This window comes from Rhodoferax sp. GW821-FHT02C08 (assembly GCF_059421805.1).
On record NZ_JBWKVR010000023.1, the window covers coordinates 1 to 55262 of the forward strand.

Here is a 55262-nt window from a genome sequence, read left to right on the forward strand (position 1 = left end):
GCGCGCGGCTGTGACGACCCGGCCACTTCCATTGACTGTTCTTCGATACTCTGAGGCAGGTAGCTAATCAGGAAAAATAGGCCGCTAGCGCAGATATCACGTGCGCTAGTAGCTATTTTTTATATAGCAAACAGGCGCCAACTGCAAGCCTGGAATTTCCCAGCCCCGCAGGCTGCGCGGCGGCCTACACTGTGTGCAACGCATCCACGTTGCAGCACACACCATGCCCGCTATCCCAGCCCCCCGCGTAGAACATTTACAGCAGGCCCTGTTGTGGCCCGTGCGCCTGATGCCGGTGCGCGGCAGCGAGGGCGGCGTGGCCAAGCCCTGGGAGCTGCTAGCCAGCATGGGCGACACCTCGCCCTGGCGCGAAGTGGTGGACGAGTTCACCGGCGACAGCAGCCGCTTCCACGAGCGGCACTACAACGAGTTCGTCAGCTTTCTGCCCTATGTGCAGCGCTTTCTGTACGGTGAAGGCCGCCCCAAGCATGGCGCACCGGGCGTATCCCACGGCTCGCCGATGCGGGTGTTCCGTCGCCATGACATCGCCGCCGTACGCGTGGTGCCGCGCCCCGGCGATGCGCCCATCACGCTGGACATCGTGCATGTGGACCTGTATTTCTTTCTGGACGTGGACCTGGTGCTGCTGAATGTGGAGGTTTCGGCCCAGCACCTGGAACTGGCCCAGGCGCAGGAGCTGCTGTACCGCTTCGGCCGCGCCTACCCCGCCGGCTGGGACGCGCAAGGCCAGGCCCTGCACTGCCTGGCCCGCGCCGAATGGCTGGACGCGCAGGGCCAGGTGCTGGCTGCCTCCGATGCCCACGAGCGCGACGCGTTTTTGTCCCACGTCAGCACGCGCCGTGCGCCGCGCCTGTCGGCCCACTGGGACTATGCGATGCAGCCCCTGGTGGGTGACCATTCCGACCACGAAGGGCCGCTGCGCTTTCGCCAGATCGAGTACTACCGCATGCCCTTGATGGCCTACCTGGCGCTGGACCGGCCGCGCGACCTCAGCCGCAGCGATTTCATCCGCCTGGGCCTGGTTACCGGCTCCGGGGCACACGAGCCTGCGGGCAGTTGCGAGCTGCCTTACGGCGAGCAGCACCTGGCCGACTTCGAGAAAAAGTACTGTTACGACCGCTTCTGGGCCGAGGGTGGTGCCGCCCCGAACACCCGCTATCTGTGCAACGGCCACGCCATGGTGGTGCTGGGCGAGGCGGGCAGCAACTTCTACACCTGCCGCGACCGGGGCGTGCTGGCGCAGTTCCGACACCAGCATTTCCTGGTGTTTCTGATCGCGCACTTCCAGAAGGCTGCGCTGCTGATGTATTCCGACCGCATGGCCGAGGCGCTGAAGAACCTGGACATCAGCAACGCCGACAGCGTACGCCACTTCAAGCGGGCCATCCGTTACGGCTTCTCCAGCTTTCTGCGCTTCACCCACCGCTACTGGTTCCACGAGGTATCCGAACAGGCCCAGGTGCGTGCGCTGTTCAAGATGTGCGCCCAGCACCTGGGGCTGGACCCGCTGTATGCCGAGGTGAAGGAACGCATCGCCGAGATGAACCAGTACCTGGAGGCCGACAGCCTGCGCCGCCAGGCCAACACCGTGGTGCGCCTCACCGTGGTCACCATCTTCGGCCTGATCGGCACCGTCACGACCGGCTTCCTGGGCATGAACCTGCTGGCCGAAGCCGACGCCCCGCTCGACCGGCGGCTGTGGATCTTCGCCATCACCTTTGTGCTGACCACCGTGCTCACGGTCTACACCATGGTCAAGTCCAAGCGCCTGTCGGACTTTCTGGACGTGTTGTCGGACGAACGCACCAGCGCCTGGTTCAAAGCCAAGGCGCTGTTCGCGGTCTGGACGCGCAAGGACGATTGAGCCGGGTTACTGTTCCGTAGCCTCGAAATCCGCGCGGTAGATGCAGAACTGCCCGCGCCCCAGTGACTTGGCCTGGTACATGGCGATATCTGCACAGCGCAGCAGTTCGGCCATGGTGTGGGAATGGTCCGGGCAGGCGCTGATACCAATGCTGCCGCCGATCAGGGCCTCATGGCCGTCCAGCACAAATGGCTGCGCCAATGCATGGACCATTTTCTGCGCCAGAAGCGCAACATCGTTCAGGCTTTTGACGTTTTCCAGAATGACGGCGAACTCATCTCCGCCGATGCGGCAGACCACGTCGTTGTTGCGCAAAGTATGGGTCAAGCGCTGCGCCACGGACCGCAGCAATTCATCGCCCATGTCGTGCCCCAAGGTGTCGTTCACCGCCTTGAACCGATCCAGGTCAATGAACATAAGGCAGCTGCGACCGCCATAACGCAATGCATTTCCCACAGCCTGTTCGGCCCGCTCCTTGAAATAATGCCGATTGGCCAGGCGGGTCACGTTGTCATAGTAGGCCAGCTGGTTGAGCCGCACATCGCGCTCATGGATATGCGAAAGCATGGTGTTGAACGCCTGCGACAGGTCGCCAATTTCGTCCTTGCTCTCGACGATTTCACGCAGGGTGTAGTCCTCTTTATTGGCCACGTGGTGGGTCAGCGCGACCAGGCGCGACAGGGGGTCAATGATGCGCGCAATAAGACGGCGCGCCAGCCACAGCGCGCACCCCACACCGGCCAGCGTGCTGATGAAAATGACCATCGCATACCACTGGATGCGCATATAAAAAGCATCCAAGCTGCTTTCTATCAACAACCAACCAACGGCCTCGTGCTTGAGGTATGCGCGGCGCACCACCCCCATCCCATTCCAGGAAATGGTTTCGCCGTCCGCCAGATTCGCCACCGACAACGCCTGAGGGGCCTTGCCATTCGCAATATATTGGGCATAGAAGCTGCCATCAGGCAGCAGCAGCACGGCACGGGAAATATTGGGCGATGCACGCAAGGTGTCCAGAACCTCCGTAGCAGCCGAAAGATCCCGAAAGGCCAACGCGGCTGCAACATTGTCCCGAATGATGTCTGCCTGCACCTGCAACTCTTTCAGCGCAGCCTGACGTACTGCCAGGTATTCGTACCCCAGGGTGACACTGACGATAGGCAACATGGCGGCCAAGATCACCATGACTGTGATCCCGCTGAGCTTGCGCTGTATAGATTGATCGTGAAACCAATCCCAAAATTTCATGGAGAAACGACCCGTGAAGCCAACCTCAATAACTTGGAACTGAGCTGAAGATTAGCCAATTTGGTAGCAGCCGCATTGACTTCAAAAACCAGCCTACGATTCTCAGGCGCCAGACTGATCATGGCCCCCGAAGTCCACGGCAAACCGTCGTCGGCCACGGTCAATATGGGGGCTCGACCAATGGTGTTCACCAGCAGGGCCACGCGGGTGTTACTGGTTTCGCTGATAAAAATCAGCCTGCATTGCAAGGCATCTTCAATATGCTCGATACGCCGCACCTGGATTTTCTGACCGCTGACCTCTTTGCCATTCAGCGCATCCAGCGCAGGACCAAAAGAGTCCTGCCCATACAAACACAAATTAAAGGTGTTGGACGGAGATGCGGGCCAGGTCGTCAGCAAGGCGAAGTTATAGATATATGCCGCCTTCATGGTGTATTCAGGCACGGCCGGCGTTGTTTGCGCATGGGCCACCAGCCCAAGCGGCAAACTCAGGACAAGCCATAGCAGGATACGGCCCATCATTTGAAGTCCCGGCTGATCTGCAGCCAAATATTGCGGCTATCCCGGTGATACACCTGCAGGCCGTTACCTGGGTTTTTCACGTCGGTGTAGCTGCTGTTGAAGGCATTGCGCACACTCAGGCTGACTTGCCAGTTCGGCCACCAATCTCGCGACGTCAAAGCCAGGTTGGTCATGACCGAGGTGGGTATCTCTTCGTGGTCATACCGCAAACGTCGGCCCAGAACCTGTACCTCCGTGCCGAGTCTTAGCTTTTCGCCCACCAGGGGTACGGTGAAGTTGAACTTCGCGTTGTGGTAGGGCGAATCAACCGGCCAAGTACCGTCATCTTTGCGTGCCCGCTGCCACGCATAGCTGGTGCGCAGACGCGTGCCGTTGCTCCATTGGTGCTCCAGCTCGGCTTCCACGCCATGGGTGGAAATGGGCGAAACAATGGTTCGCTGGTCTATGTTGTAGCTATACACCGAGGTAATGAGCCGCGTGGTGGGGGCCAGTTGCTGTTCCCACACCAGCTCGGTGTTATGCAGGCGCTCGATAGGTGCATCCGGTACAAACGACTCCACATTCGGCGTGGGTTGCAAATGGGCAATCCCCGTAGATAGTTTGAGAACGCTACCTTGGGTAGGAGTCCAAATTAAGGCAATCCGGGGGCTGGTAAAGCCTGTACCGTTGTTTCGGTGATCGTGGCGCAACCCCAGGTTAAGCTGCCAATTGGCCGCTAACGCAATGTCGTCATAAGCGTACAAACTAACTGTTTTGCGCTGCTGGTCGTCCACATAGGGATCAGAGTCTGGGGTACTGAATTGGTAGAGCTGTCGATAGTCGTTGCGCAGTTCTGCACCCACAACCACGGTGTGCCCTTTGAACGCGTTGCTGACAAGCTTGTTATCCACGCCCCACCACCGGCCATCACTGGACTCCGTGCCCCCTCCATCAAAATTGGAATGGTAAAGGTACTGGCCCAGATAGACATGGCTGGACAATTTGAGTCCTGGGCTCAGGTCAGAATCCTTCTTCAAACTGGTAAAGCCGCTGGAGTCGGTGGAGACGTCTTCGGGGCTACCCGGTATCGCAACCGGGCGCCGCACCATAGCTGCCGTCAGTGTCCAGCCCTGGACGCTGCCTTTGATAAATAGACGCTGGTTGCTCTCTTTCTGCCCCAGGCCTTTGGCGTCAGAGTCGGGGTCAATCGGAATGTCATAACCATTGCTGCGGTAATTTGAGATGGAGAGCAGCAAATCCCCGCCGTTCTCAAATCGACGCCCCATCGTCACGCGCTGCTTTTGCAGATGATGACTGCCGAAATCCAGCGCAACCTGGGCCCCCGCGAAGTCCCCGCCCTTCTTGGTAATTACGTTGATGACCCCAAGGAATGCGCCGCCGCCATAGCTGCTGGAGCCGGTTCCGGGGATGTACTCCACGCGGTCAATCAACTCCACGTCAAGAAAACCATCCTCACCAAAATAGGTTTGGCCGAAATAATTCTCGGGGGCTGCATAGCCGTCAATCAGCAAGGTAATGCGCCCAGCGTAATCGCCAGGATCGCCATAGCCCCGACCGCCCAGATAGGCATAACGGAAGTCATGCGCCATGTAGAGCCCCCGCATGCTGCTCAATATGTCGTCCAACGTACGGTAGCCATAGTCCCGGATGTCTTGCGCCGTCACAATGGACACCGCAGAAGCCGCATCGCTGACCTGCCTGGCAAGCTTGGCAGCGGTGACAATTTCGGTGTCTAGCAGCTCTTCAAACGGCCGTTGCGTCACATCCAAAACGCCAACACTGTCCTCTGCATTGGCGCGCGACATGCAAGCGCCCGACACCAGCGCCGCAACGGCCCAAACAGCGCCCAGGCGCCGGCCAAATAACTTCACGCGCACGCACGCTCCTGAGCGACCCATCGCTGCAATCCGCCTGATTGGGCAAACCATCCGCGAGGCGCCACATCGGAGCGCAAAGAACTATTTGCTTTCATTTGATCCAATTGCTGTCTCGGCCGATCTCATCTCCATCAACAGGGCCATTGTATGAATTGGGCTGCCCATGTATCCGTTTGTTACGTGAGATTTTGCCGCATAGGTCGCTTTTCACACAACTACAACACTATGCAGGTTCGGCGTTATGCTGATAGCTCCTATCCGGCTCGCACCCACTCCAAGCCATGCAACCCATACAACTCTTCGACCCCGCGTCCAGCACCTACACCTATGTGCTGGTAGACCCGGCCAGCAAGGCCGCCGCCATCATCGACCCGGTGGATGCCCAGCTGGAGCGCGACATGGCCTTGCTGGCCGCGCAAGGCCTGTCCCTGGTATGGACGCTGGAAACCCATGCCCATGCCGACCACATCACCAGCGCCGGCCTGTTGGCCGAGCATGCCGGCGCCAAAACCGCCGTGCCCAGCGGCTGCGGCATTTCCGGCGCAGCGGTACAGCTGCAGCATGGTGACTTCCTCAGCTTTGGCAGCGAGACCCTGCAGGCACTGCACACGCCCGGCCATACCGCGGGCAGCATGAGCTTTGTCTGGCGCAACCATGTATTCACCGGCGACACCCTGCTCATCAACGGCTGCGGCCGCACCGACTTCCAGTCCGGCAGCACTCAGGCGCTGTACCACAGCCTGACGCAGATCCTGTTCGCCCTGCCTGACGACACCATGGTCTGGCCCGGCCATGACTACCGCGGCCAAAGCCATTCCACGATTGGCGCCGAAAAAGCCCATAACCCCCGCATCGCCCACAAAACCCTGGAAGAATTTACCGCCACCATGGACGCCCTAAACCTCCCCCGCCCCCAACGCATGGACGAAGCCGTGCCCGCCAACCTGCATTCCGGCCTGCGCCATGACGCGGATGCACCCGCCCAGCCCAGCGGCATCCGGGCTGCCCAGGGCTATGCCGGCGACGTGTCGCCCCAGCTGGCCTGCGCCTGGTGGCAGGCGGGTGAAGCCGTGCTGATCGATGTGCGCACCGACGCCGAACGCGAATGGGTCGGCTTTGTACCGGGAGCAGTACCCCTGGCCTGGAAGCAGTGGCCCGGCATGGCCATGAACCCCGACTTCGACGCCGGCCTGCAGGCCGCCCTGGCTGGTGGAAAAAAAGCCGTCATGCTATGCCGCAGCGGCGTGCGCTCCGTAGCGGCGGCCAAACGCGCTGCCGAGCTGGGTCTGCAGGCCTACAACATCCTGGAAGGCTTCGAAGGCGATCCAGATGGCGACGCCCACCGCGGCCGCAAAGGCGGCTGGCGCTTCCACGGCCTGCCCTGGCGCCAAGGCTGAACACCCGCCCTGGGTGGACGCCGATAATGCGCGCTAAGAACACGGAGACCGCAGGATGAGTTTTCTCGCCATCGACATTGGCAACACCCGGCTCAAGTGGTCGCAATACTCCGCCCCCCACCCCGGCGCGACCTTGCTGGCCCACGGCGCGGAATTCCTGGAGAACATAGACAAACTGGCCGAAGGCCCCTGGGCCGGGCTAAGTGCCCCCGACAGGATGCTGGGCTGCATCGTCGCTGGCGACGCCGTCAAGCGCCGCGTCCATGAGCAGATGGAACTGTGGGACGTCGCCCCGCAGTGGGTCGTGGCCAGTGCGGCCGAAGCCGGCCTGACGAATGGCTATGACCACCCCACCCGCCTGGGCGCCGACCGCTGGGTCGCCATGGTGGGTGCCCGCCACCGCATGCTGGCCCAGGGGCAGACCCGACCCATGGTGGTGGTGATGGTGGGCACCGCGGTCACGGTGGAGGCCATCGACGAACACGGCAAGTTCCTGGGCGGCCTGATCCTGCCGGGCCACGGCATCATGCTGCGCGCGCTGGAGTCCGGTACGGCCGGCCTGCACGTGCCCACCGGCGAGGTGCGCCTGTTCCCCACCAATACCAGCGACGCACTGACCAGCGGCGGCACCTACGCCATCGCCGGCGCGGTAGAGCGCATGGTGCAGCACGTGCGCCAGCACTGTGGCATGGAGCCGGCCTGCTACATGACCGGCGGTGCCGGCTGGAAGATGGCGCCCAGCATGTCAGTGCAATTCGAGCTGGTGGACAACCTGATTTTCGACGGCCTGCTAGCCTTGGCGGCACTGCGTTTCAACACTGAAAGTTAAGGGCTTTTTAGGCCTCTAGCGCAGGAAATACCTGCGCGAGCAGCTATCTATTTTGAAGCAGTCGAATCCGCGGATGCCAGCCACATCTCGGCCAATCGCACCCAGTAGGTGGCGCCCAGGGGCAGCAGCCTGTCGTTGAAGTCGTAACTAGGGTTGTGCAAGGTGCAAGGCCCTTCGCCATGGCCCATGGAACGATGGTCGCCGTCGCCATTACCAATAAAGCAGTAAGCGCCCGGCTTGGCCAGCAACATGAAGGCGAAGTCCTCGGCGCCCATGGTGGGCTCCTGCTTCACCACATTTTCGGGGCCGACGATGCTCTCCATCACCTTGCGGGCGAACCCGGCCTCCATCGGGTGGTTGATGGTGGGCGGGTAGTTCCGCACAAATTCGAATTCACAGCGCGCGTCAAAGGCACTGCACAGGTTATCGGCAATCTGGCGCATGCGCGCCTCGATCAAATCCAGCACCTCGATGCTGAAGGTGCGCACCGTGCCCTGCAGCTCGACGCTGTCGGGCACGATATTGGTGGCCGAACCACCATGCACCATGGTGACCGAGATCACCCCGGCGTCTATGGGTTTTTTATTGCGGCTGATGATAGTCTGGAAGGCCAGCACCATCTGGCAGGCAATGGGCACCGGGTCCACCCCCATCTGCGGCATGGCGGCATGGCTGCCCTTGCCGTGGATGGTGATCTTGAATTCATTGCTGGACGCCATCACCGGCCCGGGGCTGACGGCAAACTGCCCCTCCCCCATGCCCGGCCAGTTATGCATGCCGAACACGGCTTCCATGGGGAAGCGCTCGAACAGCCCCTCTTGCACCATGTCGCGGGCGCCGCCGCCGCCTTCCTCGGCCGGCTGGAAAATCAGGTAAACCGCGCCGTCAAAGTTGCGGTGCTCGGCCAGGTACTGGGCCGCGCCCAGCAGCATGGCGGTATGACCGTCATGGCCACAAGCATGCATCTTGCCGGGGTACTGGCTGGCATGCGCAAAAGTGTTGAACTCTTGCAGCGGCAGCGCGTCCATGTCGGCGCGCAGGCCGATGGCACGTTTGGACGTGCCGTTCTGCACCATGCCCACTACGCCTGTACCGGCCAAGCCGCGGTGGAAAGGTATGCCCCACTCGGTCAGCTGGCGCGCCACGAGGTCGGCGGTGCGTACCTCCTGAAAGCTCAGCTCCGGGTGGGCGTGCAGGTCGCGGCGCAGTGCTGCGATGCCGGGGGCCTGCTCGGCAATGGCTTCAATGATGGACATGGCTTGGCTCCTTCAGGTGCGTACCCGCCCATCGCCGGTCAGCATGGACAGGTCTACATAGCTCGACCCCACGTGGTCGGTGGAGGAAAAGGTGACGGAGAAGCCCCCATAGGACTGTGCGCCCAGCGATTCCAGCCCGCTCACCACCGACTCACGGGACAGGCCCTTGCCGGCCGCTGCGCGCTTCAGGCCGTCCACCATCACCATGGCGGCCAGGTAACCTTCCATGCTGGAGAAGTTGGCCTTGGCATCGCCGCCCGCGGCCTTGACCGCCTCCACGAAGCCGTGGGCCAGTGGCGTGCTCGCGCTGTACGGCGACGGCACCACCTGGCTTACCACCACGCCCGCGGCGTCGCGGCCCAGCTCGTCGGCCAGGGCCTGGGTTCCGACAAAGGACACATTGAAAAACTGCCCGCCATAGCCTGCCTTGCGTGCCCCACGAATAAAAGCGGCACAGGATTTGTAGGCACTGATCTGCACAATCGCATGCGGTGTGGCGGCGCGCAGTATCTCCACCGAACGCGCCACATCGACGGAATTGCGCTCCACCGTGGCGGTAGCCACCGGCTTGCGGCCCAGCTTGGACAGGGCCAGATTCACGCCGTCCAACCCGGCCTTGCCGTAAGCGTCGTTTTGGTAAAACACCGCGATACGGTCCAGGCCCAGCTGGGTCAGCTGCTTGACGATGCGGGCGGTTTCGTCCTGGTACGAGGCCCGCACATGGAAAGCATATCTGCTGAATGGATCACGCAGCGACATGGCGCCGGTCAGCGGCGCCACGAAAGGCGTTTTGGCCTGGATCGCCAGCGGCAACGCCATCAGGCTGGTGGGCGTACCTACGTAGCCAAACAGAGACAGCACGTCGGCAGCCAATAGTTTGCGGGTGTTTTCCAGGCAGCGGTCAGGCTCGTAGCCGTCATCCAGCGAGCGCAGCTCGATCTGCCGCTGGGCAATCCCCCCTTGGGCATTCACGTGGTCAAAGTACAGCTGGGCACCCTGCGCATACTGAATACCCAGCTGGGCTGCAGGCCCGCTGAGTGCTGCAGATTGGCCCAACACGATTTTCCCGCTGGACTGGGCACGCACCATGGGGCTGCCCGCCATGGCAGCAACCCCAGCGGCAATAGAAAAATGTCGGCGATTTATCATGGGTCCATTCTGTCAGAAGCGAATTAACCATCATGCACGTACCCGAATCCAGCAGCACCCACCAGGTGCGCGGCGCCTGCCCCCACGACTGCCCGGACACCTGCTCCCTGCTGACCACGGTGCAGGATGGCATCGCCCTCAAAGTACAGGGTAATCCGGCGCACCCGCACACCGACGGAGTGCTGTGCGCCAAGGTGTCGCGCTATACCGAGCGCACCTACCACTCCGAACGCCTGCTGCAACCGCTCAAGCGCACGGGCCCCAAGGGATCGGGCCAGTTTGCCCCCGTGAGCTGGGACGAAGCGCTGGCGGACATCGCCGCACGCCTGCAATCCATCGCCGCCCGCAACCCCGAGGCCATATTGCCCTATAGCTACGCCGGCACCATGGGCCTGGTACAAGGCGAAAGCATTGCCGCACGCTTTTTCCACAAACTGGGCGCCTCGCTGCTGGACCGCACCATCTGCGCATCCGCCGGTGGCGAAGGGTTGCTGCAGACGCTGGGCGGTAAGGTGGGTATGAAGGTGGAGTTCTTTGCCGAGTCCAAGCTGATCCTGATCTGGGGCAGCAACTCTATCGGCAGCAACCTGCATTTCTGGCGCTATGTGCAGCAAGCCAAACGCAACGGCGCACGCCTGGTCTGCATAGACCCACGCAAAACCGAAACCGCAGAAAAATGCCACGAGCACATCGCCCTGCGCCCGGGTAGCGACGCGGCCCTGGCCCTGGCCTTGATGCACCAGCTGATCACCCACGACTGGTTGGACCACGCCTATCTGGCCGACCACACGTTGGGCTGGCCGGAGCTGCGCGAACGCGCACTGCAATGGCCGCCAGAGCGCGCCGCCGAAGTCTGCGGCATACCTGTGGAGCAAATCCAGGCGCTGGCCCGTGATTACGGCCAATGCTTTCTGGACGGGCAGCCCGCCGCTATCCGCCTGAACTACGGCATGCAGCGCACCCGGGGCGGTGGCAATGCCACGCGGGCCGTGGTCAGTCTGCCCGCGTTGATTGGCGCCTGGCGGCATCGAGCCGGCGGCGTGCTGATGAGCAGCTCGGGGCTGTTCCCGGTACAACGCGCCGCGTTGCAACGCCCTGACCTACTGGCCGGCCGGCAACCCCGGACCATCAATATGAGCACGATTGGCGACGCCTTGCTAGACACGTCTGCAGCACCCATCGAGGCCCTGCTGGTCTACAACAGCAACCCGGTGGCCGTGGCCCCCGAATCCGGCAAGGTGGTGCAAGGCTTCGCGCGCGAGGACCTGTTTACCGTGGTGCTGGAACACTTCCAGACGGACACGGCCGACTACGCCGACTACATCCTGCCAGCCACCACGCAGCTGGAGCACTGGGATGTACACAGCGGCTACGGCCATACCGATGCGCTGCTGAACCGGCCGGCCATCGCACCCGTGGGGCAGTCCAAACCCAATACACAAATCTTTCGCGAGCTGGCGGCCCACATGGGCTTTGACGAGCCCTGCTTCAGCGACAGCGACGAAACCTTGTGCCGCACCGCCTACGGCGAGCAGCTTGATTTTCAGCTCTTGCTGGAGCAAGGTTTTGCCACCATCGCGCTACCGGACGCGCCGTTTACGCAAGGGCAATTCCCCACGCCTTCGGGCAAATGCGAGTTCTACAGCGCACGCCTGGCCGCGCAGGGCCTGGATGGCCTGCCCGATTACCTGCCGAACTACGAGGCTGCAGGCGCCTCTGCAGACTATCCGCTGGCCATGATTTCGCCGCCGGCACGCAATTTTCTCAACTCCAGCTTCGTCAACGTCACCAGCCTGCGCGACATCGAAGGCGAACCCTTGCTGGAAATCCATGCGGATGACGCACGGGCACGCGGCATCAGCAACGGAGCGGTCGTCCATGTCTTCAACCAGCGTGGGATGTACCGCTGCAAGGCGAAGGTATCGCCCCGAGCCCGTCACGGAGTCGTCAACGGGCTGGGTATCTGGTGGCGCAAACTAGGCCTGGACGGCAGCAACGTGAACCAGCTCACCAGCCAAAAGCTGACCGACCTGGGACGCGCGCCAACGTTTTACGATTGCTGGGTGGAAGTCGCATTGGACATCCCAGCTGAAATGCCTGAAACCCCAATCGCTTAGGCAGCGACGGCGTTCTTCTCCGACTTGCTTTTAGCTGCAGTGGCAGCTGGTGCACCGACTACCTGCCAAATAGTCTTGAACTTGGTTTCAGGAATGGGCAGGAGTTGGGTACGTTCTGCCTCTACGGGCGCTGCGGGAACCACGGGTGCTTTCTTAGCCATGAATACTTTCAAATTTTCGAGAGCGCCGATTGTCGCAGCTACGGAGCGACGTTCCGCATTGCGGGGCATCTGAAAACCATGACAACACCCACTCGCCGAGCATAAATGTTGCCCCCATGCGACATATATCTGAGCCCTACCGATGGACCTCACCAAACGGTCGCCTGCGACTATCCAGCTTATGGTTGAAAATAAGGGTCCTCGGGGCACGCAGACTGGCGCCCTTCCACTTTCAGAACACTCCATTTCCTGTGACCACTTCCCTCGCTCCGTCGCCTGCCTCCAAGAACGCACGCAAGTCACGCCCCGCACGTGCCCCACAACCCAGCCGCACCGTGCACCCACTGCTGGATGTACTGCGCAATCTGTATCCCCAGGTTTTTGGCGACCGCGTAGTGCCCCTCAAGCTAGGTATCTTCCATGAATTGGTCGCAGCCCATCCTGAGGCCTTGGACGCCAAGGCCTTACGTGAGGCCTTGGGCCAACACACACGTTCCACGCGTTATCTGGACCGGGTGGCCAGCGGCCTACCACGCCACGGCCTGGATGGCCAAGCTGTGGAGGAGATGGCTCCAGAACACGTGCACCAGGCCATCATGGAAGTCGCTCGCCGGGACCGCAACAGCCAGAGCGCGGCCTCCCAAGCCAAACTGCGCTTACGGCTACGAAATGCCTTTGAAGCATCAGGACTCAGTCGTGGCGACTATGCAGAGCGCGTCAAGCCACCGCTGGAAGCCTGGAATGCATTGTTAGATGAGGCTTACACAGAGCATGGTGCTGAAGCCGCCAAACGAGAAGCTTTGCTGAAGGCATTTGAAGGTAGCGGCCAAACCCCTGCACAATTTGCGGACAGCTACGGTATGGATGCACAACGCACAGAAAAGTCTTTGGAGCTGGCGCAGCAAGAGCGTGCATGCAAACAAGGTAATTAAAAGCATCCAGCGGGCATGCCCCGCTGTGAGCTCTGTACTTTTGAGGCTACAAACCGCTGCTGGATGGCGTTAAAAACTGAAAGATCCAGAAATGAAAAAACCCACTCAAGGTGGGTTTTTTCATTCACGACAAATACTTGTCGAAACTGGTTGCGCGAGTAGGATTTGAACCTACGACCTTTGGGTTATGAGCCCAACGAGCTACCAGGCTGCTCCATCGCGCGGTATGTTTCTATTATAGCAGCTTATTCTTGGTCAGCTGATATTTCTACAACTTCTTTTGTCTCAGCACGATCGACCAGCTCGACCAATGCCATAGGCGCGTTATCGCCCACACGGAACCCCATCTTCAAGATACGGGTGTAACCACCTGGACGGGCGTTGAAACGCGGGCCCAGATCATTGAACAGCTTGGTCACGCTATCGCGATCGCGCAGGCGGTCGAACGCCAGACGGCGGTTCGCAACAGTTGCTTCCTTGGCCAAAGTGATCATGGGTTCGATCACGCGGCGCAATTCCTTGGCCTTGGGCAAAGTGGTCTTGATGACTTCGTGTTCAATCAACGAATTCATCATGTTGCGCAGCATAGCCAGGCGGTGCGAGCTAGTGCGGTTAAGTTTACGAAGTCCGTGTCCGTGGCGCATGGTGCATTCCTTTCAATTATTTTGACGCGCAGCCGGATCAGGTACTGCGCGTTGCACGCTGTCCTTTGCAGGACATTTTTAAATTAACGCTTGTCGAGGCCAGCAGGTGGCCAGCTTTCAAGCTTCATTCCCAAGGTCAGACCGCGGGAAGCCAAAACTTCCTTGATCTCATTCAAGGACTTACGCCCCAGATTGGGAGTCTTCAACAACTCATTCTCGGTGCGCTGAATCAGATCACCGATGTAGTAGATGTTTTCTGCTTTCAGGCAGTTTGCAGAGCGGACCGTCAATTCCAGCTCGTCTACAGGACGCAACAAGATAGGATCGAATTGAGTGCTGCCGCGTGGTGCAGGCTGTTCAAATACGCCGGCCAACTCGCTACCTTCCAGCTGCGCAAACACCGCGAGTTGTTCGACCAAGATTTTAGCCGATGCGCGCACAGCATCTTCTGCCGAGATCGCACCATTGGTTTCGATCTCAACCACCAGCTTATCCAGATCGGTACGTTGTTCAACGCGGGCACTTTCCACGGTGTAGCTTACGCGCTTCACTGGGGAGAAAGATGCATCCAGAACAATGCGGCCAATCGACTTCGTCTGCTCATCCGCATAACGGCGCATGCTACCTGGAACATAACCACGGCCTTTTTCAACCTTGATTTGCATGTCCAGCTTGCCGCCCTGCGACAGGTGCGCAATGACATGTTCTGGGTTGATGATTTCCACGTCATGCGGAGTTTGAATGTCGGCAGCGGTAACAACACCGTCACCGTCCTTGCGCAGACTCAGCGTAACTTCATCACGGTTGTGCAGCTTGAAAACCACGCCCTTGAGATTCAACAGAATGTTGACAACGTCTTCTTGAACGCCATCGATCGAAGAATACTCATGCAAAACACCAGCAATCGTCACCTCAGTCGCTGAATAGCCCACCATAGACGACAGCAGCACGCGACGCAACGCATTGCCCAGCGTATGCCCGTAACCACGTTCAAATGGCTCCAGCGCCACTTTGGCACGGTTGTGTCCCAATTGCTCAACATTGATGGCTTTGGGTTTCAGCAAATTAGTTTGCATGCATGCTTCCTCTCAATACCCCCAGCTCGTTACACCGGTAAGGCAAGTGTTGGTTCTAGACTGCAGTGCCCCGCAGCCTAGGAACAAAATCAAACGAAAAATGCGGAATTAACGCGAATACAACTCAACGATCAAAGATTCGTTGATGTCAGCAGCAAACTCGTCGCGATCAGGAATCTTCTTGAAAGTACCTTCAGCTTTCTCGACACTCACTTCTACCCAGGCAGGCAAACCAACTTGTTGCGCCAATTGCAGAGCTTCAACAATACGGTTCTGCTTCTTGGACTTGTCGCGAACAGACACGATGTCACCAGTCTTAACCATGTAAGAAGGGATGTTCACAGACTGACCGTTTACCGTAATCGCCTTGTGGGACACCAGCTGACGTGCTTCAGCACGCGTGGAGCCAAAACCCATGCGGTAAACCACATTGTCCAAGCGAGACTCCAGCAGGAACAACAGGTTTGCACCGGTATTGCCCTTGCGGCGATCCGCTTCTTCGAAGTAGCGACGGAACTGACGCTCCAAAACACCATACATGCGCTTTACTTTTTGTTTTTCGCGCAGTTGGAGACCGAAGTCAGAAGTACGCGCACCAGAGGTACGGCCGTGCTGACCAGGTTTGGAGTCGAACTTAGCCTTGTCGCTGATCGAACGACGTGCGCTCTTCAGAAACAGATCTGTGCCTTCACGGCGAGAGAGTTTGGCCTTGGGGCCGAGATAGCGTGCCACTTGAGCTTCCTTTTATATTATCTTCCGCGAAAAATCCGCGGGAGCCATCTGATCAATACAGACGGCGGTGGGCTTATTTAAAAACGTACCCAGAAATGTTGATCTGGAATTAGATCCGACGACGCTTTTGAGGGCGGCAACCGTTGTGCGGCACAGGCGTCACATCCGCGATGGACGTGATACGGATACCGAGGGCACCCAATGCACGGACAGACGATTCACGACCAGGTCCAGGACCCTTGATTTCTACATCCAGATTCTTGATACCTTGCTCAATGGCGGCACGACCGGCCACTTCCGATGCAACCTGGGCAGCAAACGGTGTGGATTTACGCGAACCCTTGAAACCCTGACCACCGGACGAAGCCCAGGACAAGGCATTGCCTTGGCGATCGGTAATCGTGATGATGGTGTTGTTGAAGGAAGCATGCACGTGGGCCACGCCGTCGGAAACGTTCTTGCGAACTTTCTTGCGCACGCGCTGCGATGCATTACTTTGCTGAGCTTTTGCCATAGTGATCTCTCAATCTCTTTATTTCTTCAGGGACGCCGCAGCCTTACGCGGACCCTTACGGGTGCGGGCGTTGGTACGGGTACGCTGACCACGCATAGGCAAACCGCGACGGTGGCGGAAACCACGGTAGCAACCGATGTCCATCAATCGCTTGATATTCATCGTGGTTTCTCTACGCAGATCGCCTTCAATGGTGAATTGAGCGATCTGGTCGCGGATCTTTTCCAGATCTGCGTCGGTCAAGTCCTTGACCTTCTTGGAATATGCAATGTCGCATGCTTCGCAAATCTTGCGAGCGCGTGTGCGACCGATGCCGAAAATAGCCGTCAAGCCAATTTCTGCATGCTGTTGCGGCGGAATATTAATACCAGCGATACGTGCCATGTGCGTCCTCTAAAACTTTTCTATCAACCTTGACGCTGTTTGTGGCGGGGATCTGTACAGATCACACGAACCACACCCTTGCGGCGGATGACTTTACAGTTACGGCAGATTTTCTTAACCGAAGCTGAAACTCTCATTTAACTCTCCTAAAACTTTTTTGCCAGTCCTACCTATATCGGCCGGAACACAATACGAGCCTGCGAACAATCGTAGGGCATCACCTACAAATACTCTTATCAAGTACCTGCTGAAGATTTGAAATTTGCCTTTTTCAGCAATGACTCATATTGCTGCGACATCATGTAGTTCTGCACTTGGGCCATGAAATCCATGGTCACTACAACAATAATCAGCAGCGAAGTACCACCAAAATTAAACGGCACATTGTATTTAAGCACCAGTATTTCAGGGATCAAACAAACAAAGGTGATATAGACAGCGCCAGCCAAAGTCAGGCGGAGCAAAATTTTGTCTATATAACGCGCTGTGTGCTCACCAGGCCGAATACCAGGAATAAAAGCGCCACTCTTCTTCAGGTTATCTGCTGTCTCACGGCTATTGAAAACCAAGGCCGTATAGAAGAAGCAGAAAAACACTATCGCACTTGCATAAAACAGCACGTAGACTGGTTGACCAGGACTCAGCATTCCTGCGACATCCTTTAACCAACGCAGCGATTCCGTTGTGCTAAACCAGTTCACCACCGTGGCTGGCAACAAGATGATGGAAGAGGCGAATATTGGAGGAATCACGCCTGCCATATTCAGCTTCAACGGCAAGTGCGAAGACTGACCACCATAAACTTTATTGCCAACTTGCCTTCTGGCGTAATTCACCAAAATCTTGCGCTGACCCCGTTCAACGAAAACAACGAAGTAGGTAACCAATGCGACTACAGCAACAATGAAAATGGAAGAAATAATGCTCATCGCACCAGTCCGCACCAATTCCAGCAGTCCACCAATAGAGCCAGGCAAACCCGCAGCAATACCGGCAAAAATCAGAATCGAAATACCGTTACCCAAACCGCGCTCAGTGATCTGCTCACCCAACCACATCAAGAACATGGTTCCTGCTGTCAAGCTGACAACGGCCGTCATACGAAAACCGAAACCAGGCGACAAAACCAAACCAGGCGAACTTTCCAACCCTGTTGCAATTACCAAGGATTGAAACAACGCCAAACCTAACGTTCCATAGCGAGTGTACTGAGTAATCTTACGACGACCAGATTCGCCTTCCTTTTTCATCTGCTCAAACATCGGCACCACATATCCCATCAATTGCATAATGATGGAGGCCGATATATAGGGCATGATTCCTAAGGCAAATACTGTGAAGCGCGACAAAGCGCCACCCGAAAACATATTGAACAAACTCAATATGCCGCCTTGCTGCCCTTTGAAAAGCTGTTGCAGTTGTGCTGGATCAATTCCGGGAACCGGAATATGCGCACCAATTCGGTACACAACCAGCGCCAGCAACAAAAACACCAAGCGGCGACGCAGGTCACCAAACTTACCCGTTTTTGCAATTTGAGCGCTAGTTGCCACCGAATATTTCCTTCAACTGTAAAGTCAAACCAAGCTGCCGCCAGCAGCTTCGATCGCAACCTTAGCTGCGGCCGTAGCGCCGATACCGGTCAATTTGACAGCCTTGGTCAATTCGCCAGTCTTGATGACCTTGACGACCTTGGCCAATTCACCAATCAAACCAGCTTGCTTCAACAGCATGACGTCAACTTCTGCTGCGCCCAGTTGCTCGAGAGCAGTGAGAGTCACTTCAGCATTGAACTTCAGCAAATGCGATTTGAAACCACGCTTTGGCAAGCGGCGTTGCATAGGCATTTGACCGCCTTCAAAACCTACCTTGTGGTAACCACCGGCACGCGATTTTTGACCTTTGTGGCCACGACCTGAGGTTTTACCCAGGCCAGAGCCAATGCCGCGACCGACGCGACGCTTGGCGTGCTTTGCGCCCGCTGCGGGCTTAATGCCATTGAGTTCCATCGTCATCCCTTAGAGGACTTTGACCAGATAACTGATCTTGTTGATCATGCCGCGGACTTCAGGCGTATCTTGCAATTCGCTAACACTGCGAATCTTGCGTAGACCCAAACCACGAACGGTAGCGCGATGCGATTCTTTCGTGCCGATAGGGCTACGAACCAGCGTCACTTTGATTGTTTGTTGCGTTGTCATATCAATGCCCTTGCTTAAGCGAGGATCTCTTCAACGTTCTTGCCGCGCTTGGCTGCAATATCCGCTGGAGTGGTCGAGTTACGCAAGGCGTCCAGAGTTGCACGCACCATGTTGTAAGGGTTGGACGAACCGTGGCTTTTCGCAACGATGTCGGTGATACCCATTACTTCAAAGACAGCGCGCATTGGGCCGCCTGCAATGATGCCGGTACCCTTGGGAGCCGGAGCCATCATTACGTTGGCTGCGCCATGCTGACCGGTCACCTTATGAAAAACGGAACCGTTCTTCAAGGTCACCTTGACCATATTGCGACGCGCTTCTTCCATCGCCTTTTGAACAGCTGCTGGAACTTCCTTGGACTTGCCCTTGCCCATGCCAACGCGGCCTTCGCCGTCGCCGACCACGGTCAAAGCTGCAAAACCGAGAATTCGGCCGCCTTTAACAACCTTGGTCACGCGGTTCACCGCGATCATCTTCTCGCGCAGACCGTCCTCAGGCCCTTCAGCCTTACCCTGCATTTTTCCTTGAACTTTAGCCATGATTTTTTCCGATCTGCTTAGAACTGCAAGCCAGCTTCGCGGGCAGCATCGGCAAGCGCCTTGACGCGGCCGTGGTACGCAAAACCTGAGCGATCAAACGCTACTTTTTCAACACCAGCGGCTTTGGCTTTTTCGGCAATCAGTTTGCCGATAGCTTGAGCAGCAGTTGTGTTGCCACCCTTGCCAGAACCACCAAGTTCTTTGCGAACCGCAACTTCTGCAGTCGAAGCGCTGGCCAAAACCTTGGCACCGTCGCCAGAGATAACACTGGCGTAGATGTGCAGATTCGTACGATTTACCGTCAAGCGTGCAACGCCTTGGGTCGCAATACGAATGCGGGTTTGGCGAGCACGGCGGAGACGCTGTTCTTTTTTGGTCAACATGTTGCGGCTCCTTACTTCTTCTTGGTTTCTTTGATCGTGATCTTCTCATCCGAATAACGGATGCCCTTGCCCTTGTAAGGCTCGGGAGGACGAATCGCACGAATCTCAGCAGCCACTTGGCCAACGCGTTGACGGTCCGCACCCTTGATCAGAATTTCTGTCGGGGTGGGCGTCGCAACGGTGATACCAGCAGGCATATCGATATTAACGGGGTGGGAGTAACCCACAGCCAAGTTCAGCTTGGCACCTTGAGCGGCGGCTTTGTAGCCCACGCCTATCAGGCTCAGCTTCTTCTCGAAACCCTTGGTCACACCAACAACCATGTTGTTTACCAGCTGACGCATGGTGCCCGACATGGCATTGGCTTCACGTGATTCATTCGCTGGGGCAAAGGTTAACTTGCCGGCATCATTCACCACTTTGACCAGTGCATTTTGGGTCAACGACAGCGTGCCGCCGGTGCCCTTGACATTGATTTGGTCGTCCTTGATTGCCACATCCACACCAGCGGGGATGGCAACAGGCATTTTTCCTACGCGAGACATTTGCTATTTCTCCTGCTTAAGCGACGTAGCACAAGACTTCGCCGCCAACGCCGGTAGCGCGGGCTTTGCGGTCGGTCATCACGCCTTGGGGGGTGGTGACAATCGCCACGCCCAAGCCATTCATGACTTGAGGAATGGCATCATGGCCTTTGTAAACACGCAGGCCAGGACGGCTTACGCGTTCGATACGTTCGATCACTGGGCGACCGGCGTAGTATTTCAAAGTGATTTCCAGCTCACTTTTGCCAGCATCGGTTTTCACCTTGAAGCCGTCAATGTAGCCTTCGTCCTTCAGCACTTGGGCAATCGCCACCTTCACTTTGGAAGAGGGGATCGATACGGTAGTCTTGGCTACCATTTGCGCATTGCGGATACGGGTCAGCAAGTCGGCAATGGGGTCACTCATACTCATGTCTAGTTCTCCTGCCTTACTTACCAGCTGGCCTTAACCATACCGGGGATATCGCCAGCGAAAGCCAGCTCACGCACCTTAGCGCGGGCCAGACCGAACTGACGGAATGTGCCACGTGGACGACCCGTGATCGCGCAACGATTGCGTTGGCGAGTGGGGTTTGCGTTACGTGGGAGCTGTTGCAGAGCCAGACGGGCTACTGCGCGCTCTTCTTCGCTTTTCTTTGCGTCGTTCGAAGTTGCCTTCAGTTCCGCATGCTTAGCTGCATATTTGGCGACCAGACGGTCACGCTTGAGCTCGCGCTCGATCAAAGCTTTTTTAGCCACACGTCACCTCAGTTCTTGAACGGAAAACGGAAACCAGCGAGCAGTGCCTTGCACTCTTCATCGCTCTTTGCCGTCGTCGTGATGCTGATATTGAGACCGCGCAAGGCATCAACCTTGTCGTACTCGATTTCAGGGAAAATGATCTGCTCTTTTACGCCGATGTTGTAGTTACCACGGCCATCAAAAGCGCGACCGGAGATACCTCGGAAGTCACGTACACGGGGCAAAGCCACGGTCACGAAACGATCCAGGAACTCAAACATCTGAACGCCGCGCAGAGTCACCATGCAACCAATGGCCTGGCCTTCGCGAATCTTGAAACCGGCGATAGCCTTCTTGGCCTTGGTCACCACAGGCTTTTGGCCGGCGATCTTGGTCAGGTCAGCAACGGCGTTGTCCATAACCTTCTTGTCGGATACAGCTTCGCTCACACCCATATTCAAGGTGATCTTGGTGAAACGTGGAACTTGCATCACCGAGGTGTAGCCAAACTTGGCCATCAACTCTGGAGCGACTTTTTCGCGGTAGTGTTGTTGTAAACGTGCCATGCTCATGCCACCTTGATTTCTTCGCCGCTGGACTTGTAAACGCGTGTGCGCTTGCCGTCCGCCAGCACCTTGATTCCAACACGATCAGCCTTACCGGTAGCAGCATTGAAAATGGCTACGTTGGACTGGTGAATTGGCATGTTCTTTTCGACGATGCCGCCAGCCTCACCCTTCATGGGATTGGGCTTAGCGTGCTTCTTGACCATGTTGATACCATCGACCAACAGGTAAGAATCATCTTTACGCAGCGCGACAGTACCGCGCTTGCCTTTATCGCGCCCGGTGAGCACGACGACTTGGTCGCCTTTGCGAATCTTGTTCATGTCGCGTCCTTACAGAACTTCAGGGGCCAAGGACACGATCTTCATGAACTTTTCAGTGCGCAATTCGCGCGTCACTGGTCCGAAGATGCGGGTGCCGATGGGCTCCAGCTTTGCATTCAGCAACACAGCTGCGTTGCCATCGAATTTGACCAGCGAACCGTCTGCACGACGGATACCTTTGGCCGTGCGCACCACCACTGCACTGTAGATCTCGCCTTTTTTGACGCGACCACGTGGAGCGGCTTCTTTGATGCTCACTTTGATGATGTCGCCAACGCTAGCGTAACGACGCTTGGACCCGCCCAGCACCTTGATGCAGAGAACGGATTTCGCGCCGGTATTGTCGGCAACATCTAACCGGGATTCAGTTTGGATCATGTCTATGTTTTCCCAACTTGCATCGAGTGCCTCAGCCTAAGCCGCAGCACGCAATCAGTCTTGGGCCCGTCGTCCACGCTACAAACCACTCATAGCGCTTCCTTTGGGCAGAAGCATCGCTTTTTAGGAGCGAAGCCCGCAATTATGCAGAATATTTAAAAGCGCGTCAACTGCGTGCATATAAAAGACATGCACAGCAACGCCAACTATGTTTTTTCAGGTCGAAATGCCGCCAGAACGGCGTTTGCGATCTCGGCAAAGCCCGCACCCCGCTCATTTTCGGCTACGTACTGTGGTTTAAATGCCAAATCAGCCTCAAATCTGCGGATGTTGGCTACGCCCACGGTTTGCGGCATCGCCTCGAACATCCGCTGGTCATTGGTCGAGTCACCTATATAGACCCAGCGATCCATTTCCGCCTCCAGCGCCCGCCCAAACAGGGTTTGCACGATCCAGCGCGCGCCCTCCCACTTGTTGTGCTCGCCAAACCAACCATTGATATGGATGGAACTGACGGTGGCGCGCATGCCTCCCTCCTCCAGGACGGCAACCACCTGGGCGATCTGGGCCGGCGACAAATGGCTGAATTCGCTGTGGTCAATGGCGATATCGGTTTCCCGGCCCGCAGAATCTTCGGCCAGGCAAGCACCGGGCACTTCGGCCAGCACGCGCTCTGCCAGCCTCTGCATGCGCACCTTATTGGCTTGCCGCGTAACAGCATCCTGTATATATATTTTTGATAGCGCCTGACGCAGATGAGTACTGCGCTGAAGGCTAATTTCATTGCTATTTATCAGCGCGACGGCGCCATTCTCGGCAACGATGGCATCGACCGGCCAAGACTGGGCAAACGGCTCGCTCCAGCCCACCGGGCGCCCGGTAATTGCAATCACCGTCAGACCAGCAGACTTCAAATCCTGCAAAGCCTGCAAGGCGTCGGGGGTGATAGCACCGTCTGTTGTCAGGGTGTCGTCTATATCCGTCAGCACACCCCGCACGCCACGCCGCTGCGCGAGCGGCCATTGCGTCAAGGGTTTCATGCAGGCAAGGTGGTGTATTGCTCGGCCAGGGTCAAAAACGCCTCGGTCTGCGGGTCCACACCGGTTTCTTGCAACAGGATGTCTGCCACCGCCGGCGCCAAGGAGGCGGCCTGGCGCGCGTCCAGAAACAGCAGCCGGCTACGGCGCGCCAACACGTCCTCTACCGTGCGGGCATATTCAAAGCGGGCAGCAAAGCGCACCATGGCTTCGCTCAGGCCTCCGCCCAGCGCGCGCCCACCACCAGGTAGAGACCGCACCAGATCCTGTTCTGTACCGTAGGCTTGCAAGCCCGGCGCATCGCTCATTTTGTGCTGCAAGCCCCCCGCAGGCACCGTGCCCGCGCCAATCAGGCGCAAGGTCGCTGTACAGACCGGCTTGCGCGGCTGTAGCAACTCCGCGCCAAAGCATTTGTCCAACACGTCCTCGGCCATCGCGCGGTAGGTGGTCCATTTGCCGCCGGTCACCGTGACCATGCCGCTGCGGCTGACCAACACCGTGTGCTCGCGGCTGATGCCCTTGGTATTGCCGCCATCCTCATCTTGCGGCTTGACCAGCGGACGCAGGCCAACCCACACGCTTTTCACGTCGGCCCGGGTAGGCGCCCGGCTCAGATATCTACCTGATTCACCCAAAATGAACTCCACCTCCTCCTTGAACGGCAAAGGCTCACGGTCCAGGTCATGGCGCGGCGTATCCGTGGTGCCCAGAATGGTCTTGCCCAACCATGGCACGGCAAACAAAACCCGGCCATCGGCGGTCTTCGGCACCAGCATCGCATGGTCGCCTGGCAAAAATTCACGGTCCACCACGATGTGCACGCCCTGGCTGGGCGCGACCATGGGCTTGGCGGTGCGACCTGTTGCGTCGCCGTCCTTTTGGCGAAATTCGTCCACCCAGACACCGGTGGCATTCACCACACAACTCGCGCGCAGCGTCATGTGTGCACCGGTTTCGCGGTCCTGGCAATGCACGCCCGCCACCTTGCCGTCTTCATGCAACAAACCGGTGGCGGCACAGTAATTGGCCACCACAGCCCCTTGGTCGGCCGCAGTGCGGGCCAGCACCAATGCCAAACGGGCATCGTCAAACTGGCCATCCCAGTACTTGACCCCGCCCTTGAGCCCCTGCGCACGTACAGTCGGCAGATAGTGCAGGGTCTTTTCTTTACCCAAAAATTCTGTGGACCCCAGGCCCGCCTTACCGGCGAGAGCGTCGTACATCTTGAGCCCTATGCCATAAAAGGGCGTGTCCAGCAGCTTGTAGGACGGCATCACAAACGCCAGCGGTTGCGCCAGATGGGGCGCGTTATGCAGCAGCGTGGTACGTTCGTGCAGGGCTTCACGCACTAGTGCGATATTGCCCTGTGCCAAGTAACGCACACCGCCGTGCACCAGCTTGGTTGCACGCGATGAAGTGCCCTTGGCAAAGTCATGTGATTCGATCAAGGCCACGCTGAATCCGCGCGAAGCTGCATCCAGAGCCACCCCTAGACCTGTCGCGCCACCGCCGATAACCACCACATCGAATTGAGCAGGCCCGCTGAGCTGCGCCATTACTGCAGTGCGCAAAGTCGATCGGGGCGAGGGGGCAAGCGTCATAAACCAAGATTCCAGCAATCAAACAAGTTGACATGCGCGAAGCATGCCAACCAAAAGGGCTGCGTGGCGCAGAGGGCCACGCAGCCATTGCAGAGCTTATTGCATCTCTGTTACGCGCTTAGCGGACCTTGCCGTTCTTCCAGGCGTTCAACAAGGTGTCATAGGCAATGGTTTCGCCCTTGGGCTTTTCGTTCGCCAGCTTCTTCCATGGGGCATGTGCATCGCTCAGATACTTGTTGGGGTCACCCTTGGGATTGAGCTTTGGCGCGCAATTGGCCATGCCAGCGCGTTCCAGACGCGACATCACGTTGTCCATCTCATCGGCTAGGTTATCCATGGCTTTCTGCGGCGTTTTCTCACCCGTTACCGCCTCAGCTACGTTCTTCCACCACAGCTGCGCCAGCTTGGGGTAGTCGGGCACATTGGTGCCGGTCGGCGTCCAGGCCACACGTGCTGGGCTGCGGTAGAACTCGATCAGGCCGCCGTACTTGTTGGCGTTTTGCGTGAAGTAGTCAGCACGGATATCGCTGTCGCGGATGAAGGTCAGGCCAGTGATCGACTTCTTCAAGGACACGGTCTTGCTGGTCACGAACTGGGCGTAGAGCCAGGCCGCCGCCACCTTGTTGGCGTCGTGGTCCTTGAAGAAGGTCCAGGAACCCACGTCCTGGTAGCCGTTCTGCATGCCTTGCTTCCAGTACGGGCCATTCGGGCCGGGAGCCATGCGCCACTTGGGAGTGCCATCTGCATTCACTACTGGCAGACCGGGCTTCACCATATCGGCCGTGAAAGCGGTGTACCAGAAGATTTGCTGGGCGATCTGGCCTTGTGCTGGCACTGGACCGGATTCACCAAAGGTCATGCCCATGGCTTCCTTGGGCGCGTACTTCTTCATCCAGTCGATGTACTTGGTCAAAGCGTACACAGCCGCTGGCGAGTTGGTCGCCCCACCGCGCGACACCGATGCACCCACCGGGGTGCATTTGTCATCGGCCACCTTGATGCCCCATTCATCGATAGGCATGCCATTTGGAATGCCTACGTCTGCCGCACCCGCCATCGATAGCCAGGCATCGGTGAAACGCCAGCCCAACGATGGATCTTTTTTGCCGTAATCCATGTGACCGTAGATTGGCTTGCCGTCCAGCGTCTTCACGTCTTCGCTGAAGAAGGCGGCAATGTCCTCATAGGCACTCCAGTTCAGCGGCACGCCCAGGTCATAGCCATACTTGGCCTTGAACTTGTCTTTCAGGTCCTGGCGCGCAAACAAGTCGGCACGGAACCAGTACAGGTTGGCGAACTGCTGGTCCGGCAGCTGGTACATCTTCTTGTCGGGCGCCGTGGTGAAACTGGTGCCGATGAAGTCCTTCAAATCCAGATCTGGATCGGTGAACTCCTTACCAGCGCCGGCCATATAGTCCGACAGCGCCAATATCTTGCCGTAACGGTAGTGGGTACCAATCAGGTCCGAATCCGAAATCCAGCCGTCGTAAATCGACTTACCCGACTGCATGGAAGTCTGCAGCTTCTCGACCACGTCGCCTTCCTGGATCACGTCATGCTTGACCTTGATGCCGGTGATTTCTTCAAACGCCTTGGCCAGGGTCTTGGACTCGTATTCATGCGTGGTCAGGGTTTCTGACACCACCGAGATTTCCTTGACACCCTTGGCTTGCAGCTTCTTCGCGGCTTCGATGAACCACTTCATCTCAGCGGCCTGTTTGTCCTTGCTCAGGGTCGATGGCTGGAACTCGCTGTCGATCCACTTCTTCGCAGCCGCTTCGTCGGCGAACGCATGGCCCGTCAGCGCACAAGCTGCGGCGATGGCCAGTATGGAATAACGCATCTTCATGTCTCGTCTCCTCATTGGTATACACCCCCATTCAACGAAAGGCGTGCTCGGCTCTGGGGGCAGTAAAAGCCGGATCCTCGGAACACCATGCCTAGCCCTTGCGCATGATCACCATCAGCAGGGCTACGGACAGCACAAAACTGATCCAGATGGACGGGTCACCGTCCAGCTGGAACCACTCGGCAAACTTGCCGCTCAATCCCACAAAAGCCAGATTCACATAGGCCGCGCTCAGCAAGCCAATGAACAAACGGTCGCCGCGCGTGGTGTCCATCGGCAAGAAGCCGCGCCGCAAGGTTGTGGGCGACTTGATCTCCCACACCGTCATGCCCACCAACATCAGCGCAATACAAATAAAGAACACTGCGACCGGCAAGGTCCAAGCCATCCACTCAAACATACAAATCTCCTGTTAGACCAATCACACCCGCCCCATGGCGAAGCCCTTGGCGATGTAGTTGCGTACAAACCAGATCACGATGGCGCCTGGGACAATGGTCAAGACGCCAGCCGCCGCCAGCGTGGCCCAGTCCATGCCCGACGCCGACACGGTGCGCGTCATGGTCGCCACGATGGGCTTGGCATTCACACTGGTCAGGGTGCGGGCCAGCAGCAGTTCTACCCAGCTGAACATGAAGCAGAAGAATGCCGCCACACCCACACCTGCCTTGATCAGTGGCAAGAAGATGGTCAGGAAAAAGCGCGGGAAGGTATAGCCGTCGATATAAGCCGTCTCGTCGATCTCGCGTGGAATGCCGCTCATGAAACCTTCCAGAATCCACACCGCCAGCGGCACGCTGAACAGCAAGTGCGCCAGCGCCACCGCCAAGTGCGTGTCCATCAAACCTACGGTGGTGTAGAGCTGGAAGAACGGCAGCAAAAACACCGCGGGCGGGGTCATACGGTTGGTTAGCAGCCAGAAGAACACATGCTTGTCGCCCAGGAAGCTGTAGCGCGAGAACGCATAGGCCGCAGGTAGGGACACAGTGAGCGTGATCACCATGTTCATGCTGACGTAGATCAGGCTATTGATATAGCCCGAGTACCACGACGAATCCGTCAGGATGGTGCGGTAGTTGTCCCAGGTGAAATGCTGGGGCAGCAGCGAAAAGCTGGCCACGATCTCCTGGTTGGTCTTGAACGACATATTCACCATCCAGTAGATGGGTACCAGGGCGAAGATGATGTAGGCGAACAGAAAGATCGTCCGCTTCTGAAATTTTGGCTTATTCATGGCCGCCTTCTTTTTCTTGGGTGCCAACGCGCTGCATCCAGTTGTACAGAATGAAACACAGCAGCAGGATGATCAAAAAGTAGATCAACGAAAACGCTGCAGCCGGACCCAGGTCAAATTGGCCCACGGCTTTTTGCGTCAAGAACTGCGACAGGAAGGTAGTCGCATTGCCAGGCCCCCCGCCCGTCAACACAAAGGGCTCGGTGTAGATCATGAAGCTGTCCATGAAGCGCAGCAGCACGCCAATCATCAGCACACCACGCATCTTGGGCAGCTGGATGTAGCGGAACACCGCAAACTTGCTGGCACCGTCAATCCGCGCGGCCTGGTAGTAGGCATCTGGTATCGAACGCAGACCCGCATAACCCAGCAAGGCAACCAGCGGCGTCCAGTGCCACACATCCATCACCAACACCGTCAGCCAGGCATGGGTGGCGTTGCCGGTGTAGCTGTAGTCGATACCCATGCCCTGCAGCGCAGCCCCCAGCAAACCGATGTCGGAGCGACCAAAAATCTGCCAGATAGTGCCCACCACGTTCCACGGAATCAGCAGGGACAGCGACACGATCACCAACACTACCGACGCCTTCAAACCCTCGGCTGGCATGGACAAGGCCAGCAAGATGCCCAAGGGCAACTCCACCGCCAGAACCGACAAGGAGAAAATCAGTTGACGCAACAGCGCGGCATGCAGCTCCTCGTCGCGCATCACCTGGACAAACCATTCGGTGCCCACGAACACACGCCGCTCGGGCGAAATGATGTCCTGCACCGAATAGTTCACCACCGTCATCAGCGGCACAATGGCAGAAAAGGCCACGCAAATCAGCACCGGCAAGATCAAGAACCAGGCTTTCTGGTTCACCGGTTTGGTTGTGGTGCTCATATAGCCCCCACGCTTGCCGCCAAGGCGGTAGCGCTCCCCCCCAAGGGGGCGCGAACTTGTTTGAAGCGGTTCGGCACGGCGTTCATTGCACAATCTCCTCGTTCTTATAAAAGCAGGTGTGCTCGCCCAGCACCTGCAGCCAGACCACTTCACCCACCGCTGGCAGTTGCACCTCGGGACTCAGCCGGGCCTTGAGCACCTGTCCATCGACCGCGGCAGTCAGCATCACATGCGTGCCTACGTCCTGGATCTTGGATACCGTGCACAGCAGAGCCCCCCGCGTGGCGGGTTGTGCCAGCGAGACGTATTCCGGCCGTACGCCCAGCTTCAACGCACCCTGGGGCAACGCCCGTGGCAGCTGCCATTGCGCACCGGCCACTTGCAAGGTTTCGGCCGCAGCATGGACAGGCAAAAAGTTCATCCCCGGCGAGCCGATGAAGTTACCCACAAAGGTATGGCTGGGCCGCTCGAACAAGGCATCGGCCGAGCCCACTTGCACGGCACGGCCACGCGTCATCACCACCACCTGCTCGGCAAAAGTCAACGCCTCTACCTGGTCATGGGTCACGTAGATCAGCGTCAATTTCAGCTCGCGGTGAATCTGCTTGAGCTTGCGGCGCAGCTGCCATTTCAGGTGCGGATCGATCACCGTCAGCGGCTCGTCGAACAGCACGGCCGACACGTCGGGCCGCACCAGGCCTCGGCCCAGCGAGATCTTCTGCTTAGCGTCTGCCGCCAGGTTGGCGGCGCGCTGGTTCAGCTGACCACTCATCTCCAGCATCTCGGCAATTTCGCCCACGCGCTTGTCGATCTGCGCCTGCGGCACCTTGCGGTTGCGCAGTGGAAAAGCCAGGTTTTCAGCCACCGTCATGGTGTCGTAGATCACCGGGAACTGGAACACCTGGGCGATGTTGCGCTCCTGCGGCGAGGCGAGGGTCACGTCTTTGCCGTCAAACAGCACTGTGCCCTGCGATGGCGCCAGCAGACCAGACATGATGTTCAGCATGGTCGTCTTACCGCAGCCCGAGGGGCCGAGCAAGGCATAGGCACCGCCGTCGTTGAAGCTCATCTTCAAAGGCAGCAGCGCGTAGTCGCTATCTTGCGTTGGGTTGGCGCGGTAAGCGTGCGCCAGGTCCAGTTCAATGCGGGCCATTACACAGCTCCCTGGCGGACCGGGGCCAGCAGCAAGCTGCCCTGACCATCAAACACATAAGCCTGGGTGGCATGGAAATACAAGGTCAATGCAGCCCCCAGTTCGAAATAATGCACGCCGGTGAGTTGGGCCACCAGTTCACCAATCGGCGTCGCCACGTGCACAAAGGTGTCGGAACCGGAGATTTCCGCCAGCTCGACCTGTCCGTTCAGGGCTACGTCACCGGGGCGCTGCTGCACCCGCAGCGCACTGGCGCGCAGGCCTACCGTCAAGCTCCCGGCCTGCGTAGCCGGCAAGGCCAGGGCCAGCAGCGGCCCTGCCTGCAACTGCACGCCGCCAGCCGCCGTGTGGCCAGCAGCCAGGTTCATCGGTGGATCGCTGAAAGCCCGCGCCACGCGCAGCGACTTAGGCCGGTGGAATACCTCGGCCGTGGGACCGTATTGCAGCAATTCGCCCGCATCCATCACCGCGGTGTAGCCACCCAGCAGCAAGGCCTCGCCCGGCTCGGTCGTGGCATAGATGACAGTGGATTCACCCGCGGCAAACAGCGAGCTGAGTTCGTCGCGCAGTTCTTCGCGCAGCTTGTAGTCCAGATTCACCAGCGGCTCGTCCAACAGCATCAGAGGTGCCGCCTTGGCCAACGCCCGGGCCAGTGCCACGCGCTGCTGCTGGCCGCCCGATAGCTCGGCTGGGTAGCGCTCCAGGAACATCTCGATATGCAGCTTTTCGGCCAGCTCGCGTACGCGCTGGTCCATATTCTTTTCGCCGCGCAGCTTCAGCGGCGAGGCGATGTTGTCGCGCACTGTGAGCGAGGGGTAGTTAATGAACTGCTGGTAGACCATGGCCACATTGCGCTCGCGCACCGGCTGACCGGTCACGTCCACACCGTCCACCCGCACCCGCCCATGGGTAGGCACGTCCAGCCCAGCCATGATGCGCATCAGGCTGGTCTTGCCCGCCTGGGTTGCGCCCAGCAACACGGTCACGGCACCGGGCTGAGGCGCCAAACCCATCTCGTACAGCCAGGTCTGTGCCCCCACCTTTTTGCTGACGCCTTCTAAGCTCAACTGCATCACAATCCTTTGCCGAATTTACAAACTTGCGTTTTCGAATTTGATGATTATTGTTCGTTTGTGTTTCTTTTTTATCGGTAGCAACCCTTAGAACGTTCTTTGTCTTTCGTTTTAAAGTCAAGCGCTAGTTTTTTCCGAAACGAAACCCCGTGAACCCCAACCCCCGACAACTGCTGCTGCTGCAGGCCGTACAGGCCCAGGGCTCTCTCACCGTTGACCAGCTGGCCGACAAGCTCGGCGTCACCCTGCAAACCGTGCGCCGCGACGTACAGCGCCTGGCCGACGATGGCCTGTTGACCCGCTTCCACGGCGGCGTACGCGTGCCCAGCTCGACGATTGAGAACATCGCCCACCCGCAGCGCGAGAACCTGCACGCCGAAGGCAAGGCCCGCATTGCGCGCGCAGTGGCGGCCGAGGTGCCCAACGACTGTTCGCTGATCCTGAACATTGGCACCACCACCGAGGCGATTGCCAAGGCCCTACTGCAGCACAAAGGGCTGCGCGTTATCACCAACAACCTGAACGTGGCCACCATCCTTAGCGCCAATCCGCAGTGTGAAGTCATCATTGCCGGCGGCGTGGTGCGCGGGCGCGACCGCGGCGTGGTGGGTGAAGCTGCTATCGATTTCATACGGCAGTTCAAGGTGGATATTGCGCTGATCGGCATTTCGGCCATTGAAGCCGATGGCACGCTGCGCGACTTCGACTACCGCGAAGTGAAGGTCTCGCAAGCCATCATCAGCCACGCCCGCGAGGTCTGGCTGGCGGCTGACAGCAGCAAATTCAACCGCCCGGCTATGGTGGAAGTGGCCAGCCTGTCGCAGATCGACCGCCTGTTCACCGACGCTCCGGTGCCCGAACCTTTTGCCAACCTGCTGCGCGATGCCCAAGTCCGCTGCCACCTCGCCACACAACCATGACCTACCTGCTCGCCCTGGACCAGGGCACCTCCAGCTCCCGCAGCATCGTCTTCCACGCCGACGGCCACATCGTCAGCCAGGCGCAACTGGAACTGCCCCAAATATTTCCCCAACCCGGCTGGGTCGAGCATGACCCGATGGAGATCTGGCACACCCAGCTCAGCACCGCCCGCGAAGCCCTGGCCAAGGCCGGGCTGCAGGCAAAGGACATCCGCGCGGTGGGCATCACCAACCAGCGCGAAACCACGGTGGTGTGGAATCGCGCGACCGGCCTGCCCATTCACCATGCCATCGTCTGGCAGGACCGCCGCGCCGAGCCCACCTGCGTGCAGCTGCGCGCCGATGGCCTGGCCGATGTAATCCAACGCAAGACCGGGTTGCTGGTCGATGCCTATTTCTCGGGCACCAAGCTGAAATGGCTGCTGGACCACGTGCCGAACGCCCGCGCCCAGGCGGAACGCGGCGAACTGGCCTTTGGCACCATCGACAGCTGGCTGATGTGGCAGCTGACCGAAGGCCAGGTGCACGCCACCGACGTGAGCAACGCATCCCGCACCATGCTGTTCAATGTGCACAGCAACCAATGGGACGCCGAGCTGCTGGCCGCACTGAACATCCCTGCCAGCCTGATGCCCGCCGTGAAACCCAGCAGCGCCATCTACGGCGATGTCAGCCCCGCCCTGCTGGGCCAGGCCATCCCCATAGGGGGCGTTGCCGGCGACCAGCAAAGCGCGCTGTTCGGTCAGGCCTGCTTCAAAGCCGGCATGGCCAAGAACACCTATGGCACGGGCTGCTTCATGCTGATGCACACCGGCACCACCTTCCAGACCTCCCACAACGGCCTTCTCACCACCAGTGCGGCCCAACCCACGGCACAGCCCGAATTCGCCACCGAAGGCAGCGTCTTCGTGGGCGGCGCGGTGGTGCAGTGGCTGCGCGACGGCCTGCATGCCATCCATAACAGCGGCGAGGTACAAAGCCTGGCGCAAAGCGTGCCCGACTCCGGCGGCGTGATGTTCGTGCCGGCCTTCACCGGCCTGGGTGCGCCCTATTGGAAGCCGGATGCGCGCGGCAGCATTACCGGCCTGAGCCGCGGCACCACACTGGCCCACATCGCCCGGGCGGCGCTGGAAAGCATTGCCTACCAAAGTGCTGCCCTGCTACAGGCCATGGGCCGCGACGCAGTGCAAGCTGGCGGCACGCCGGTGGCCGAGCTGCGGGTGGATGGAGGTGCCTGTGTAAATGATTTACTGATGCAGTTCCAGGCCGATCTGCTGGGCATCCCGGTGATACGCCCCGCCGTGACCGAAACCACCGCCCTGGGTGCCGCCTACCTGGCCGGTCTGGCCGTGGGCGTGTACCGCAATACCGAGGAACTATCTGCCCTGTGGCGCGCCGAGCGGCGCTTCCTGCCCACGCTCAGCACCGCACGAGCGACCGAACTGATGGCGCGTTGGGAACATGCCGTACGTCAAACGGTTTTGGAATAAAAACAACAGCATGTGATCTAAATCACGATAGAGGGTTAACCCTAGGATTTTCATGGACCGAATCTAGGGTTAACCCTATAATTCACTCCAACGTCAACCCGATGTACAGGAGTAACCACCATGACTACCAATGCTTACCAACTGACCAGCTCCGCAACCGCACCTGCCGTCAGTTCCGCTGCCCGCGAATTCTTCGCCGCCACGTCCAACCTGTTTTCCGCTCTGCACGCCACGCTGTTCAAGACAGCTGCGCCACGTGCCCTGACCGTGTTCGAAGAAGCCGAACAAGTCCGCATGCTGGCCGAAAGCTACGCCGACACCGACCGTGGCTTTGCCGCTGATCTGTTCGCCGCAGCCGACCGCCACGAACTGCAAAACCGCGCTTAAAAAGCTCCTTCGGCTCCGGGTCACCGCTGCCGTGTCTCCTGGCGTGAGGCCTCAAGGCCAGGCCTGGGACATATAGCAAGAACCAAGCCGAAAACCCTATGGTGGGGTTGAACGACCATGCTGGCATTGACCTGCCAGCATGGAAAACACCATCAATTGCTACATTTTGAGTAGCATGCTGCGCACTATCTATCTGCGCCAGCGTCCATTTAGGCACCTATTGACGTGCAGCACTTTCAACCCAAGTGCGTATGCCGTTCGGGCCGGGATTCCACTTCCATCGCCGCCAGACCCTGCAAGATGCCGCAGGCATCCGAAGCTTGTTCGCTGCTACACCGTTCGCGCAAACCCGCCAGTTGCTGTTTTAGCTGGGTCAGCTCACGTATGCGTTCGTCCACATGGGCGATGTGCTGGTCAAACACTGCATTGATGGCGCCGCAGCCCTCGGCTGGCTGATCCGCCAGGCGCAGCAAGCTATGGATTTCTTCATGGCTCATGTCCAGCGCGCGGCAGTTGCGGATGAAACGCAGGCGCTCCGAATGCTCCGGCCCATACACGCGGAAGTTGCCCGCCGTGCGCGCCGGCGCGGGCAGCAAGCCTTCCTTCTCGTAGTAGCGCACCGTCTCTACCGTGCACTGGGCCACCTGGGCCAATTCGCCGATTTTCATAAGGCTATCCAAGAATGGGGTTGACTCTATAGTAACTTCAGCTTGTCTAATGGGCGCAACGCTATCCAGAAAGCCCTTATGCCCGCCCACACACACGACCACGATTCGCATGCGCACCATGACCACACACATGGTCATGCGCATGAGCATGGTCACGACCACGCTGCCAGCAGTTGCTGCGCGCACGATGCGGCGCCCGCACTGGAGCAGCTGGCAACCCCCGTCAGCAGCGACCAAGGCAGCACCACCCCGATCCGCATCCTGCAAATGGACTGCCCCACCGAAGAGGCCCTGCTACGCAAAAAGCTGGGCGGCATGGACGGCGTAACCGGCCTGGAGTTCAACCTCATACAGCGCGTGCTGACCGTCACGCACGCGCCCAAGGCCCTTGACGCCATCCTGGACGCCGTGCGTTCGCTGGGTTTCACCCCCGAATTGGCCAATGCCGCAGCCCCGCCTCCTGCCCCCGAACCCGCCAAACCCTGGTCGCCGCTGGCACTGGCCGGCATTGCCGCCATCGCCTCCGAGGCCAGCCACTGGGCCGGGCTGCCGGTCTGGGTGCCGGCGCTGCTGGCCATCATGGCCGTGCTGTCCTGCGGGCTGAGCACCTATAAGAAGGGCTGGATTGCGATACGCAACGGTAACCTGAACATCAACGCCCTGATGAGCATCGCCGTCACCGGCGCGCTGCTGCTGGGCCAGTGGCCCGAGGCCGCCATGGTGATGGTGCTGTTCACCGTGGCCGAGCTGATCGAAGCCCGCTCGCTCGACCGCGCACGCAACGCCATCCAGGGCCTGATGCAACTCGCCCCCGAGCAGGCCACCGTGCAGCAGGCCGATGGCAGCTGGCGCGAGGTAGACGCCAAATCCGTCGCCCTGGGCGCCCAGGTGCGCGTCAAACCCGGTGAGCGCCTGGCGCTGGACGGCCAGATCACCCAAGGCCGCTCCACCATCGACCAGTCTCCCATCACAGGCGAGAGTCTGCCCGTGGACAAGGCCGAGGGTGACGACGTGTTTGCCGGCACGGTCAACGCCACCGGCTCGTTTGAATACCGCGTCACCGCCCGCGCCGGCGACAGCACCCTGGCCCGCATACTGCACGCGGTGCAAGCCGCCCAGGGCGCACGCGCACCCACCCAGCGCTTTGTGGACCGGTTTGCCCAGGTCTACACCCCCATCGTCTTTGCCCTGGCCGTCGCCGTCGCGGTGCTGCCACCGCTGCTAGACGGCGACTGGCTGGGCTGGATCTACAAAGCCCTGGTGCTGCTGGTGATCGCCTGCCCCTGTGCGCTGGTGATCTCCACCCCCGTCACTATCGTCAGCGGCCTGGCCGCCGCCGCGCGCCTGGGCATTCTGGTCAAGGGCGGCGTGTACCTGGAAGAGGGCCGCAAACTGGCCTGGCTGGCGCTGGACAAGACCGGCACGCTCACCCACGGCAAACCGGTACAGACCGACTTTGCCTTGTTGGGCAGCACGACCGAAGCCGAAGCGCGCAGCCTGGCAGCCAGCCTGGCCAGCCGCTCCGACCACCCCGTTTCCCGCGCCGTGGCCCAGGCCGCACAGCGCGACGGCATCGCCCTGCAAACCGTGGACCAGTTTGAAGCCTTGCCCGGGCGCGGCACCCTGGGCCAGATCGCGGGCACACGCTACACCCTGGGCAACCACCGCCTGGTGCACGAACAAGGCCTGTGCTCCGATGCGCTCGAAGCCCAGCTCACCGCGCTGGAGTCGCAAGGCAAAACCGCCATCCTGCTGGCCAACACCCAGGGCGTGCTGGCCGTATTCGCCGTGGCCGACACCCTCAAAGACAGTAGCCGCCAGGCCATCCAGGAGCTGAACGCCCTGGGCGTGCGCACCAGCCTGCTGACCGGCGACAACGCCCACACCGCCCGCGCCATCGCCGACCAGGTCGGCATCGCCGAAGCCCAGGGCGACCTGCTGCCGCAGGACAAGCTGCAGCGCATCGAGACCGCGTTGACCGAACATGGCCCGCAAGGCAAGGTCGGCATGGTGGGCGACGGCATCAACGACGCCCCCGCCCTGGCCCGTGCCGACATAGGCTTCGCCATGGGCGCCGCCGGTACTGGCACGGCCATCGAAACCGCTGACGTAGCCCTGATGGACGACGACCTGCGCAAACTCCCCCGCTTCGTCCGCCTGTCCCGCGCCACGCACACCCTGCTGGTACAAAACATCGTCCTCGCCCTGGGCATCAAGGCCGTGTTCCTGGTGCTCACGCTGATGGGCTCCGGCACCATGTGGATGGCAGTGTTTGCCGACGTGGGGGCCAGCTTGCTGGTGGTGGGAAATGGGTTAAGGTTGCTACGATTTAGATAGCCTCTTGCGAAGACAGTGCCTGCGCCAGAGCCAATTTTTATCCCTCAACCACGACCCTTACCGCCGCTAGTACGCTAGCCCCTAACTTGCGCGAACGCTCACCGTTCCAGCCGTGTTCCAGATCCGGCAAGTTCGCGTTGTCCTTGAACGGCATCTCGATCGTGAAGGCCAGGCAGTCGAAGTTTTGGCCGACCCAATTGGTGGCTAGGCTGAGGTTGGCTTGGCTGGGCGCGGCGCGGGGGTAGCCGACTTCCGTCTGGAAATCCGGGCTGGCGGCCAGCCAGGCGGCTTTGAAGGTGTTTTGCAGGGCCTCGATGCGTGGGCTGAAGCCGGGGTTTGCTTCGGTGCCTACGACGAAGTTGTAGGGCAAATTCTCATCGCCATGGGCGTCCAGGAACAGGTCTACGCCCACTGCCTCCATCTTGTTGCGCACATGGAAGACCTCGGGCGAGGTGTCCAGGCTGGGGCGGCGCCATTCACGGTTGAGGTTGGCACCGGCGGCGTTGGTGCGCAGGTTGCCGTGCACGGCGCCGTCGGGGTTCATGTTTGGCACCACGAAGAATTCGCAGTGCTGCAGCAGGGCCCGGCTGGTGGGGTCCTGGCGGTCCAGCAGGCGGTCCAGAAAGCCCTCGACGAACCACTCGGCCATGGTTTCGCCGGGGTGCTGGCGGGCGATGAGCCAGACCTTCTTTTTCGGCGTGGCGAACTGCGCATCATGGATGTGCAGCAGGGTCATGTCGCGGCCCTCAACCGTGGCGCCCAGGCTTTCCACGCGCACCAGGTCGGAGGCGGCGGCCCGGCCCAGCAGGTCCAGGTGGCGCTCGTGCGAATAGGGTTCGAAATAGGCGAAATACATGCGGTTGTGGCTGGGCGTGGTAGCCACGGTCATGACCTGGCCGTCGTACTGGGCGTCCAGGCGAAACCAGTGTTGGCGGTCCACGCTGGCGACGATGCGGTAGCCGTCCCAACCGGGCGGATAGGCGCTTTGGCCGGCGTTCAGGAACTTCATCACCACCGGCACGCCAGCGGCACCCTGCAGGCAAAAGTAGAACCACTGCGCGTAGGGACTGGCGTTGTCGGGGCGGATGTTCAGCTGGATGTCTTGCGGGTCGGCCAGGCTGAGCACCTGGATAGAGCCTCCATCAAACTGGGAGGAGATATGCAATGCGGTCATCCGCGAATGATACGGGGCTGCCGGATAATCGACCGCCATGGATAGCCCTTCTTCCGCGTCGCCCATGCGCCGCCCTACCGCCCGGTTTCTGCTTTCGCATCCCGCCCATTTCATGGCCCTGGGCTTTGGCTCTGGGCTAAGCCCCATCGCCCCCGGCACCGCCGGCACATTGTGGGCCTGGCTGGCGTTTCTGGTGATCCAGCCGCTGCTGACCACGGCACAAATGGGCTGGTTGATTGCCGCGTCTTTTGTGGTGGGCTGGTGGGCTTGCACTGTCTGCGCGCGGCACATGAACGTGGCCGACCCCGGTGCCATCGTCTGGGACGAGGTAGCAGCCTTCTGGCTGGTGCTGTGGCTGGTGATGCCGGTAGGGCTGCTGGGGCAGGCGGTGGCGTTCGGGCTGTTTCGCTACTTCGACGCAGCCAAACCCGGGCCGGTGGCCTGGGCCGACCGGGCCTTCAAGGGGCTGAACGCGCGCGGTGGCTTCGGCATCATGTTCGACGACCTGGTGGCGGCTTTTTGCACGCTGCTGGTGATTGCAGCCTGGAGGGCCTGGTGATGGATGCGCTATCAAATTCAGAGCATCCTGCGCAGGCAACACCTGCGCTGGTGGCCGATTTGATGCTGAAAAATAATTGGTTTCTGGCGACGGCTGAAAGCTGTACCGGCGGCATGATTGCCGCCGCCTGCACAGACCTGGCCGGCTCCAGCGCCTGGTTTGACCGGGGTTTTGTGACTTACTCCAACGCCGCCAAGACCGACATGCTGGGTGTGGACGCCGCCCTGATTGCTACGCATGGCGCTGTCAGCGAACCCGTAGCGCGGGCCATGGCGGCCGGTGCACTGGCCCATGCGCGGGCCCAGGTAGCGATTGCCGTGACTGGCGTTGCCGGCCCCACGGGAGGCAGCGTAGAAAAGCCGGTGGGAATGGTGTGGCTGGGCTTTGCCCTGCCAGGCGCGGTGCATACCGAGGTGCAGCATTTCCCTGGCGACCGTGCCGCAGTGCGCGCCGCCACTGTGAACTATGCGCTGCGCCGCGTGGCGCAGCTGCTGCAAGGGCTTACTCCGTCGCAGCCTGGCTGATGCGCTCGATGGCCAGGGCCATCCAGTCCGAAGGCAGTGCTGCGGGTGTGCCACCCACGGACAGGCGCACGCTCAGGCCCTGGCCGCTGACCTGCAGCTGGGCATTGCTGCCCCACCACATCAGCCAAGCCAGCCAAGCCACCAGCGGGCCGGAGGGCGGCTCGTGGCTAGGGGCTTCCAGCAACCAGGTGAGCGGATGGCGTCCGTTGAAGACGGCGGTATCGCCCTGCAACGTGATCTGGCCCGGCAGGGCATCGACCAGCGCCTGCAAGGCCTGCGCCGGCGTTTCCAGTGCGGCGAACTGCGGCTGCCACTGTGCCAAGGCCTGGCCCACGGAGACGCTGCGCTGGGCTTCGTACTGCATCAGCTCCGCATGGTCCATGCTGCGCCAGTCTATGGGCGGCAGCATGCAGCCGGCCAGTTCGGCCGCGCGCAGATAGGCTAGCAGGCCAGGCTCGTAGTCGGCATTCAGAAAGCCGGCGCACACCACAGCCAGTTGCGAGATGCGGCTGGCCAGCAGCTGCTGGCGGTGCACCGCCATCTTCTCGCGCAGCAGGTCATCGCGCTCGCAGCGGGTGTCGGACAGCTCCAGCGCATTACGGATGTCCGCGCGCAGCAGCTCCAGGTCCCAGGGCTTGGTGATGTAGCGGTAGATTTCGCCGGTGTTGATAGCCTCTATGGCCTCGCCCAGCTCGGAGTAGGCGGTGGTCAGCATGCGCACCATGGCCGGGTGGTGGTCACGGGCATAGCGCAGCAGCTCGTTGCCGTGGGCGCCGGGCATGCGCTGGTCGGACACCAGCACGGCAATCTCGTTGCCGCGCGCCTGTAGCACGGCCTTGCCCTCCTCCACGGAAAGCGCGGTCAGCACTGGCGCCATGGGGCTGATCAGGCGTTCAAAATACTTGAGCGCCATGGGTTCGTCGTCTACATACAGAATTTTGTCAGGTCGCATAGCGTGATCTTGCCAGGGTTATCAACAAAAAGGACTAGATTCAGGCATTTTCGGTTGCCAGACCCAGGTCAAAAGCGAATTCGGTCCATACACCGGGCTCGCTGCTGACCCGCAATGCCCCACCGTGGCGCTGCACGATGGCATAACTCACACTCAAGCCCAAGCCCAGGCCCTTGCCTACATCTCGGGTGGTGAAGAAAGGTTCAAATACGCGGGCCAGATGCTCAGGCAGGATGCCGGTGCCGTTGTCGCGCACTGTCACCTCCAGTCGGCTGGCGGTGCGCACGGCCCGCACCTCGATACGCGGCGCCTTGCGCGCGGCCTTGTGCAGCGCCAGCGCCGCATTGCCCAGCAGGTTGATCAGCACCCCGATCAAGGCGGGTTCGTCGCCGCGCACATGGGTGTCCATGGGTAGCTCGACCGACACGGCAATGCCTTTGAGCTCGAAACCGGTCAGGCGCAGAGCCGACTGAAGGGCTTTTTCAAACAAAAAGATGCGGCCCGGGTCGTCACCCGGCTTTTGGTAGGCAAAGGTTTTCAGGTCCGAGACGATGCTTTGCACCCGCTGCATGCCCTCCTTGGCATCGCCCAGGCTTTCCTTCAGGTCGGGGCTGTTCACGACTGCGGCATCCATCATGGACATATTCAGCGCCATCAGGCTGTAATTGACCGGGTTATTGACCTCATGCAGCAAGCCCGCCGCCAGCGTGCCCAGGGCAGCCATTTTTTCCTGCTGCATCATGTGGCCCTTAATATCGGCCAGTGCCTGGTTGGTGCTTTGCAGGATGGTGTTTTTTTCCTGGATTTCTTTCTTCAACTGAAAAGAAAGCCAGCGCCAGCGCTCGTTATATAGCGCCAAGGCTATACCGATCAACACGTAAAACGACATGAAGATCATATTACCCCAAAAGGCATGAAAATTTTGAATTCCGCCAGTCCGTGATATGCATGCCGCACAATAAACCAGCAAGGTCAAAATGCCGGCCAAACCGGCCTCAATTAACGTAATGGGCAGAAAAAAAGCCATGCCGCTCAAAACAAAAGTCAAGCCCACAAAATAAATGGAGGACTCGCCTTCTGTATAAAAGATCATCCAGGCAATCATGACCTGGGGCACACACAGCCAAAAATAGGTGAGTGCCTTGATATTGCGTCTACCCCAAGCAAACTGGTAGCTCATCAGTACCGCGCCGATCAGCAGGCATGCCAGCAACCGGGCCTGGGCAAACTCCAAGGCATGCAGCGGATAAAACACTGCATCCAGCGACAATCCGGCCATGATCAGGCCCATAGTCATCAAACAGGCCGCCCGGCTATTGAAAATCAAATAGCTGTGCAGCTCTGCCTGGTAATCTTCGTTTTTACGCTTTGTTATGAATTCAAGCATCAATGCCCAATAAGCGCAGGAACTCGAGATTCCACAAATAGGTTGACACCTGTGATGTCAGTAAATACTTCAATATCCTTCAAACCGGCTGGCAATATTCTGCGCACATCGTTTTCGTCGCGGTATATTAGATGCCATTCCAAAAAATACTCCATCCAGCGCCGCTCCTGGTTGCTGGAGTGCACATTGGTGAATAATATTTCACCACCTGCGCGGGTGCGCAAAGCCATATATTTAACCAAACGGGCACACACTTTATCGGTCAGATAATCAAAAAGTCCGGCGCAATACACAAAATCAAACTTGTCTGATTCTTCTATCACTTGGGTCTGGGCCGAGCGTTTGAGCAGCTGGTTTACCGACTCGTGCTGCGTACGCAAGTGCAGCTGCTTGCCGCTGTGCTGCAGGCTTTCCAGCCTTTCACGCGTATAGGCAAGAGTTTCCTCGCTGAAATCCACCAGCACAAACTCTAGTTGGTCGAAATGCGCAGATTGCAGAACCAGGCGCTGGATCTCTTGCGCCGGTCCGCAGCCGATATTCAAAACCCGCATAGGCCGCCCGGCATGCACGGCCTGTTGCGCCAAAGATTCCAGGCGGCTGTACAGAATGTCGATACGGTTGCGATGCGCCTGGGCCACGCCAGCCTGCAGGAACATGAAATTCACCAACTGGAAATAGCTGGTCGGGCCCTGGCGCGGGTCGCCCACGATCTGGTTCACCATTTCGTAATCGCCGGCATAGCCCAAAGGTTTGGAAAAAGTACGGTGCACAAACGGAGCCCGCAGAACCAGTGGGTGGATGGCCGCCTGGGCAAACGCGCGGTGCAGGGGCACGGCATCCTCGGGCACCAGGGCGGCTTCGCGGTCAAACCATTCCAAGTACTCGCGGCCCTTGCGCAGCAGCGGCAAGCTCAGTTCCTGGAACACATCCTGCTGCACCCGGCCATCGGGCTCATGCGGCAGGCGACCCGCCACATCCATCTGGTCCACCCAGCGCGCCACCTCAGCAAAGTAGGCGCGCATCTCGCTAACCACCACCTGGTAATCACGTCGCACATTGAAACGGGATTCCCAGTCCTGGATAAAGAACCCAGCTGCGCTGGCCACGCCAGCCACACCCGGTTGCATCAACACGACATCGTTCCAGGCGTCCATCAGATTCAGCGACACCACCGCCATCAACCCGGTATTCAACAGACTCACCACCACAGCCTTGCCGGTATAGATACTCTGATGACCGGAACGCACGGTCAGTTCGTGCAAAACCTCGCTGACCTGCATCAGCGAGTCGGGGTTGTACACCTCCAACACCATGGAGCCGCGCTGGTGGCTGATGAGGGTGCCCCGCATAGCCTCGTTATGGCTGTTTCGGAAAGTAATCACCGGGCTGATCGGACTGAGGGACTGCACAAACGGGCACTCTCATGAATTCGGGCTAAAACAGCTGACATATCCTCGCTAAATATTGGCGATGGCGTGTCGGCACCACGGAGCAGGACGCGACTGCAGGTCGGGAGGCTTGCTGAAAGACCGGCATTCTGTCACCTTGGCGAACCCGCTAAAAGGGTTCGCAGCCGCAATATAGACGCTTTGTCGTCAGCCCGTGAATTTGTCCAATGAATTTGCGCTCCATATTACGAAATTCGTTACGCTGCCAAAGTTTTACATAGAGAAGAAATTTTTATGCATGCCCATCAACACACACTTGAGCGCTTTTACGCTGCCTTCGCCCGCCTGGACGCCGACACCATGGCCAGCTGCTATGCCGAGGATGTGCAGTTCAACGACCCGGTATTTACGCTGCGCGGCCGGCGCGAAGTTGGCGGCATGTGGCGCATGCTGTGCGCCGCCACCCGTAGCAAGGGCTTGGACGTGTGGAAGCTGGAATACCGGGATCTACAAGCCGACGCCACAACCGGCCAGGCGCATTGGGAGGCGCACTACCGCTTCAGCACCACCGGGCGCATGGTGCACAACCGCATCGATGGGCGCTTCCGCTTCAATGCGGCCGGACTGATTACCCAGCACACCGACCAGTTTGATTTCTGGACCTGGTCACGCCAGGCACTGGGCACGCCCGGCCTGCTGCTGGGCTGGACGCCTTTGTTGCGCAACAAGGTGCGCCGACTGGCAGCTACGAACCTGGCGAAATTTCTGGCGCAACCATGAAGCGACACAGCGTACGGGCATAACCAACTGCTTCAGCCGGAACGCACACCCCCAGAGATGCCGTGGAACTGGCTTTGCCAGGCCACTGGCATCGCCCCCTTCGAGGGGGTTGGCGGAAGATGCGAAGCACTGCAGCCTGGGGGTGTTCAATAAGCTAGGCGCCGTGGCATTTCTTGTACTTTTTGCCACTACCGCAGGGGCACAGGTCGTTGCGACCGGGGGTAGCTTCCCTACGCACCTGCTCCACGCGGGGGCCGAGTGAGCGCCAGAGTTCGCGCAAGTCATATACCGCCCACATGGCTTCGCCAAAAGCCTCCATGCGCGCCTCAGACATGCTGGGTGGTGGCTCTTCACCGCCCTCTTCCTCAGGGCCAAAAGCCGACACCTCGGCCGGGCCGGTGTCGTCCTCGGTCAGGGCCACGATGGCGCTCAGGGCGCCGTCCAGCCACTGCACGGCCTCCTTGTCCTTGGCCGGCGCTTCCCACTCGTCGGGCCAGGCCTCGACTGCAAACATGAAGCCCAACGCCCAGACCTGGCCGAACGAAGGCAGCGGGCCTTCTTCTTCACCGACCAAGGCCTCGGCACGCTCTTCGGGGCTGAGCGACAGCATCATGGCGCGCACGTCCAGCACCTCGGGGGTATAGGCACGCTCGTCGGACAGGTTGTTGACATCTTTTTCATCCAGTGCGGCCTTCACCTCGTTCCAACGACGGTCCCACAGCTCCATGAAGCGTGCGCGCTGGGCTTCGTCGGCAAAACTGCCTTCACCGTCTTCGCCGATATCCAGCAGCACCGAAAGATATTCGCTGGCCGGAATGGCTCTGCGGCAGCACACCACGGCGGCCATGAAGCCTTCACAAAACTCCCACTGTGGGGTTTCGTCATAACGCTCGCGCAAGTCCTCCAGAATCAGGTCCAGGGCATCGAAGTCGTCGGGTTGTAAAGGCGCAGCGGTAGGGGCGGTCATGGTGTTCTCGGATAGCAAACCCCAAGTTTAGCCAGTAGCATCGCGCCAGGAGAAAACACCCTTATGCTGGATTATTTGAATTCGATCTACCCCATCCGCTACACCGTGTTCGGCATGTGCATCATGGGTTTGCTGCTCAGCCTGTTCAGCTTGCTCGTGTTCCACACTGGCGCCCTGCCCGGGCTGGTGTTTCTGGGTCTGGTCGGCCTGGGCCTGTATGACCTTCAGCAAACCAAAAAATCGGTGCTGCGCAACTACCCGGTAATAGGCCATATGCGCTACATGCTGGAGTTCGTGCGCCCGGAGATCCGCCAGTATTTCATCGAAGCCGACAACGACGCGACGCCGTTTTCACGATCGCAGCGCGCCCTGGTCTACCAGCGCGCCAAAGGGGATATCGACAAGCGCCCATTCGGCACCCAGCTCGACGTGCTGGCCGAAGGCTATGAGTGGATCAACCATTCCGTATCGCCCACCGAGGTGCCAACCCACGACTTCCGCATCACCATCGGACTGGACAGCCAGACCGGCCTGCAGGCTGACAGCTCCAACTGCACCCAGCCTTATGACGCCAGCGTGTTCAGCATCTCGGCCATGAGTTTTGGTGCGCTCTCAGCCAACGCCATCCTGGCGCTAAACAAGGGCGCGCAGCGCGGGCGCTTTGCGCACGACACCGGCGAGGGTTCGATCTCGGTGCACCACAAGGTGCACGGCGGCGACCTGGTGTGGGAGATTGGCTCGGGCTACTTTGGCTGCCGCAACGACGACGGCACATTCAACCCCGAGCGCTTCGCCGTGAATGCCTGCCAGCCGCAGGTCAAGATGATCGAGCTCAAACTGAGCCAGGGTGCCAAACCAGGACACGGCGGTGTGCTGCCCGGCCCCAAGGTCAGCGCCGAGATTGCCGAGGCGCGCGGCGTGCCCGAGGGCGTGGACTGCGTGTCACCCTCAGCCCACAGTGCCTTCAACACACCGGTGGAGATGATGCTTTTCATCGCCCGGCTGCGCGAACTCTCGGGCGGCAAGCCCACCGGCTTCAAGCTGTGCATAGGCCACCCCTGGGAATGGTTTGCCATGGTCAAGGCCATGCAAGTCACAGGCATCACCCCCGACTTCATCGTGGTCGATGGTGCCGAAGGCGGCACCGGAGCGGCACCGCTGGAGTTCACCGACCACGTGGGTGCCCCCCTGCAGGAAGGCCTGCAGCTGGTGCACAACACGCTACGCGGCGTAGGCCTGCGCAGCCGCGTCAAGCTAGGCTGTGCGGGCAAGGTGGTCAGCGCCTTCGATATCGCACGGATGATGGCGCTGGGCGCCGACTGGTGCAATTCAGCACGCGGCTTCATGTTCGCCCTGGGCTGCCTGCAAGCCCAGTCCTGCCATACCGGCCACTGCCCCACCGGCGTGACCACCCAGGACCCGGTGCGCCAGCAGGCGCTGATCGTGCCCGACAAGGCCGAACGGGTACACCAGTTCCACGAGAACACGCTGAAGGCACTAAAGGAAATGGTGCAGGCCGCCGGCCTGCTGCATCCGAATGAAATCACCGCCCACCACATCGTGCGCCGAGTGAATGAAACCGGGGTCAAGCTGCTAGTGACCATCATGCCGCCCCTGGCCATGAATGCACTGCTGGACCGCGACATCAGCAGCCTACCGAATGTGTTCAAGTTCTACTGGCCGCATGCCAGCGCGGACAGCTTCAAGCTGCAGATGGAAGAATAGGTACACCCCCAGGCTCCACACTTCGTGTTTTCGCTAACCCCCTTGCAGGGGGCGAACCCTACGGCCCGGCAGAGCCGGTTCCGTGGGTTCCCTGGAGTAATCAGCTCGCTACGCATCGCGAAGACACTGAAGCAGACGCCAATTGCTATTATTTAGATAGCTTTCTGCGCAGATACACCGTGCGCTAGCAGGCGTTTTTTCATACAAAGTACAGCCTTGTCCTTGCTCAGCAACAGGGCGCGATGGGCCACGGCGAGGTCGATGAAACACTGGTCGTCCGGGTCCTTGCAGACCAGTGGGACGCGCGGCGCCACTTCTACCAGCGTGGTGTGGCGGTCAAACGCGGCCAGCACGTCGGCAGCGGTCAGTTGGTAGAACGCCAGCTTGGGCACCAGGTGGGCGTAGTCCAGCACCCGCTCCAACTCATTGCGCATGTGCTGGGTTGCCAGCCAGCGCAGTTGGCCCGCCTCCAGCGCGGGTTTCAGCGGCTTGGCCACCTTGTCGTCGAACAAAAAGATGTCCAGCACGATGTTGGTGTCCAGCACCGCATTGCGCACTGCCTGCGGCTCAGACATCCTTGGGAGCGTCCGCACCACGACGGGCCGAACCAGCAACCATGTCGAAACGGAACAAGCGGCATTCAATGGGGCCGTTCCACATGGGTACGCGGCGCGACTCCTTGAGGCGCATCTTGCCGGGCAGCTTGAGGTCGGGTGTCAGCATCCAGGCGGTCCAGCCCGCGTAGTTGCGCTTCCAGTGGGTGGCCAGTTGGGGAAAGAAGTCGGCGCTGCCGTCCTCGGTCTGTGCGGCTTCGCGCCGGCCCGCGACACCGGCGACTTCAATCCGCTCGCCGTAGGGCGGGTTCAGCAGCATCACGCCGGACTCGGCCGGCGGCATGCGCTGCAAGGCGTCGCCGCCACGGAACTCGACCACGCCGCTGACGCCCGCGCGCTCGGCGTTGCGGGTGGCGAAATCGACCATACGGAAGGCCACATCGCTACCGAAGATCTGCGTCTCGGGCTCGTGCTCGGCGGCGTGGGCCTGCTCCTGGATGGCGCTCCACACATGGGGCTGGAAGGGCAACAGCTTCTCAAAGCCAAAGCGGCGCAGGCTGCCGGGCGCAATATTGCAGGCGATCTGCGCGGCCTCGATGGCAATGGTGCCGCTGCCGCAGCAGGGGTCGTACAGGGGCGTGGTGCCATCCCAGCCGCTGGCGGCGATCATGGCGGCGGCCAGGGTTTCCTTCAACGGCGCATCGCCCTTGTCTTCACGCCAGCCACGTTTGAACAGCGCGTCGCCCGAGGTGTCAATGTAGATGGTGGCGCGCTCGGTGGTCAGGTGCAGGTAGATGCGCACATCGGGCCACTGCACATTCACGTCGGGGCGCACGCCGGTCTTGAAGCGGAAGCGGTCGGCCACCGCGTCCTTCACCTTCAACGCAGCGAAGTTCAGCGAATTGAGCGGGCTGTGCTGGGCCGTGACCTCGATCTTGAAGCTTTGCTTGGGCGTGAACCAGATCTCCCAGGCCACGTTGCTGGCGGCTTCGTACAGGTCTTTTTCGCTGCGGTATTCGGTGTTGGACAGCTCGATCAGCACGCGCTGCGCCAGGCGGCTGTGCAGGTTCAGCCGCATCGCGTCGCGCCAGGAGGAGCGCACCAGCGTGCCGCCCCGCATCACCCGCAGGTCTTCGCCCTGCAGGCCGGTAATGCCATGCACCTCTTCGGCCAGCAGCTCTTCCACGCCGGCGGCGCAGGGTAAAAATAATTGGAGTTGGTTCATATCGTTATTTCCATGGTGTCACGCTACGCAGCCTGGGGCAAGCGGGGGCGAAGCTCTTTCCTCCAGCTGCGGCATACCGTGCACGCGGCCTGGGGGAGAGCATGTTCTACAGCGCTTTGCGCAGGTTCGTGGGGGCTATGCGCAGCGCTTCGCGGTACTTGGCCACGGTGCGACGCGCGCATTCAATGCCCTGCTCTTTCAGCATGTCGGACAGCTGGCTGTCGCTGAGCGGCTTCTTTGGGTCTTCGGACGAGACAAACTGCTTGATCAGCGCGCGCACCGCGGTGCTGGACGCATTGCCGCCGGTCTCCGTCCCCAGGGACGAGCCGAAGAAATACTTCAGCTCGAAGGTGCCGTAGGGCGTGGCCATGTATTTGGCGGTGGTCACGCGGCTGATGGTGGACTCGTGCAGTCCCAACTCGTCGGCGATCTCGCGCAGCACCAGAGGACGCATGGCCAGCGCGCCGTGGCTGAAGAAGTTCTTCTGCCGTTCCACGATGGCGTTGCTGACCCGCAAAATCGTGTCGAAGCGCTGCTGGATGTTCTTGATGAACCAGCGCGCCTCCTGCAGACGCTGCTGCAGCGCGGCGTTGTTCGACGAATCCTTGCCGCCGCCCTTGTGCTGGCGCAGCGCATTGGCATAGATATCGTGCACGCGCAGGCGCGGCATGACCTCGGCATTCAGCTGCACCCGGAAGCGGGCCTGGGCGCCACGCCCGACCTTGACCACGATCACGTCGGGCACCACGATGTTGCGCTCCACATCGACAAAGCGCCGCCCCGGCTTGGGCTCCAGCCGGGCGATCAGCGCCATGGCAGCCTTGATATCGGTCTCGGTGGCGCGGCACAACTGGGCCAGGCGCTTCACATCGCGCCGGGCCAGCAGGTCCATGGACTGGCGGCAGATGCGCATGGCCACCTTGCGCGCCGGGTCATCGCCCAGCACGGGCTGCAAACCCTCCAGCTGCAGCAACAGGCATTCACCCAGATGCCGCGCGCCCACGCCCGCCGGCTCCAGGCTTTGCAGCAGGCTCAGGGCCACGGTAAAGCGGTGTACCAGCTCTTCCACGGCCTCGGCGTCGTCGCCCGCCAGACCACGCGCCAGGGTTTCGAAATCGTCTTCCAGGTAGCCGTCGTCATTCAGCGATTCGATCAAAAAGCGCAGCGCTGCCTGGTCCACCTCACCCAGCCGCAGGGCCAGGGCCTGGCGGTGCAGAAAGCTGGTCAGCGACTCCTGGTTGCGGGCCAGCTCGGTGGCGTCCATCTCGCCGTCTTCACCCAGGTTGTTCTGGCGCGCCGGGGCATCGCCGCCCCATTCGCTGTCGTCGGGTTTGATCTCGGAAGTGCCATCGCCATCCCAGCTGGTGTCGTCACCGCCGGTTAAAGGGGATTCGGCATCATTTGGGGCTTCTACGCTGGATTCACTTGCGTATTCAGCTACAGAACTTGTAGCAATTTCAGCCTCGCGCTCCCCTGTGCTGACCGGCGTGTCGGACTGGGCCAAGCCGAACTCCTCACGTGCAGCCTCGTCCATATTGCGTTCCAGAAACGGGTTGTCGTCCAGCATCTGGTCCACTTCCTGGCTCAGTTCCAGGGTGGACAGTTGCAGCAGGCGGATGGACTGCTGCAGCTGGGGCGTCAGCGCCAGATGCTGTGAAACGCGTAGGGATAAGCCTTGCTTCATCGGAGCATCACATCTTGAAATGTTCGCCGAGGTAGACGCGACGCACATCGGCGTTGTCCACGATCTCGGACGGCGTGCCCTCGGCCAGCACATTGCCGTCGCTGATGATGTAGGCGTGGTCGCAAATGCCCAGCGTTTCGCGCACATTGTGGTCGGTGATCAGCACGCCGATGCCACGCGACTTCAGGAAGCCGATGATGCGCTGGATCTCGATCACCGCAATCGGGTCGATACCGGCAAAAGGCTCGTCCAGCAAAATGAAACGCGGCTGGGTGGCCAGGGCACGGGCGATTTCCACGCGGCGGCGCTCGCCACCAGACAGGGCCATGGCCGACGAATCGCGCAAATGCTCCACCCGCAAATCCTGCAGCAACGCCGTCAGGCGCTTTTCGATCTCGGCGCGGGTGAGGGACTTGCCGGCCTTGTCGTGCTGCAATTCCAGCACGGCGCGCACATTTTCTTCCACCGTGAGCTTGCGGAAAATCGAGGCTTCCTGGGGCAGATAGCTCAGGCCCAGGCGCGAACGCCGGTGGATGGGCATGTGCTCCACCGACTGGCCGTCGATGGAAATATGCCCGCCATCGGCCCGCACCAGGCCCACGATCATGTAGAAGGAAGTGGTTTTGCCCGCGCCGTTGGGGCCCAACAAACCGACCACCTCGCCTTTTTTGACGGCCAGCGTCACGTCTTTCACGACCTTGCGCTTGCCGTAGGCTTTTTGCAGATGGCGCGCCTCCAGGCGGCTTTCTCCCGACTCCACCACCGCCGTCACTTCTTCACGCCCTCCAGCGTGCTGGTGGAACGTAGCACCGGGGCGGGCCCGGCAGCTGCCGTGCCGCTAGCGGCCGACGCTGCAGCCTTGGGTGTCAGCATGGCGCGTACGCGGCCATTCTGGCCACCGGGATTGCTGCCGGCTGTGCCGCTGTCCACGGTGAATACATCGGTGGTGTTGTCATAGACGATCAGTTCGCCGGTGATTTCGTCGTTCACCTTGCTGCCGACCAGACGACGCAAAATGGCCCGCTTGATGAAGCGCACGTTGTCCAGCTTGCTGCTGTACTCGATGGTTTCGCCCTCGCCTTCTATGTATTCGTCCAGGCCGTCGCGTTTTTGCTTGAAATACGCCAGCTTGCCCGGCTCCGCCGTCACCACGCCGAACTGGTTGCCCTCGGCATCCTGGCGCACATCGACGCGGGCGCCACGGATGATGATGGTGCCCTTGGTCATCACCACCTTGCCGGTAAAGACATTGGTCTGCTTCAGATCGTCATAACGCGCCGCGTCCGCCTCGATATTCATAGGCTTGAGTTTGTCGGCTTTTTCCGCGTGGGCCGCTCCGCCTAGACCGACGAAACAAACCACGAGCAGTGAGAGTAGGGTGTTGATTTTCATAGAGGCACGAATCTTGCAATTCATTGTAACGGCCCCTCACCCCGAGTTGGACGTAGCCAGAAAAAAGCCCGCTGACGCGGGCTTTTTCATCTCTCCGGCCTTGCCGGCCATGCCGGGATCAGGCTTTCTTGCGCTGCTCGGCCACCAGATATTCCACAACGGCCAATGCACGCGGCATGGTCTGCGCCTGGCTGCCATCGGTGTAGAACTTGCCAGCCACGCCCAAAGCGGGCACGCCCGCGACCTGGTAGGCCTGCTGCAGCTGGGACGCCTTGCGCACCTTGGTGCTGACGCCAAAAGACTGGTACGTCTCGGTGAACTTGGTTTTGTCCAGACCCTGCTTCACGGCCCAGGCGATCACCAGATCATCTTTGTCCAGACGCTGGTGCTCCACATGGATGGCGTTGAACACCTTGCCATGCAGGGCGTCCAGCTGGCCCAGAGCCTCCAGCGTGTAGTACAGCTTTTGCGGCGGGATGAAGCTGTCCTGGAAGTTCACTGGCACACGCTTGAAGGCAATATCCTTGGGCAGGCGCTTGAGCCACTCCACCAAGGTGGGCTCAAACGCATTGCAATGCGGACAGGCGTACCAGAAGAACTCGATCACTTCGACCTTGCCGGCCGGGGCTTCTGTTGCGACTGGCTTGTCCAGCACCAGGTAATCCGTGCCCGCCACGGGCGGCTTGCCCTGCGCCAGGGCGCTACCGGTATGACCTACGGCCAGCGTGGAACCAGCCAGCACACCCGCTGAAGCCAGCGAAAACTCACGACGTTTCATTGCAAATCACTCCTTGTGGGGGGTCGGATCGGTGCCGAGCGCAAAAGTTCAGCGCGCAGCACCAGCTTCAAGAGAACTGGTCAACGCTGCACGCGCACCAGGGTGGTTTCGCTACCGGCACTTTCCAGCCGGTCCTTGGCATGCTCGGCATCGTCGCGCTTGGCGTACGGGCCCATGCGCACACGGTAGACGGTGCGGCCGGACTGCTCGCGCTCGGTAACCTTGGCTTCCATGCCCATCATGGCCAGCTTGGCACGCTGGGCCTCGGCATCTTCGGGCGTACGGTAGGCACCGGCCTGCACGAAGTACTCAAACGGCTCGGCTGTGGGTGCCAGCGCAGGTGCCGTGGCCACGGTGGCAGACGCAGCCGCCTTGGCTTTGACCTTGGCCAGATCGCCCAGCGGGTCGGCCGAGGCTGCGGCCGACGGCTTGGCATCCGGCTTCACCGCAACGGCCGCTGGTGGCGTGGGCACCACGGCCGGAGTCGCCGCTGGCGCCGGTGGCGGCACCACCAGCGGAGTCGCCGCATCCACCGCGCCGGATGCCGCGGGCGCCGCAGAGCGCACCGGGTTTTTGCCGTGCAAGGGGGTATTCGGATCCCAGTCCTTGTTTTTCTGGCTTTCGACCGCGTCGTGGTCGGCGCCATTGGCCTGGGTCTTGCCATTCATGAACGGCACCGGCACCTTGGTGACATAGACCGCCACCGCCAGCGCCGAGCCCAGGCCGACCACCACCCCGATGATGAAACCCAGGATGGTGCCGCCGCTTTGCTTTTGTTTTGTCATGCTTGCTGTCAATTACATTTTTTCCGGAGCATCCACGCCCAGTACTGCCAAGCCATTGTGCAATACCTGCGCGCAGGCGGCGACCAGGGCCAGGCGGGCCAGCTTGAGCGGCTCGTCGTCCACCAGCACGCGCTCGGCGTCATAGTAGCTATGCAGGTTGGCGGCCAGCTCACGTAGGTAGAAGGTCACGTCATGCGGGGCAAAACCTTCGGTAGCGGCTGTCAGCATCTCGGGGTACTTGGCCAGCTGCAGCATCAGCGTCTGGGCCTGCGGCACCAGCAGGCTGGACAGGTCCACGCCCTGCAGCGACGCCACATCGCCACCCCAATCGCGCAGCATCTTGCAGATGCGGGCGTGTGCGTACTGCACGTAGTACACCGGGTTGTCGTTGTTCTTGGCCAGCGCCAAATCGATGTCAAAGGTGTATTCGGTATCGGGCTTGCGGCTCAGCAGGAAGAAGCGCACCGCGTCCTTGCTGGTCCAGTCGATCACGTCGCGCAGCGTCACATAGCTGCCAGCGCGCTTGGAGATCTTCACCTCTTCGCCGCCGCGCACCACCCGCACCATGGTGTGCAGCACGTAGTCGGGGTAGCCCTGGGGAATGCCCACATTCGCCGCCTGCAGGCCGGCGCGCACCCGGGCGATGGTGCCGTGGTGGTCGGTGCCCTGGATGTTCACCACCTTGGTGAAACCCCGCTCCCACTTGGCGATGTGGTAGGCCACGTCGGGCACAAAGTAGGTGTAGCTGCCGTCGGTCTTGCGCATGACGCGGTTCTTGTCGTCGCCGTAGTCGGTAGACTGCAGCCACAGCGCACCGTCTTGCTCGTAGGTCTTGCCGGCTTCCTGCAGGCGCTTGACGGTGGCGTCCACCCGGCCGCTGGTGTACAGGCTGGACTCCAAGTAGAAGTTGTCGAACTTGACCTGGAAGGCTTGCAAATCCAGGTCCTGCTCGCGGCGCAGATAGGCCACGGCGAATTCGCGGATGGAATCCAGGTCATCCACCTTGCCCGAGGCCGTGACTTCGCGGTCGTCGGCCTTGACGGTCTTGCCGGCCAGGAAGTCCTGCGCGATATCACCGATGTAGTCGCCGTTGTAGGCGGCCGCATTTTCACCACTAGGCCACTCGGCGTCGCCGGGCTTGAAGCCCTTGGCACGCAGCTGCGTGCTGTTCGCCAGGGTGGCGATCTGCACGCCGGCGTCGTTGTAATAGAACTCGCGGTACACGTCCCAGCCCTGGGTGGCGTACAGGTTGCAGATGGCATCGCCCAGCGCCGCCTGGCGGCCATGGCCCACATGCAGCGGGCCGGTGGGGTTGGCCGAGACGAATTCCACCAGGATGTGCTGGTTGTTGCTGGGCTGCACGCCGAAGCTGGCAGCAGCGGACAGCACCTCGCGCACCACTTCCTGCTTGGCAGCGGGCTTGAGCTTGATGTTGATGAAGCCCGGGCCGGCGATGTCGATGGCCTCGACCCATTTTTCGAACGCCGGCTGCTCCAGCAGGGCCACGCGCAGGTTTTCACCCAGCTGGCGCGGGTTCAGCTTGAGCGGCTTGGCCAGCTGCATGGCGGCGGTGCAGGCGAAATCGCCGTGTGCGGCCACTTTGGGGGACTCGAACGCGGCTTTGGCGCCAGCGCCGGGGGCAATTTTTTCCAGCCCGACGGCCAGCGCCGCGAGCAATTCGTGTTTGACTGAGAGCATGGCCGGATTTTACCGGGGGGTGCCCACCCCTCGCGTCATCCGGCTTGCGCATTGCGGCGTTATGGGTTGCAATCCAGTCGTCTTCGGACCTTGCGCACAGGATTTACCCCACAACCTCTTCTTCTGGAGCCTGCATGAAACAACTATTACCTCTCGTCGCCGCCCTGGGTCTGACTCTGTCTATGGGCCTGGTCCACGCTGCCGACAAGGAGCCCACGCCCCAGCAAGCCAAGATGTCGGCCTGCAGCAAAGAAGCCAAGGGCAAAAAAGGCGATGAATACAAGGCTGCCGTAAAAGCCTGCCTGAGCGCCGATGCACCTGCAGCCGCAGCAGATGCCAAGCCCACGCAACAGGAAAAAATGAAGACCTGCAACGCCGACGCCAAAACCAAGGCACTGAAGGGCGACGAGCGCAAGAAGTTCATGAGCGACTGTCTGAAGGGTTGAACCTCCGCCCTCCCCGTCAAAAACCCGGTTCGCCGGGTTTTTGTGTTTTCAGGCCCGTCCGCTGCGATCTGCACTCGTCCAGAAGCCCGGTTGGCTATAGTGCAGCTTCAAAAAGTCGATCCACAGCCGCACCCTTAGCGGCAGGTGCTTGCGCTGCGTGAACACCGCGTAGATGCCGTTCGGCGGCGCAGCAAAGGCGTCCAGCACCGACACCAGCTGGCCGCTG

Annotated in this window: 59 protein-coding genes, 1 tRNA gene and 1 pseudogene (1 of these 61 running past the window's edge); 15 read left to right on the forward strand and 46 right to left on the reverse strand. The window is 60.1% G+C overall.

The genetic code is table 11. The features are described 5' to 3' along the window. Positions 1 to 223 precede the first annotated feature (223 nt). Entirely contained in the window at positions 224 to 1885 is a 1662-nt protein-coding gene (locus tag AC07VY_RS21675; protein ID WP_495099269.1) for a hypothetical protein, read from the forward strand. Between the two features lie 6 nt (positions 1886 to 1891). Here AC07VY_RS21675 and AC07VY_RS21680 read toward each other — a convergent pair whose 3' ends face one another. Genes AC07VY_RS21680 through AC07VY_RS21690 form a run of 3 tightly spaced genes read right to left on the reverse strand, consistent with a single transcriptional unit; the run spans position 1892 to position 5465 of the window. Continuing rightward, positions 1892 to 3073 carry a diguanylate cyclase domain-containing protein gene (locus AC07VY_RS21680; protein ID WP_495099270.1) on the reverse strand — a complete coding sequence of 394 codons (1182 nt, stop codon included), beginning with the start codon at positions 3071 to 3073 and terminating at the stop codon, positions 1892 to 1894. A gap of 59 nt (positions 3074 to 3132) precedes the next feature. Further along, positions 3133 to 3657, reverse strand: a complete 525-nt coding sequence (locus AC07VY_RS21685) for a YfiR family protein (protein WP_495099271.1) — start codon at positions 3655 to 3657, stop codon at positions 3133 to 3135. Next, positions 3657 to 5465 (reverse strand): TonB-dependent receptor plug domain-containing protein, encoded by a 1809-nt coding sequence (locus tag AC07VY_RS21690; protein ID WP_495099272.1) that lies wholly within the window; start codon positions 5463 to 5465, stop codon positions 3657 to 3659. The genes AC07VY_RS21685 and AC07VY_RS21690 overlap by 1 nt, the downstream gene beginning before the upstream one ends. Positions 5466 to 5818: 353 nt before the next feature. Here AC07VY_RS21690 and AC07VY_RS21695 point away from each other — a divergent pair. The 3 genes and pseudogenes from AC07VY_RS21695 to AC07VY_RS21705 all read left to right on the forward strand — a co-directional run. Beyond that, positions 5819 to 6319, forward strand: a pseudogene (locus AC07VY_RS21695) (MBL fold metallo-hydrolase); the annotation flags it as partial. Positions 6320 to 6457: 138 nt separating this feature from the next. Then, complete coding sequence (locus tag AC07VY_RS21700) at positions 6458 to 6934, forward strand: rhodanese-like domain-containing protein (protein WP_495076907.1); 477 nt, start codon at positions 6458 to 6460, stop codon at positions 6932 to 6934. A 55-nt stretch (positions 6935 to 6989) separates the two neighbouring features. Then, on the forward strand, positions 6990 to 7763 hold the full coding sequence (locus AC07VY_RS21705; protein ID WP_495099273.1) for a type III pantothenate kinase: 774 nt from the start codon (positions 6990 to 6992) through the stop codon (positions 7761 to 7763). A gap of 47 nt (positions 7764 to 7810) precedes the next feature. On the opposite strand, the gene AC07VY_RS21710 is transcribed toward AC07VY_RS21705, so the two are convergent. Then, a complete protein-coding gene (locus AC07VY_RS21710; protein ID WP_495099274.1) occupies positions 7811 to 9019 on the reverse strand; it encodes a M20 aminoacylase family protein in 1209 nt (402 codons plus the stop codon). A gap of 12 nt (positions 9020 to 9031) precedes the next feature. After that, positions 9032 to 10168 (reverse strand): ABC transporter substrate-binding protein, encoded by a 1137-nt coding sequence (locus AC07VY_RS21715; RefSeq protein WP_495076787.1) that lies wholly within the window; start codon positions 10166 to 10168, stop codon positions 9032 to 9034. 32 nt (positions 10169 to 10200) lie between these two features. Between AC07VY_RS21715 and AC07VY_RS21720 the strand changes: the two genes are divergently transcribed. Beyond that, a complete protein-coding gene (locus AC07VY_RS21720; RefSeq protein ID WP_495099275.1) occupies positions 10201 to 12285 on the forward strand; it encodes a molybdopterin-containing oxidoreductase family protein in 2085 nt (694 codons plus the stop codon). Positions 12286 to 12697: 412 nt separating this feature from the next. After that, positions 12698 to 13378 (forward strand): ProQ/FinO family protein, encoded by a 681-nt coding sequence (locus AC07VY_RS21725; protein ID WP_495099276.1) that lies wholly within the window; start codon positions 12698 to 12700, stop codon positions 13376 to 13378. A gap of 147 nt (positions 13379 to 13525) precedes the next feature. On the opposite strand, the gene AC07VY_RS21730 is transcribed toward AC07VY_RS21725, so the two are convergent. The 26 genes from AC07VY_RS21730 to AC07VY_RS21855 all read right to left on the reverse strand — a co-directional run bounded on the left by AC07VY_RS21730 (position 13526) and on the right by AC07VY_RS21855 (position 31216). Next, positions 13526 to 13602: transfer RNA gene (locus AC07VY_RS21730), tRNA-Met, on the reverse strand. 21 nt (positions 13603 to 13623) lie between these two features. After that, a complete protein-coding gene (gene rplQ, locus AC07VY_RS21735; RefSeq protein ID WP_490591324.1) occupies positions 13624 to 14022 on the reverse strand; it encodes a 50S ribosomal protein L17 in 399 nt (132 codons plus the stop codon). Between the two features lie 83 nt (positions 14023 to 14105). Beyond that, a complete protein-coding gene (locus tag AC07VY_RS21740) occupies positions 14106 to 15098 on the reverse strand; it encodes a DNA-directed RNA polymerase subunit alpha (protein ID WP_490591325.1) in 993 nt (330 codons plus the stop codon). Positions 15099 to 15206: 108 nt separating this feature from the next. Next, the gene (rpsD, locus tag AC07VY_RS21745; RefSeq protein WP_495099277.1) at positions 15207 to 15830 is read right to left on the reverse strand and encodes a 30S ribosomal protein S4; all 624 of its coding nucleotides are present in this window, start codon (positions 15828 to 15830) and stop codon (positions 15207 to 15209) included. Between the two features lie 109 nt (positions 15831 to 15939). Next, complete coding sequence (rpsK, locus tag AC07VY_RS21750) at positions 15940 to 16344, reverse strand: 30S ribosomal protein S11 (protein ID WP_092757621.1); 405 nt, start codon at positions 16342 to 16344, stop codon at positions 15940 to 15942. Between the two features lie 18 nt (positions 16345 to 16362). Continuing rightward, complete coding sequence (gene rpsM, locus AC07VY_RS21755; protein ID WP_483302262.1) at positions 16363 to 16728, reverse strand: 30S ribosomal protein S13; 366 nt, start codon at positions 16726 to 16728, stop codon at positions 16363 to 16365. 23 nt (positions 16729 to 16751) lie between these two features. Continuing rightward, positions 16752 to 16865, reverse strand: coding sequence for a 50S ribosomal protein L36 (gene rpmJ / locus AC07VY_RS21760; protein WP_028820150.1), 114 nt, complete (start codon positions 16863 to 16865; stop codon positions 16752 to 16754). Positions 16866 to 16964: 99 nt separating this feature from the next. After that, on the reverse strand, positions 16965 to 18281 hold the full coding sequence (gene secY / locus AC07VY_RS21765) for a preprotein translocase subunit SecY (RefSeq protein WP_495076791.1): 1317 nt from the start codon (positions 18279 to 18281) through the stop codon (positions 16965 to 16967). Between the two features lie 24 nt (positions 18282 to 18305). Then, positions 18306 to 18737 carry a 50S ribosomal protein L15 gene (gene rplO, locus AC07VY_RS21770; protein WP_495099278.1) on the reverse strand — a complete coding sequence of 144 codons (432 nt, stop codon included), beginning with the start codon at positions 18735 to 18737 and terminating at the stop codon, positions 18306 to 18308. 9 nt (positions 18738 to 18746) lie between these two features. Continuing rightward, positions 18747 to 18929 (reverse strand): 50S ribosomal protein L30, encoded by a 183-nt coding sequence (rpmD, locus tag AC07VY_RS21775; protein WP_495076793.1) that lies wholly within the window; start codon positions 18927 to 18929, stop codon positions 18747 to 18749. A gap of 14 nt (positions 18930 to 18943) precedes the next feature. Further along, positions 18944 to 19468 (reverse strand): 30S ribosomal protein S5, encoded by a 525-nt coding sequence (gene rpsE / locus AC07VY_RS21780; protein WP_490591330.1) that lies wholly within the window; start codon positions 19466 to 19468, stop codon positions 18944 to 18946. A 17-nt stretch (positions 19469 to 19485) separates the two neighbouring features. Next, a complete protein-coding gene (gene rplR, locus AC07VY_RS21785; protein ID WP_490591331.1) occupies positions 19486 to 19851 on the reverse strand; it encodes a 50S ribosomal protein L18 in 366 nt (121 codons plus the stop codon). A gap of 11 nt (positions 19852 to 19862) precedes the next feature. Beyond that, positions 19863 to 20396: a 50S ribosomal protein L6 gene (gene rplF / locus AC07VY_RS21790; RefSeq protein ID WP_495076794.1), complete on the reverse strand. Its 534-nt coding sequence runs from the start codon at positions 20394 to 20396 to the stop codon at positions 19863 to 19865. Between the two features lie 16 nt (positions 20397 to 20412). Beyond that, on the reverse strand, positions 20413 to 20808 hold the full coding sequence (rpsH, locus tag AC07VY_RS21795) for a 30S ribosomal protein S8 (protein ID WP_490591333.1): 396 nt from the start codon (positions 20806 to 20808) through the stop codon (positions 20413 to 20415). 20 nt (positions 20809 to 20828) lie between these two features. Continuing rightward, positions 20829 to 21134: a 30S ribosomal protein S14 gene (gene rpsN / locus AC07VY_RS21800; protein ID WP_490591334.1), complete on the reverse strand. Its 306-nt coding sequence runs from the start codon at positions 21132 to 21134 to the stop codon at positions 20829 to 20831. A gap of 8 nt (positions 21135 to 21142) precedes the next feature. After that, positions 21143 to 21682 (reverse strand): 50S ribosomal protein L5, encoded by a 540-nt coding sequence (rplE, locus tag AC07VY_RS21805; RefSeq protein WP_495076795.1) that lies wholly within the window; start codon positions 21680 to 21682, stop codon positions 21143 to 21145. Between the two features lie 2 nt (positions 21683 to 21684). Beyond that, positions 21685 to 22005: a 50S ribosomal protein L24 gene (rplX, locus tag AC07VY_RS21810; protein WP_495076796.1), complete on the reverse strand. Its 321-nt coding sequence runs from the start codon at positions 22003 to 22005 to the stop codon at positions 21685 to 21687. Positions 22006 to 22014: 9 nt separating this feature from the next. Then, positions 22015 to 22383, reverse strand: a complete 369-nt coding sequence (rplN, locus tag AC07VY_RS21815; RefSeq protein WP_315192381.1) for a 50S ribosomal protein L14 — start codon at positions 22381 to 22383, stop codon at positions 22015 to 22017. 206 nt (positions 22384 to 22589) lie between these two features. Then, positions 22590 to 23423 carry an HAD-IIB family hydrolase gene (locus AC07VY_RS21820; RefSeq protein WP_495099279.1) on the reverse strand — a complete coding sequence of 278 codons (834 nt, stop codon included), beginning with the start codon at positions 23421 to 23423 and terminating at the stop codon, positions 22590 to 22592. After that, a complete protein-coding gene (locus tag AC07VY_RS21825) occupies positions 23420 to 25021 on the reverse strand; it encodes a glycerol-3-phosphate dehydrogenase/oxidase (RefSeq protein WP_495099280.1) in 1602 nt (533 codons plus the stop codon). Before AC07VY_RS21825 ends, AC07VY_RS21820 begins: the two co-directional genes overlap by 4 nt. A 118-nt stretch (positions 25022 to 25139) precedes the next feature. After that, entirely contained in the window at positions 25140 to 26870 is a 1731-nt protein-coding gene (locus AC07VY_RS21830; protein ID WP_495099281.1) for an ABC transporter substrate-binding protein, read from the reverse strand. A 91-nt stretch (positions 26871 to 26961) separates the two neighbouring features. Then, positions 26962 to 27270: a DUF2160 domain-containing protein gene (locus AC07VY_RS21835; protein WP_495076800.1), complete on the reverse strand. Its 309-nt coding sequence runs from the start codon at positions 27268 to 27270 to the stop codon at positions 26962 to 26964. 21 nt (positions 27271 to 27291) lie between these two features. Further along, complete coding sequence (locus AC07VY_RS21840; RefSeq protein WP_495099282.1) at positions 27292 to 28104, reverse strand: carbohydrate ABC transporter permease; 813 nt, start codon at positions 28102 to 28104, stop codon at positions 27292 to 27294. Next, entirely contained in the window at positions 28097 to 28990 is an 894-nt protein-coding gene (locus tag AC07VY_RS21845) for a carbohydrate ABC transporter permease (RefSeq protein WP_495099283.1), read from the reverse strand. The genes AC07VY_RS21840 and AC07VY_RS21845 overlap by 8 nt, the downstream gene beginning before the upstream one ends. A gap of 82 nt (positions 28991 to 29072) precedes the next feature. Beyond that, positions 29073 to 30143, reverse strand: a complete 1071-nt coding sequence (locus tag AC07VY_RS21850; protein WP_495099284.1) for an ABC transporter ATP-binding protein — start codon at positions 30141 to 30143, stop codon at positions 29073 to 29075. After that, positions 30143 to 31216 carry an ABC transporter ATP-binding protein gene (locus AC07VY_RS21855; protein WP_495099285.1) on the reverse strand — a complete coding sequence of 358 codons (1074 nt, stop codon included), beginning with the start codon at positions 31214 to 31216 and terminating at the stop codon, positions 30143 to 30145. The genes AC07VY_RS21850 and AC07VY_RS21855 overlap by 1 nt, the downstream gene beginning before the upstream one ends. A 149-nt stretch (positions 31217 to 31365) precedes the next feature. On the opposite strand from AC07VY_RS21855, the gene AC07VY_RS21860 reads away from it, so the two are divergent. The 3 genes from AC07VY_RS21860 to AC07VY_RS21870 all read left to right on the forward strand — a co-directional run bounded on the left by AC07VY_RS21860 (position 31366) and on the right by AC07VY_RS21870 (position 34013). Next, complete coding sequence (locus AC07VY_RS21860) at positions 31366 to 32136, forward strand: DeoR/GlpR family DNA-binding transcription regulator (protein WP_495076805.1); 771 nt, start codon at positions 31366 to 31368, stop codon at positions 32134 to 32136. Beyond that, a complete protein-coding gene (glpK, locus tag AC07VY_RS21865; RefSeq protein ID WP_495099286.1) occupies positions 32133 to 33626 on the forward strand; it encodes a glycerol kinase GlpK in 1494 nt (497 codons plus the stop codon). Before AC07VY_RS21860 ends, glpK begins: the two co-directional genes overlap by 4 nt. Before the next feature lie 120 nt (positions 33627 to 33746). Beyond that, entirely contained in the window at positions 33747 to 34013 is a 267-nt protein-coding gene (locus AC07VY_RS21870; protein ID WP_495076807.1) for a hypothetical protein, read from the forward strand. A gap of 236 nt (positions 34014 to 34249) precedes the next feature. Here the strand turns inward: AC07VY_RS21870 and cadR are convergent, their stop codons facing one another. Beyond that, positions 34250 to 34681: a Cd(II)/Pb(II)-responsive transcriptional regulator gene (gene cadR / locus AC07VY_RS21875; RefSeq protein ID WP_495099287.1), complete on the reverse strand. Its 432-nt coding sequence runs from the start codon at positions 34679 to 34681 to the stop codon at positions 34250 to 34252. Positions 34682 to 34759: 78 nt separating this feature from the next. Between cadR and AC07VY_RS21880 the strand changes: the two genes are divergently transcribed. Then, a complete protein-coding gene (locus AC07VY_RS21880; RefSeq protein WP_495099288.1) occupies positions 34760 to 37018 on the forward strand; it encodes a heavy metal translocating P-type ATPase in 2259 nt (752 codons plus the stop codon). Between the two features lie 37 nt (positions 37019 to 37055). Here the strand turns inward: AC07VY_RS21880 and AC07VY_RS21885 are convergent, their stop codons facing one another. Beyond that, positions 37056 to 38192, reverse strand: a complete 1137-nt coding sequence (locus AC07VY_RS21885; protein WP_495099289.1) for a M14 family metallopeptidase — start codon at positions 38190 to 38192, stop codon at positions 37056 to 37058. A gap of 64 nt (positions 38193 to 38256) precedes the next feature. On the opposite strand from AC07VY_RS21885, the gene AC07VY_RS21890 reads away from it, so the two are divergent. After that, positions 38257 to 38751 carry a phosphatidylglycerophosphatase A family protein gene (locus tag AC07VY_RS21890; RefSeq protein ID WP_495119503.1) on the forward strand — a complete coding sequence of 165 codons (495 nt, stop codon included), beginning with the start codon at positions 38257 to 38259 and terminating at the stop codon, positions 38749 to 38751. Next, the gene (locus AC07VY_RS21895) at positions 38751 to 39275 is read left to right on the forward strand and encodes a CinA family protein (protein ID WP_495099291.1); all 525 of its coding nucleotides are present in this window, start codon (positions 38751 to 38753) and stop codon (positions 39273 to 39275) included. The genes AC07VY_RS21890 and AC07VY_RS21895 overlap by 1 nt, the downstream gene beginning before the upstream one ends. On the opposite strand, the gene AC07VY_RS21900 is transcribed toward AC07VY_RS21895, so the two are convergent. From AC07VY_RS21900 to AC07VY_RS21910, 3 genes are all read right to left on the reverse strand, one after another. Then, positions 39253 to 40227 (reverse strand): response regulator, encoded by a 975-nt coding sequence (locus AC07VY_RS21900; RefSeq protein WP_495099292.1) that lies wholly within the window; start codon positions 40225 to 40227, stop codon positions 39253 to 39255. The genes AC07VY_RS21895 and AC07VY_RS21900 overlap by 23 nt on opposite strands. A 40-nt stretch (positions 40228 to 40267) precedes the next feature. Further along, entirely contained in the window at positions 40268 to 41524 is a 1257-nt protein-coding gene (locus AC07VY_RS21905; RefSeq protein ID WP_495099293.1) for a sensor histidine kinase, read from the reverse strand. A gap of 89 nt (positions 41525 to 41613) precedes the next feature. Further along, positions 41614 to 43023, reverse strand: a complete 1410-nt coding sequence (locus tag AC07VY_RS21910) for a class I SAM-dependent methyltransferase (protein WP_495099294.1) — start codon at positions 43021 to 43023, stop codon at positions 41614 to 41616. Positions 43024 to 43296: 273 nt separating this feature from the next. Here AC07VY_RS21910 and AC07VY_RS21915 point away from each other — a divergent pair, with 273 nt between their 5' ends. Beyond that, entirely contained in the window at positions 43297 to 43782 is a 486-nt protein-coding gene (locus tag AC07VY_RS21915) for a nuclear transport factor 2 family protein (RefSeq protein ID WP_495099295.1), read from the forward strand. A 154-nt stretch (positions 43783 to 43936) separates the two neighbouring features. On the opposite strand, the gene AC07VY_RS21920 is transcribed toward AC07VY_RS21915, so the two are convergent. After that, positions 43937 to 44749 carry a UPF0149 family protein gene (locus AC07VY_RS21920; RefSeq protein ID WP_495099296.1) on the reverse strand — a complete coding sequence of 271 codons (813 nt, stop codon included), beginning with the start codon at positions 44747 to 44749 and terminating at the stop codon, positions 43937 to 43939. 63 nt (positions 44750 to 44812) lie between these two features. On the opposite strand from AC07VY_RS21920, the gene AC07VY_RS21925 reads away from it, so the two are divergent. Further along, the gene (locus tag AC07VY_RS21925) at positions 44813 to 46474 is read left to right on the forward strand and encodes an FMN-binding glutamate synthase family protein (protein ID WP_495099297.1); all 1662 of its coding nucleotides are present in this window, start codon (positions 44813 to 44815) and stop codon (positions 46472 to 46474) included. Between the two features lie 152 nt (positions 46475 to 46626). Here AC07VY_RS21925 and AC07VY_RS21930 read toward each other — a convergent pair whose 3' ends face one another. The 8 genes from AC07VY_RS21930 to argS all read right to left on the reverse strand — a co-directional run bounded on the left by AC07VY_RS21930 (position 46627) and on the right by argS (position 54590). Next, the gene (locus AC07VY_RS21930) at positions 46627 to 47049 is read right to left on the reverse strand and encodes a putative toxin-antitoxin system toxin component, PIN family (RefSeq protein WP_495099298.1); all 423 of its coding nucleotides are present in this window, start codon (positions 47047 to 47049) and stop codon (positions 46627 to 46629) included. Next, positions 47042 to 48253, reverse strand: a complete 1212-nt coding sequence (locus AC07VY_RS21935; protein ID WP_495099299.1) for a THUMP domain-containing class I SAM-dependent RNA methyltransferase — start codon at positions 48251 to 48253, stop codon at positions 47042 to 47044. The genes AC07VY_RS21930 and AC07VY_RS21935 overlap by 8 nt, the downstream gene beginning before the upstream one ends. A 106-nt stretch (positions 48254 to 48359) precedes the next feature. Beyond that, positions 48360 to 49937, reverse strand: a complete 1578-nt coding sequence (locus tag AC07VY_RS21940; RefSeq protein ID WP_495099300.1) for an RNA polymerase factor sigma-54 — start codon at positions 49935 to 49937, stop codon at positions 48360 to 48362. 7 nt (positions 49938 to 49944) lie between these two features. Then, positions 49945 to 50709: an LPS export ABC transporter ATP-binding protein gene (gene lptB / locus AC07VY_RS21945; RefSeq protein ID WP_495099301.1), complete on the reverse strand. Its 765-nt coding sequence runs from the start codon at positions 50707 to 50709 to the stop codon at positions 49945 to 49947. Continuing rightward, on the reverse strand, positions 50706 to 51329 hold the full coding sequence (gene lptA / locus AC07VY_RS21950; RefSeq protein ID WP_495099302.1) for a lipopolysaccharide transport periplasmic protein LptA: 624 nt from the start codon (positions 51327 to 51329) through the stop codon (positions 50706 to 50708). The genes lptB and lptA overlap by 4 nt, the downstream gene beginning before the upstream one ends. 118 nt (positions 51330 to 51447) lie before the next feature. Continuing rightward, positions 51448 to 52107, reverse strand: coding sequence for a thiol:disulfide interchange protein DsbA/DsbL (locus AC07VY_RS21955; RefSeq protein WP_495099303.1), 660 nt, complete (start codon positions 52105 to 52107; stop codon positions 51448 to 51450). An 80-nt stretch (positions 52108 to 52187) separates the two neighbouring features. Further along, complete coding sequence (locus AC07VY_RS21960; RefSeq protein WP_495099304.1) at positions 52188 to 52892, reverse strand: SPOR domain-containing protein; 705 nt, start codon at positions 52890 to 52892, stop codon at positions 52188 to 52190. 12 nt (positions 52893 to 52904) lie between these two features. Continuing rightward, on the reverse strand, positions 52905 to 54590 hold the full coding sequence (argS, locus tag AC07VY_RS21965) for an arginine--tRNA ligase (RefSeq protein WP_495099305.1): 1686 nt from the start codon (positions 54588 to 54590) through the stop codon (positions 52905 to 52907). Between the two features lie 134 nt (positions 54591 to 54724). Between argS and AC07VY_RS21970 the strand changes: the two genes are divergently transcribed. Further along, positions 54725 to 55036 (forward strand): PsiF family protein, encoded by a 312-nt coding sequence (locus AC07VY_RS21970; protein WP_495099306.1) that lies wholly within the window; start codon positions 54725 to 54727, stop codon positions 55034 to 55036. Between the two features lie 48 nt (positions 55037 to 55084). On the opposite strand, the gene AC07VY_RS21975 is transcribed toward AC07VY_RS21970, so the two are convergent. Continuing rightward, on the reverse strand, positions 55085 to 55262 hold the 3' end of the coding sequence (locus AC07VY_RS21975) for a LysR family transcriptional regulator (RefSeq protein ID WP_495099307.1). Its footprint extends 773 nt past the window's final position; only the last 178 of its 951 coding nucleotides appear in the window; the start codon falls outside the window, past its right edge; the stop codon is at positions 55085 to 55087.

What these genes read in the sequence shown, in the direction of transcription:
- AC07VY_RS21675 (WP_495099269.1), top strand. Translation starts at nt 224, where the DNA reads ATGCCCGCTATCCCAGCCCCCCGCGTAGAACATTTACAGCAGGCCCTG.
- AC07VY_RS21680 (WP_495099270.1), bottom strand. Translation starts at nt 3,073, where the DNA reads ATGGTGATCTTGGCCGCCATGTTGCCTATCGTCAGTGTCACCCTGGGG.
- AC07VY_RS21685 (WP_495099271.1), bottom strand. Translation starts at nt 3,657, where the DNA reads ATGGGCCGTATCCTGCTATGGCTTGTCCTGAGTTTGCCGCTTGGGCTG.
- AC07VY_RS21690 (WP_495099272.1), bottom strand. Translation starts at nt 5,465, where the DNA reads ATGTCGCGCGCCAATGCAGAGGACAGTGTTGGCGTTTTGGATGTGACG.
- AC07VY_RS21700 (WP_495076907.1), top strand. Translation starts at nt 6,458, where the DNA reads ATGGACGAAGCCGTGCCCGCCAACCTGCATTCCGGCCTGCGCCATGAC.
- AC07VY_RS21705 (WP_495099273.1), top strand. Translation starts at nt 6,990, where the DNA reads ATGAGTTTTCTCGCCATCGACATTGGCAACACCCGGCTCAAGTGGTCG.
- AC07VY_RS21710 (WP_495099274.1), bottom strand. Translation starts at nt 9,019, where the DNA reads ATGTCCATCATTGAAGCCATTGCCGAGCAGGCCCCCGGCATCGCAGCA.
- AC07VY_RS21715 (WP_495076787.1), bottom strand. Translation starts at nt 10,168, where the DNA reads ATGATAAATCGCCGACATTTTTCTATTGCCGCTGGGGTTGCTGCCATG.
- AC07VY_RS21720 (WP_495099275.1), top strand. Translation starts at nt 10,201, where the DNA reads ATGCACGTACCCGAATCCAGCAGCACCCACCAGGTGCGCGGCGCCTGC.
- rplQ (WP_490591324.1), bottom strand. Translation starts at nt 14,022, where the DNA reads ATGCGCCACGGACACGGACTTCGTAAACTTAACCGCACTAGCTCGCAC.
- AC07VY_RS21740 (WP_490591325.1), bottom strand. Translation starts at nt 15,098, where the DNA reads ATGCAAACTAATTTGCTGAAACCCAAAGCCATCAATGTTGAGCAATTG.
- rpsK (WP_092757621.1), bottom strand. Translation starts at nt 16,344, where the DNA reads ATGGCAAAAGCTCAGCAAAGTAATGCATCGCAGCGCGTGCGCAAGAAA.
- rpsM (WP_483302262.1), bottom strand. Translation starts at nt 16,728, where the DNA reads ATGGCACGTATCGCTGGTATTAATATTCCGCCGCAACAGCATGCAGAA.
- rpmJ (WP_028820150.1), bottom strand. Translation starts at nt 16,865, where the DNA reads ATGAGAGTTTCAGCTTCGGTTAAGAAAATCTGCCGTAACTGTAAAGTC.
- rplO (WP_495099278.1), bottom strand. Translation starts at nt 18,737, where the DNA reads ATGGAACTCAATGGCATTAAGCCCGCAGCGGGCGCAAAGCACGCCAAG.
- rpmD (WP_495076793.1), bottom strand. Translation starts at nt 18,929, where the DNA reads ATGACAACGCAACAAACAATCAAAGTGACGCTGGTTCGTAGCCCTATC.
- rpsE (WP_490591330.1), bottom strand. Translation starts at nt 19,468, where the DNA reads ATGGCTAAAGTTCAAGGAAAAATGCAGGGTAAGGCTGAAGGGCCTGAG.
- rplR (WP_490591331.1), bottom strand. Translation starts at nt 19,851, where the DNA reads ATGTTGACCAAAAAAGAACAGCGTCTCCGCCGTGCTCGCCAAACCCGC.
- rplF (WP_495076794.1), bottom strand. Translation starts at nt 20,396, where the DNA reads ATGTCTCGCGTAGGAAAAATGCCTGTTGCCATCCCCGCTGGTGTGGAT.
- rpsH (WP_490591333.1), bottom strand. Translation starts at nt 20,808, where the DNA reads ATGAGTATGAGTGACCCCATTGCCGACTTGCTGACCCGTATCCGCAAT.
- rplE (WP_495076795.1), bottom strand. Translation starts at nt 21,682, where the DNA reads ATGGCACGTTTACAACAACACTACCGCGAAAAAGTCGCTCCAGAGTTG.
- rplX (WP_495076796.1), bottom strand. Translation starts at nt 22,005, where the DNA reads ATGAACAAGATTCGCAAAGGCGACCAAGTCGTCGTGCTCACCGGGCGC.
- rplN (WP_315192381.1), bottom strand. Translation starts at nt 22,383, where the DNA reads ATGATCCAAACTGAATCCCGGTTAGATGTTGCCGACAATACCGGCGCG.
- AC07VY_RS21820 (WP_495099279.1), bottom strand. Translation starts at nt 23,423, where the DNA reads ATGAAACCCTTGACGCAATGGCCGCTCGCGCAGCGGCGTGGCGTGCGG.
- AC07VY_RS21825 (WP_495099280.1), bottom strand. Translation starts at nt 25,021, where the DNA reads ATGACGCTTGCCCCCTCGCCCCGATCGACTTTGCGCACTGCAGTAATG.
- AC07VY_RS21830 (WP_495099281.1), bottom strand. Translation starts at nt 26,870, where the DNA reads ATGAAGATGCGTTATTCCATACTGGCCATCGCCGCAGCTTGTGCGCTG.
- AC07VY_RS21835 (WP_495076800.1), bottom strand. Translation starts at nt 27,270, where the DNA reads ATGTTTGAGTGGATGGCTTGGACCTTGCCGGTCGCAGTGTTCTTTATT.
- AC07VY_RS21840 (WP_495099282.1), bottom strand. Translation starts at nt 28,104, where the DNA reads ATGAATAAGCCAAAATTTCAGAAGCGGACGATCTTTCTGTTCGCCTAC.
- AC07VY_RS21845 (WP_495099283.1), bottom strand. Translation starts at nt 28,990, where the DNA reads ATGAGCACCACAACCAAACCGGTGAACCAGAAAGCCTGGTTCTTGATC.
- AC07VY_RS21850 (WP_495099284.1), bottom strand. Translation starts at nt 30,143, where the DNA reads ATGGCCCGCATTGAACTGGACCTGGCGCACGCTTACCGCGCCAACCCA.
- AC07VY_RS21855 (WP_495099285.1), bottom strand. Translation starts at nt 31,216, where the DNA reads ATGCAGTTGAGCTTAGAAGGCGTCAGCAAAAAGGTGGGGGCACAGACC.
- glpK (WP_495099286.1), top strand. Translation starts at nt 32,133, where the DNA reads ATGACCTACCTGCTCGCCCTGGACCAGGGCACCTCCAGCTCCCGCAGC.
- AC07VY_RS21870 (WP_495076807.1), top strand. Translation starts at nt 33,747, where the DNA reads ATGACTACCAATGCTTACCAACTGACCAGCTCCGCAACCGCACCTGCC.
- cadR (WP_495099287.1), bottom strand. Translation starts at nt 34,681, where the DNA reads ATGAAAATCGGCGAATTGGCCCAGGTGGCCCAGTGCACGGTAGAGACG.
- AC07VY_RS21880 (WP_495099288.1), top strand. Translation starts at nt 34,760, where the DNA reads ATGCCCGCCCACACACACGACCACGATTCGCATGCGCACCATGACCAC.
- AC07VY_RS21885 (WP_495099289.1), bottom strand. Translation starts at nt 38,192, where the DNA reads ATGACCGCATTGCATATCTCCTCCCAGTTTGATGGAGGCTCTATCCAG.
- AC07VY_RS21890 (WP_495119503.1), top strand. Translation starts at nt 38,257, where the DNA reads ATGCGCCGCCCTACCGCCCGGTTTCTGCTTTCGCATCCCGCCCATTTC.
- AC07VY_RS21895 (WP_495099291.1), top strand. Translation starts at nt 38,751, where the DNA reads ATGGATGCGCTATCAAATTCAGAGCATCCTGCGCAGGCAACACCTGCG.
- AC07VY_RS21900 (WP_495099292.1), bottom strand. Translation starts at nt 40,227, where the DNA reads ATGCGACCTGACAAAATTCTGTATGTAGACGACGAACCCATGGCGCTC.
- AC07VY_RS21905 (WP_495099293.1), bottom strand. Translation starts at nt 41,524, where the DNA reads ATGACTATGGGCCTGATCATGGCCGGATTGTCGCTGGATGCAGTGTTT.
- AC07VY_RS21915 (WP_495099295.1), top strand. Translation starts at nt 43,297, where the DNA reads ATGCATGCCCATCAACACACACTTGAGCGCTTTTACGCTGCCTTCGCC.
- AC07VY_RS21920 (WP_495099296.1), bottom strand. Translation starts at nt 44,749, where the DNA reads ATGACCGCCCCTACCGCTGCGCCTTTACAACCCGACGACTTCGATGCC.
- AC07VY_RS21925 (WP_495099297.1), top strand. Translation starts at nt 44,813, where the DNA reads ATGCTGGATTATTTGAATTCGATCTACCCCATCCGCTACACCGTGTTC.
- AC07VY_RS21930 (WP_495099298.1), bottom strand. Translation starts at nt 47,049, where the DNA reads ATGTCTGAGCCGCAGGCAGTGCGCAATGCGGTGCTGGACACCAACATC.
- AC07VY_RS21935 (WP_495099299.1), bottom strand. Translation starts at nt 48,253, where the DNA reads ATGAACCAACTCCAATTATTTTTACCCTGCGCCGCCGGCGTGGAAGAG.
- AC07VY_RS21940 (WP_495099300.1), bottom strand. Translation starts at nt 49,937, where the DNA reads ATGAAGCAAGGCTTATCCCTACGCGTTTCACAGCATCTGGCGCTGACG.
- lptA (WP_495099302.1), bottom strand. Translation starts at nt 51,329, where the DNA reads ATGAAAATCAACACCCTACTCTCACTGCTCGTGGTTTGTTTCGTCGGT.
- AC07VY_RS21955 (WP_495099303.1), bottom strand. Translation starts at nt 52,107, where the DNA reads ATGAAACGTCGTGAGTTTTCGCTGGCTTCAGCGGGTGTGCTGGCTGGT.
- AC07VY_RS21960 (WP_495099304.1), bottom strand. Translation starts at nt 52,892, where the DNA reads ATGACAAAACAAAAGCAAAGCGGCGGCACCATCCTGGGTTTCATCATC.
- argS (WP_495099305.1), bottom strand. Translation starts at nt 54,590, where the DNA reads ATGCTCTCAGTCAAACACGAATTGCTCGCGGCGCTGGCCGTCGGGCTG.
- AC07VY_RS21970 (WP_495099306.1), top strand. Translation starts at nt 54,725, where the DNA reads ATGAAACAACTATTACCTCTCGTCGCCGCCCTGGGTCTGACTCTGTCT.